Below are 55217 nucleotides of genomic sequence, written 5' to 3'. Positions count from 1 at the left end.
GGGCTCAGCACGTCCTGGACCCACCGGGACCAGGACGGCCCGACGGTAGGCTGGTCCCATGAGTCTGCTGGCCAAGTTCACGCTCGCCCGGGTGGGCATCTTCCTGGTGACCTACGTGCTGATGTGGGGCGTCGGCCAGTTCTTCCTGGAGTGGGGCCAGCTGACGAACCTCGTCATCTTGCTGCTCGCGCTGTTCGTCTCCTCCATCGCGTCCCTCTTCCTGCTCGCCGACATGCGCGCCCAGCTGGCGCAGCGGGTCCAGGGCCGCGCCGAGCGGATGAACGAGCGCGTCGAGGAGTCGCGCCGTGCCGAAGACGTCGACTGACCAGCGGGCCTGGATCGACGAGGCGATCCGCCGCGTCGAGGCCGACGCGAACCGCAGCGCCGACACCCACCTGCACCCGTTCGCGCTCGCGACGCCCGGCGTCGACCTCTACCTCAAGGACGAGTCCGTCCACCCCACCGGCAGCCTGAAGCACCGGCTCGCGCGGTCGCTGTTCCTACACGCGCTGTGCAACGGCTGGATCGGCCCGTCGAGCACGGTCGTGGAGGCCTCCAGCGGATCCACCGCGGTGAGCGAGGCATACTTCGCCCGGCTGCTGGGGCTGCCGTTCGTCGCGGTGATGCCGTCCAGCACGAGCCGCGAGAAGGTCGCCCTGATCGAGTGGCACGGCGGACGCTGCCACTTCGTCGACCAGGCGTCGGAGGTCTACGACGAGGCGCGCCGGCTCGCCGACGACTGCGGCGGGCACTACATGGACCAGTTCACCTACGCCGAGCGTGCGACCGACTGGCGCGGCAACAACAACATCGCCGAGTCGATCTTCGAGCAGATGGCGCACGAGCCGCACCCGTGTCCGACGTGGGTCGTCGTGAGCGCCGGGACCGGAGGGACGTCCGCGACGATCGGCCGCTTCGTGCGGTACCGACGCTTCGCCACTCGGCTGATGGTCGCCGACCCGGAGGGATCGGCGTTCCTCGACGGCTGGCGCGAGGACCGCTCCGACGTCGTCACGGGTCGCTCCTCGCGCATCGAGGGGATCGGCCGGCCGCGGGTCGAGCCGTCGTTCGTAGGCGGCGTCATCGACGACATGGTCCGGGTGCCCGACGCCGCCTCCATCGCCACGATGCGCTGGGTCAGCGACCGGCTCGGCCGTCCCGTCGGCGGCTCCACCGGCACGAACGTCTGGGCCGCCCTCGGCGTCGCGAGCCGCATGCACGCGGAGGGGGTCGAGGGCAGCATCGTCACGCTGCTGTGCGACGGCGGCGAGCGCTACCTGAGCACGTACTTCGACGACGGCTGGCTGGCCGAGCACGACATCGACCTCACCCCTTACCGGGATGCGCTCGCGGAGTACGACCGCACCGGGGTGCTGGCGACCTCTGAGCCTCAGGTGACGGGGACGATCCGGATCGACTCGACGACACCGTCGGCGAGCACCAGGTGACCCACCGTCCCGTGCGGCTGGCGGCGCTTGTCCGTCGGCGACCCGGGGTTCACGATCGTGAGCCGCTCGTCTGCCTCGTGCAGCGGGATGTGGGAGTGGCCGAACACGACGACGTCGGCGTCGGGGAACCGGCGGTGCATGCGGTTCAGTCGGCCCTGCTTCGCGCCGGCGTCGTGGATCATCGCGACGTGGACCCCGGCGAGCTTCAGCTCGAGGGTGGGCGGCGCGCCCCAGGCCTCGACCTCGGGTCCGTCGTTGTTGCCGGCGACGGCGTGCACCGGTGCGAGTGCGGCGAGCTCGTCGAGGACACCGGGCAGGCAGACGTCGCCGGCGTGCAGGATCAGGTCGACGTCGGCGAGCTCCTCGGCGACCCGTGGTGGCATCGCCTTCCAGAAGCGGGGCGCGTGGGTGTCGGAGATCAGCCCGACGTGGAGACGAGTCACGGCGGGCCGCCGCCCAGCAGCACGACCCCCACGAGCCCGGCGCCGAGGCCCACGGCGTAGAGCAGCTCGGCCACCCCGATGGACTTCAGCACCACGATGAGGTCGCGGCCCGTCGCACCGGCCAGCACGACGCGCAGGGCACCGACGGCGGGCAGCAGGCCGAGCAGGCCGAGCAGCACCCACGGCGTGGCGGTGAACGCCATGGCCACGAGGCACGCCGCGGACACGACGACGAGCGCGAGCAGGAGGCGGCGCGTGGCGGTGTCACCGAGCAGTACGGCGAGGGTGCGCTTGTCGGCGAGGACGTCGGTGGGGATGTCGCGCAGGTTGTTGGCCACGAGGATCGCGCAGGCGAGGGCACCGACGCCGACGGCCGCGAGCCAGGACTCGGCGGTGAGGCGCTCGACCTGCACGTAGGTGGTGCCGAGGACCGCCACGAGCCCGAAGAACACGAAGACGCTCACCTCGCCGAGGGCGCGGTAGCCGTACGGGGTGGCACCGCCGGTGTACGTCCAGGCGGCGGCGATGGCGGCCACGCCGACGACGAGCAGCCACCACGTGGTCGTCGCGGCCAGGGCGAGACCGAGGACGGCGCCGAGGGCCAGGAACCCGACGGCCGCGTTGCGGACCGACGACGGGCTCGCCAGGCCGGACCCGACGAGGCGCAACGGACCGACGCGGTCGTCATCGGTGCCGCGGACGCCGTCGGAGTAGTCGTTGGCGTAGTTCACGCCGACCTGCAGCGCGAGGGAGACGCCGAGCGCCAGCAGCGCCTTCCACCACACGAACCCGTCGGCCCAGACCGCGGCCGCGGTGCCGGCCAGCACGGGCGCGACGGCGGCCGGGAGCGTCCGCGGACGGGCCCCCTCGATCCACTCCGGGATGGTCGCGCGGGCAGGCGTGGCGTCGGCAGGCACGACGGCCAGTGTGCCACCGCCGTAGGGTGGTGGCATGAAGCAGCCGCCGTTCCCGTTCGTGCTCGTGGCACTCGCGGGTCTGGCGACGTTTCTCGCGCTCACCGAGAGCACGCCCCTCATCCGCTACCTGTGCGGCGCCGCGGCACTCGTCCTGGGCGCGGCGGCGATCTACCAGTCGCGGCCGGTGCGCGAGCCCGAGGAGCCCGGCGACGACGACCTGTGAGCGCGTCCCTGCGTCCGGTCGGCGGTGAGCCGGCCGCGTTGCTCGAGCTCCTCGTGCCGTGGGTGCGCGACGGTGGCGACCCGCTCGTCGTGCGGACCTCCGGCAGCACCGGGGAGCCCAAGGACGTCGTGCTGTCCCATCGGGCGGTGGTCGCGTCGGCGCGGGCGACCGAGGCGCGGCTGGGCGGCCCGGGACGCTGGTTGCTGGCCCTGCCGACGTCGGGGGTGGCGGGTCTCCAGGTGCTCGTGCGGTCGGTGCTCGCCGGCGAGGACCCGGTGGTCCTGTCGGACCACCCGGACCTCGAGCCTGCGCTCGACGCGCTGGCCGTCGGGCCGGGGCGGACGTACGCCTCGCTCGTCCCGACCCAGCTGCACCGCCTCGACCGCGACGGGCGGCTCGACCTTCTCGCGCGCCTCGACGCGCTGCTCGTCGGCGGCGCGGGCGTGGACCCGGGTCTCGTCGGCCGGGCCCGACGTGCCGGGGTGAACGTGGTCCGCACCTACGGGATGAGCGAGACCTGTGGGGGTTGTGTCTACGACGGCCGCCCGCTCGACGGCGTGCAGTTGCGCATCGCCGCGTCCGGAGAGATCGAGGTCGCCGGCCCGGTGCTCTTCGACGGCTACGGCGCCGCGCCCTTCGAGGGCGAGTGGTTCGCCACGCGCGACCTCGGCAGCATCGACGACGATGGCGTGCTGTCGGTGCTCGGGCGGGCCGACGACGTCGTGATCAGCGGGGGTGTCAACGTCCCCCTGCCGCGCGTGGAGGAGGCCTTGCGCCGGGTGCCTGGCGTGGCGGACGCCGCCGCCGTCGGCGTGCCCGACCCCGAGTGGGGTCACCGGGTCGTGGCGGTCGTCGTGCGCGACGGCGAGGACCCGCCGACGGGGCTGCCGGCCCTGCGCGATGCGCTCGAGCGCCTCGGTCTCGACCGTCGCTGGGCGCCGCGCGGGGTGCTCATCGTCGAGGAGCTGCCGCTGCTGCCCGGCGGCAAGATCGACCGACGGGCCGTGGCCGCGGTGGCCGAGCGGGCCTGACGCCCGGACGCGGCGGGACGCGACGCGGCCGCCGCTCCGGGGGAGCGGCGGCCGCAGGGTGCGCCGATGCCGTGCGGCGTAGGCCGACTCAGGCGTTCGCGACGGCCTCGGCGACCGGTGTCTGCCCACCGACGACGTCCCACTGGCGTCGTACACCGGCACCGGTGTCCAGGACCTCGGCGACCACGGCTGCGACGTCGGCCCGCGGGATCTCGCCGCGAGAGGCGGAGTCGGCCACCGTGACCAGTCCCGTTGGCTCGTCGTCGGTGAGCCCGCCCGGGCGCAGGATGGTCCAGTCCAGCGAGGTGGCGCGCAGGGCGGCGTCGGCGTCGCGCTTGGCCTCGACGTAGGCGCGCCACACCGGTTCGGTGTCCTCGGGCAGCGTGAGGTCGACGCCGATGGCGGAGATCTGCACGAAGCGGGCGATGCCGACGGACTGGGCGGCCTCGATGGACTTCAACGAGCCCTCGAGGTCGACGGTGCGCTTGCGCTCGATGTTGCCGTCGGGGCCGCCACCGGCGGCGAAGACGACCGCGTCGCACCCCTCGAACGCCGCGGCGAAGCCCTCGGCGTCGGTGGCCTCGATGTCGAGGCGGCGCGCGGTGGCGCCGAGCTTCTCGACGGTGGAGACCTGGGAGTCGTTGCGGATGAGCGCGACGGGCTGGTGGCCGGCCGCGACGAGGCGTGGGATGAGAGCCTGGGCGACCTGACCGTGGCCCCCGACGATGGCGATCTGAGTCATGTCCTCCACCGTGTCACGTTGGTGGTCGACCCGCCCAGTGAGGTCCGTGTGCCGCCGCTCACCAGGCCCGATTCCCAGGGTCCCGTGGGAGCCGGGCCGGCCCGAGGGTTTCGCGCGCGTCCCCAGGGTTGTTCTCATGGGGAGGGGGCAGGAAGCCCGGGGCCGGCGTCGCGTCATGACGACGCCACGCCGTCGCCGGGGCGACGCCGTAGGGTCGACGCGTGCACACCGCCACGTTCGCGATCTCGATGCCCCTGCGGTTCCGCGGCATCCAGCGTCGCGAGGGGGTCCTGATGCGCGGACCGGCCGGGTGGGCGGAGTTCAGCCCGTTCCTGGACTACGACGACCCCGAGTGCGTGCCCTGGCTGCGCTCCGCGATGGACTCCGCCACCCGCCCCTGGCCGGAGCCCCGACGCGCCACCGTGCCCGTGAATGCCACCGTGCCCGCCGTCGACGGTGCCACGGCCCGCCGGATCGTCGAACGGTCGGGGTGTGCGACGGCGAAGGTCAAGGTCGCCGAGCCCGGGCAGAGCCTCGACGACGACCTCGCTCGCGTCGCTGCCGTGCGCGAAGCGCTCGGCGCCACCGGCCTGGTGCGGGTCGACGCGAACGGAGGCTGGAGCCTGGAGGAGGCCGAGCACGCGGTCGCCCTGCTCGACGCGGAGGTCGGTCTGGAGTACGTCGAGCAGCCCTGCGCGACCGTGGAGGAGCTGGCCGAGCTGCGTCGCCGCACCGACGTCCCCGTCGCCGCCGACGAGTCGATCCGACGCGCCGACGACCCCTACCGCGTCCGCGACGCCGAGGCAGCGGACGTCGCCGTGCTCAAGGTGCAGCCCCTCGGGGGAGTCCACGCCTGCCTGCGGATCGCCGAGGAGATCGGCCTGCCCGTGGTCGTCTCGAGCGCCGTCGAGACGTCGGTCGGACTCGCCGCCGGCGTCGCCCTCGCGGCCGCTCTGCCCGAGCTCCCCCACGCCTGCGGCCTGGGCACCACCTCGCTGCTCGACGCCGACGTCGTCGCTGAGGCCCTGGTGCCGGTCGACGGCGTCCTGCCGGTCGGGCGCGTCGAGGTCGATGCCGCGGCCCTCGACGCGGTCCGTCCCGACGCCACCACCGACGGGGCGTGGTGGGCGCGCCTCGAGCGTGTCGCCGCGCTCGTCCCCGAGGCCCAGGAGCTCCTGCGGTGACCGGGCCGGACGGCTCGGCGAGCTCGATCGCCCGCGACCTCGTGGCGTGCCTCGCCGCGGCCGGCGTCACCGACGTCATGCTCGCCCCCGGCTCCCGATCGGCTCCCGTCGCCCTCGCGCTGCATGCTGCGGAGGCCCGCGGTTCCCTGCGCCTCCACGTGCGGGTCGACGAGCGCGAGGCCGGCTTCCTGGCCCTCGGGCTCGCCAAGGTCGCCCGCCGACCGGTGCCGGTCGTGACCACCTCCGGAACGGCCGTCGCGAACCTCCACCCGGCCGTCCTCGAGGCACTGCACGCCGGGGTCCGGGTCGTGGCCGTGACGGCCGACCGCCCGGCCCGCCTGCGCGGCACGGGTGCCAACCAGACCACCGTCCAGCCGGGCATCTTCCCCGGGGTGACGTGCGTCGAGGACGTCGACGCCCTGGCTCGCGAGCTCGCCGCGCCGACCGTCCGGCCCGTCCAACTCAACCTCGAGCTCGACGAGCCGATCGTCGCCCCCGTGCTGGCACCCGAGTCGCAGGTCTGGTCGGCCGCGCGGTCGACGACGACCGACGCACCGCACGAGGTCGCCGAGCTGGAGCGTGGTCCGCGCACCGTCGTCCTGGCCGGCGACGACGCCGGACCCCGCGCCCGACAGGTCGCCGAGGCCGCCGGCTGGCCGCTGCTGGCCGAGCCGACCTCCGGCGCGCGGACCGGTCCTGCCCTGCCGTCCTACCGGCTCCTGCTCGCCCACGCGCCGCTCACGGGCGACGTCGAACGGGTCGTGTGCCTCGGGCACCCCACGCTCAGCCGCCCCGTCACCAGCCTGCTGGCCCGCGCGGACGTCGACGTCGTGCACGTCGGCACGGCATCGACCTTTCCCGTGCCGGCCGGCCCACGCGTGCGGTTCGTCGACGACGTGACGGCTCCGCGCGACGGCCCGTCGCCAGAGGACGACGCCTGGCGCGAGCGGTGGCGCGTCGCGGAGCAGGTGGCGGCGGACATCGTGACTGTCAGCGTCGCGGAGCACCCGACGTCGGGGCTCGCCGTGGCGTCGATCGTCGCTCGGGCCGTCCCGCCGGGCGGGCTGCTGGTCGTCGGGGCGTCGCAGGTCATCCGCGACCTCGACCTCGTCTCACCGGCCCACCCCGTGGGGGAGCGGCGCCTCGTGATCGCGAACCGGGGGCTCGCCGGCATCGACGGCGTCCTCTCGACGGCGATCGGCGCCGCGCTGGCGCGGGACTCGAGCCGCGCGCTCGCCGTCGTCGGCGACCTCACCTTCCTGCACGGGAGCAACGGCCTGCTGATCGGCCCGGACGAGCCGCGACCCGACCTGACGATCGTGGTCGTCAACGACGACGGCGGCGCCATCTTCTCGACGCTGGAGCAAGGCGCACCGGACCACGCCGACGCCTTCGAGCGGGTCTTCGGCACGCCGACGGGGGCCGACCTCGCCGCGCTCTGCACCGGCTACGGCGTCCCGCACCGCCGAGTGGGTCCGAGCGAGCTCGCAGCGGTCCTGCAGGAACCGGCCGCCGGCCTGCGGGTGGTCGAGGTGCCGGTCTCGCGCGACGACCGTCGTGCGCTCGACGTGGACCTGCGTGCGGCCGCCGCCGAGGCCCTGGAGGCCTGAGTCGGCAGCGGGCAGACGAATCGGTCCGGCTGGCGAGAAGCGACCGTGACAGTCCTGGTGTCATGGACGTTCCGCGAGTACGGTGGGTGATGCGCGTCACGCGTCACCGGGCAGCTCCCAGCGCGCCCCTGCCGCAGCCCGTCCCACAGCCCGTCCGACAGCAAGGAACCACATGCCCACGGAGACCTTCGACTACGTCGTCATCGGATCGGGCAGCGCCGGGGGCGTCGTGGCCGCCCGGCTGAGCGAGGACCCCCAGGTGCGGGTGCTGCTGCTCGAGGCCGGCCCGATGGACGACGACGACATGATCCACCTGCCGGCGGGGTTCTCGACGCTGTTCAAGACGAAGTGGGACTGGGGCTACCAGACCACCGCCCAGAAGCACCTCGGTGGACGTCGCGCCGACTGGCCGCGCATGAAGGCCCTCGGTGGGTGCTCCTCCATGAACGCGATGATCTACATCCGCGGCAACCGAGCCGACTACGACGAGTGGCGCGACGGCTACGGCGCCACCGGCTGGGGCTACGACGACGTCCTGCCCTACTTCAAGCGCGCGGAGGGCAACACGCGCCTGGACAACTCCTTCCACGGCACCGACGGCCCCCTCGTGGTCGAGGACCGCCGCTACACGCACGAGCTCAGCCACGCGTTCGTCGACGCCGCCGTGGCCGCCGGACACAAGCACACCGACGACTTCAACGGCGCGGTCCAGGAGGGCGCGGGCCTGTACCAGGTCACGTGCAACAAGGGCCGCCGCTGGTCCGTCGCCGACGCCTACATCCGTCCGGCGATGACGCGGCGCAACCTCGTCGTGCGCACCGAGGCGCTCGTCAGCAAGGTCGTCCTCGACGGCGACCGCGCCGTCGGCGTCACCTATCGTCGCGACGGCGTCGAGCACACCGTGCACGTCGACGGCGAGGTCGTGCTCAGCGGTGGTGCCGTCAACAGCCCGCAGCTGCTCATGCTCTCGGGCATCGGCCCGGCCGCGCAGCTGCGCGAGGTCGGCGTCGAGGTCGCCGTCGACCTGCCCGGCGTCGGGTCGAACCTGCAGGACCACCCCGTCTCCGGCGTCCTCGCGCACACCAAGGACACCACGGACGTCGCGGAGTTCCTGTCGCTGCCGCACATGCTCAAGGCCCAGAAGCTCGGTCGCGGCCCGCTCACGTCGAACGTCGCCGAGGCCGGTGCGTTCCTGCACTCCACCGACGGCCTGGACGCGCCCGACATCCAGATCCACTTCGCGCCCACGGGCTTCTGGGACAACGGCCTGCACGAGCCGAGCCGCCGCGCCCTCACGGCCGCCGTGACGCTCGTCCGCGTCAACAGCCGCGGCCACGTCCGGCTCCGCTCGGCCGACCCCACCTGGCACCCCGAGATCGAGGCCGGCTACTTCGACGACCGAGCCGACCTCGACACGATGATCCGCGGCTACCGCTCCCTGATGGAGATCATGAAGGCGTCGCCGATCGCCCGCTACGTCGAGGCCCCCTGGTCGCCGCCGAGCTTCTCCCCGACCGACGAGGAGATCATCGAGACCATCGCCCGGCTCGGCCAGACCCTCTACCACCCCGTCGGCACGTGCTCGATGGGCTCGGGCGAGGACGCGGTCGTCGACGAGCAGCTGCGGGTCCGCGGCGTCCAGGGCCTGCGCGTCGCCGACGCCTCGGTGATGCCGGCCGTCCCGCGCGGCAACACCAACGCCCCCACGATCATGATCGGCGAGAAGGCCGCCGATCTGCTGAAGGAGACCCGATGACCGCCACCATCCCCACTCCCACCTCCGCGCCGGTCGAGGAGGTCGGCCTGCCCCGCACGAGTGCCGCTCCGCCCGAGGAGGGCGTGGCGACGTTCGAGTCGCTGAACCCGGCGAACGGCGACGTCGTCGGCGTCCACGCGAAGCACTCCGCCGGCGACGTCGACGCCGCGGTGGCGCTCGCCCGCGAGACCGCGCGGTGGTGGGGTGCGCTCGACTTCGCCGAGCGGGCCGAGCACCTGCTGACGTGGCGCAGCGTCCTCACCCGGCGGATGGCACAGCTCGCCGAGCTCGTGCACCGCGAGACCGGCAAGCCGCACGCCGACGCGCAGTTGGAGATCGCCCTCGCCATCGACCACGTCGCCTGGGCCGCCAAGAACGCCAAGAAGGTGCTCGGCCGCCGGTCGGTCTCACCCGGACTCATCATGGCCAACCAGGCGGCGAGCGTGGAGTACAAGCCGCTCGGCGTCGTCGGGGTCATCGGTCCCTGGAACTACCCGGTCTTCACCCCGATGGGCTCCATCGCCTACGCGCTGGCCGCGGGCAACACCGTCGTGTTCAAGCCCAGCGAGTACACGCCCGGCGTGGGCCAGTGGCTCGCCGACACCCTCACCGAGGTGGTCGGCGGTCGTGCCGTGCTGCAGTGCGTGACCGGGCTCGGGGAGACGGGCGCGGCGCTGTGCTCCTCGGGCGTCGACAAGCTCGCCTTCACCGGCTCGGGCGCCACCGGCAAGAAGGTCATGGCCGCGTGCGCCGAGACGCTGACCCCGGTCATCATCGAGGCCGGTGGCAAGGACGCCCTCATCGTCGACGAGGACGCCGACGTCGCCGCGGCCGCGGAGGCGGCTCTGTGGTCCGGCATGTCCAACGCCGGTCAGACGTGCATCGGCACCGAACGCGTCTACGTCCACCGGGCCGTGTTCCACGAGTTCGTCGAGGAGATCCTCGCGCAGGCCAAGGGACTGCGCGCGGGCCCGACCGGCTCGAAGATCGGGCCGATCACGATGCCGTCGCAGGTCGACGTCATCCGCAGCCACGTGCAGGACGCCGTCGACTCCGGCGCGAAGGTCCTCATGGGTGGTCCCGACGCGATCGGCGAGCGTTTCGTGCAGCCGACGATCATGACGTTCGTGCCGGAGAGCTCCAGGGAGATGACCGACGAGACGTTCGGGCCGACGCTCGCCATCAACCCGGTCTCGTCGATGGAGGAGGCGATCGAGCGCACCAACGCCACCCGCTACGGTCTTGCCGGCGCGGTCTTCTCGAAGTCCCGCGGCGAGGAGATCGCCCGTCAGATCCGCTCGGGCATGACGTCGGTCAACGCCGTCATCGCGTTCGCCGGGGTGCCGTCGCTGCCGTTCGGTGGGGTGGGGGAGTCCGGCTTCGGACGGATCCACGGCCCCGACGGCCTGCGTGAGTTCACCTACGCCAAGGCCGTGACCCGCCAGCGCTTCAAGCCGCCGCTGAACCTCACGTCGTTCCAGCGCGACGAGAAGGCCGAGAAGGCGCTCGCGCTGATCACGACGCTCCTGCACGGCGGGAAGAAGACCCTCCGGGTCCCGTGATGCGCCGCTGATCGGTGCCTGTGCAACCGATTGAGGCTCTGGGTGGCTGGATCGGTGCCTCGGCAACCGGAAGGCCGGTCATTGCGTTGCGCAGGCACCGATCGGCAGGGAGGCGGAGGCCCGGTGTGTGGAGGCCGGGGCACTCCGGGGCTGTCGCCCTGATCGGTGCCTGTGCAACCGATTGAGGCTCTGGGTGGCTGGATCGGTGCCTCGGCAACCGGATGGCCGGTCATTGCGTTGTGCAGGCACCGATCGGATCCTGATGGCGGCTAGGCTCGATCGGTGACCTTCCGACGCTTCGTCGCCCTCGGCGACTCCTTCACCGAGGGCGTCGGCGACCCCGACCCTTCCCTGCCGAACGGCGTACGCGGCTGGGCCGACCGGGTGGCCGCCGTGCTCGGGGAGCGGGCCGACGGATTCGGCTACGTCAATCTCGCGATCCGCGGCCGTAAGCTGCGGCAGGTCCTCGCGGAGCAGCTCGAGCCGGCGCTGGCGCTCGAGCCCGACCTCGTCACGATCTACGCCGGCGGCAACGACATCATGCGACCATCGGTCGACCTCGACGCGCTCGTCGCCGCCTACGACGACGCCATCGGTCGGCTCACCGCCACAGGATCCCGGGTCGTGGTCTTCACGGCCTTCGACCCCGCCGGCTTCCCGATCTTCGCCGCGGGCCGAGGTCGGTTCGCCATCTACAACGAGCTCGTGCGCGAGTCGGCCGAGCGTCACGGTGCCACGCTCGTCGACTTCTGGCGCATGCGCGACTACCGCGACCAGCGCATGTGGGCCGACGACCGCCTGCACATGTCGACCCCCGGACACCAGCGCATGGCCATCGCCGTGCTCGACGCGCTGGAGGTCGAGCACGACCTCCGTCCGCTGCCGCTGCCGGAGCTGGCGTCGGTCTCGGCGCGCGAACGGCTCGCCGCGAACCGCACCTGGGTCCTGACCCACGCCGGTCCGTGGGTCAAGCGACGCCTCACCGGGACGTCGTCCGGTGACACCCTGTCGCCGCGCTGGCCGGCCTACGAGCGCTGAGCCTCGTGCTTTCATGCCTGATCGGTGCCTGCGCCACCCAGTGATCGGCCTCTCGGTTGCCAGGGCACCGATCTCGCCGGACGACCGCCATGCGGTTGCTCAGGCACCGATCAGGGGCCCCAACCCGCACGCACCGGGTCTCAGGAGAGCGCGTCGCGCACCCTGTCTCAGGAGAGCGCGTCGCGCACCCTGTCTCAGGAGAGCGCGTCGCGCACCGGGACCAGCTTCGCGCGGGCCTCGGCGAGCTCCTCCTCGGGCACGGAGTCCGCGACGATGCCGCACCCGGCGAACAGGCGCACGCTGAGGCCGTCGTCGGCCACCGCGCCCGAGCGCAGCGCGATCCCCAGCTCGCCGTCACCGCCGGCGCCGACCCATCCCACCGGACCGGCGTACCGACCACGGTCGAGACCCTCGATCTCGCGGATCAGCGAGACGGCCTCGGCGCGCGGGGTGCCCCCGACGGCGGCCGAGGGGTGCAGCGCGGAGGCGAGCGTCAGGGCACTGACGTCGCCCGCGACGACCCCCGTCACGTCGGTGGCCAGGTGCATGACGTTCGGCAGGTGCAGCACGAACGGCGCCTCGGGCACGTTGGTGCTCGTGCAGAACGGGGCGAGCGCCTCGACCACCGACCGCACCGCGTACTCGTGCTCCTCCAGGTCCTTGCTGGAGCGCGCGAGCGACGCCGCGAGCGTGAGGTCGTGCGTGTCGTCGCCGGTGCGCCGGATGGTCCCGGCCAGCACGCGCGACGTGACCAGCCCCCGCTCGAGCCGCACGAGCATCTCCGGCGTCGAGCCGAAGAAGTCGTCGACGACGAACGTCCAGCACCCCGGGTAGGACGCCGCGAGACGTTGCAGCGGCGCACGCACGTCGAGCGGCTCCGCGAGGTCGGCGACGACGTCGCGGGCGAGCACCACCTTGTCCAACCGACCGGCCTGGATGCGGTCGACCGCCTCGGCGACGACGTCCAGCCACGCGTCGGCGGCGACGGAGCCGTCGCGCAGGCCGACCAACCGCGGCTCGTTCGCCGGCTCGTGGGGCGCGAGCTCGGGAGCGCTGCTGATGCTCGTGCCGATCACGGTCACCCAGGCCCGACCGTCGCGACGACCGACCACGACCTGCGGGACGACCAGCAGGCTGCCGGGGTCGGCGTCGTGGAACGCGAAGGTGCTGAACGCCACGAGCCCCGACCCGGGCAGGCCGACCTCGTCACGGACCACGCTGTGCCGCGTGACCTCCCGCCACCAGGCGTGGGCCCGCGTGAACCGCTCGGGTCCGCGGCCGGAGTGGACGGCCGCCCGGCCCCAGCCGACGAGGCCGTCGCCGTGGTGCACCCACGCGAGCGCCTCGTCGCGCGGCAGGAGTGCGAGCAGCGGTCCGGGGTCGTCGATCTCGACGGTGCGGACCACGAGGGGCACCGGGCCGGGGGCTCCGGCGGGGTCGACGACGGGACTGCTCACCCGATCGAGCCTACTCTCGCCCCGGCCACGTCGCCGTCGACCCGTCCGGGTGCAGGCGGGCGAGGCTCACCGCCCGGCGGGGGCCGCACCGCACATGGCACAGTGGACGGGTGAGCCGAGCCGGTCTGGACAAGGAACCCCGTGACGTCGCGCGGATGTTCGACACCGTGGCACGACGCTACGACCTGACCAACGACATCCTCTCGATGGGTCAGGACCGCCGCTGGCGCTCGCGCGTCGTCGAGCTCGTCGACCCCCAGCCGGGGGAGCGGGTCCTCGACCTCGCCGCCGGCACCGGGACGTCCAGCCAGCCCTTCGCCGACGCCGGGGCCACGGTCGTCCCGTGCGACTTCTCCCTCGGGATGCTGCAGGTCGGCCGCGAGCAGTACGCCGACCTCCCGTTCGTCGCGGGCGACGGCATGGGGCTGCCCTTCGCCGACGACGTCTTCGACGCCGTCACGATCTCCTTCGGGCTGCGCAACATCCACGACCCCGTGCAGGGACTGCGTGAGCTGCTGCGCGTCACCCGTCCAGGCGGGCGCATCGTCGTCTGCGAGTTCAGTCGGCCCACGTGGGCGCCCTTCGAGGCCGTCTACTCCAACTACCTCATGCGGGCCCTGCCGACGATCGCCGAGAAGGTCTCCTCCAACCCCGAGTCCTACGTGTACCTGGCCGAGTCGATCCGCGCCTGGCCCGACCAGCGCGGCCTCGCGCTGCGGATGGTCGAGGCGGGGTGGGGGCGGGTCGAGTGGCACAACCTGTCGGCAGGGATCGTCGCCCTGCACCACTCGGTCAAGCCGACGCACGGCGCCTGATCACCGTCCGGACCAGCCGATCCGGCGCTAGTTAGTGTGACCTCAGTGACGACCTGGTCCGGGCGGGCGTAGAGTGAGATCACGGTCACGTTGTGAAGCGATTCACAAGCAAGGGCCGGGTCAGCGACATCGCCGTCGGGAGGTTCCATGGAGGCCTACACACCGATCCTCGTGCTCGGTGCCCTCGCGGCCGGGTTCGCGGTCATCAGCATCGCGATCGCCCCGCTGACCGGACCGCGTCGCTACAACCGGGCCAAGCTCGACCGCTACGAGTCCGGCATCGAGCCGAGCCCCGTGCCCGAGGGCGGCGGCAAGATCTCGATCAAGTACTTCTTCACCGCGATGATGTTCATCGTCTTCGACATCGAGATCGTCTTCCTGTACCCGTTCGCCGTCGCCTTCGACGAGCTGACGTGGTTCGCGTTCTTCGCGGTGATGCTGTTCCTCGTCAACATCACGGTCGCCTACGCCTACGAGTGGCGTCGCGGCGGAATGGAGTGGACCTGATGGGACTCGAAGAGAAGCTGCCCAGCGGGGTCCTGCTGTCGACGGTCGAGGGACTCGCCGGCTACATGCGCAAGGCCTCCTTCTGGCCGGCCACGTTCGGCCTCGCGTGCTGCGCCATCGAGATGATGACCTTCGGCGCCCCGCGCTACGACTCCTCCCGCTTCGGCATGGAGGTCTTCCGCCCCAGCCCGCGCCAGGCCGACCTCATGATCGTCGCCGGTCGCGTCAGCAACAAGATGGCTCCGGTCCTGCGCCAGATCTACGACCAGATGGCCGAGCCCAAGTACGTCCTCGCGATGGGCGTGTGCGCCAGCTCCGGCGGCATGTTCAACAACTACGCGATCGTGCAGGGCGTCGACCACGTCGTCCCCGTCGACATGTACCTGCCGGGCTGCCCGCCCCGCCCGGAGATGCTGATCGACGCGATCCTCAAGCTCCACGACCAGATCCAGCACGGCAAGCTCGGCGCCCACCGTCAGGCCCAGATCGCCGAGCGGGAGGCCGTGGCGCTCGAGGCCACGCCCACCTCGGCCATGAAGGGCCTGATGCGCTGATGGCCGACCACGAGCCCGACGCGACCGGTACCGACGCGACCGGCGCCGGCCCCGACACCCAGGACAAGACCCGCACCGTCGACGAGACCACGTCGACGCAGGACGCCTCGCACGAGGTCACGCGGGCGCTCGCCGACGAGGCCACCGGTCCCGAGCCGTGGGCACCCAGCGCCGAGCTGCCGCTCGTCGACGTCCGCGAGGGCGCGTTCGGCGTCCGCGGGACCGGCGACACCAGCGGCTTCGGCGGGCTCCAGCGCCCGGTCGTCATGCCGGGCGCGTCCCAGCCACCGTTCGAGGGCTGGTTCGACGAGGTGCACCGCCTGCTCACCGAGGGCGTGGGCACCGCCGAGCACGGGGGTGCGATCGAGTACACCGTCGTCGACCGCGGCGAGATCACCTTCTTCGTGCGTCGCGAACGCCTCCTGGAGGTCGTCACCCACCTGCGCAACGAGTCCCGCCTGCGCTTTGAGTTCTGCTCCTCGATCAGCGGGGTGCACTTCCCGCACGAGACCGGCCGCGAGCTGCACGTCGCCTACCACCTGCTCTCGATGACCCACAACCGTCGCATCCGTCTCGAGGTCACCGCGCCCGACGCCGACCCGCACGTGCCGAGCGTCGTCTCCATCTACCCGACGGCCGACTGGCACGAGCGCGAGACGTGGGACATGTTTGGCGTCGTCTTCGACGGCCACCCCGCCCTCACCCGCATCCTCATGCCCGACGACTGGCCCGGCCACCCCCAACGCAAGGATTACCCACTGGGCGGCATCCCGGTGGAGTACAAGGGCGGCACCATCCCGGCGCCCGACCAGCGAAGGAGCTACTCATGAACGCCGCCGAGCGGACAGTCCTCGGACGCTGTCCTGGATGGCGCGCTCCGCAGGCTCCGCGCGCATGCTCGGGCGGCATCCCGGTGGAGTACAAGGGCGGCACCATCTCGGCGCCCGACCAGCGAAGGAGCTACTCGTGAGCACCACGGGACCGACCACCGGACCCACCACTGAGGACGCCTACGCCGGCACCAGCGAGACGTCGTCCGGCCCAGTCTACACCGTCACCGGTCAGGACTGGGACTCCATCGACCCCGACACCATCGACGGCGACCGCATCGTCGTCAACATGGGTCCGCAGCACCCGTCCACCCACGGCGTGCTCCGCCTGATCCTCGAGATCGACGGCGAGACGGTCACCGACGCCCGCGCGGGCATCGGCTACCTGCACACCGGCATCGAGAAGAACATGGAGTTCCGCACCTGGACGCAGGGCGTCACGTTCTGCACCCGGATGGACTACGTGGCCCCGTTCAGCAACGAGGCCGCCTACGTCGCGGCGGTCGAGCGGCTCCTCGACGTCGAGGACGACGTCCCCCAGCGCGCGAAGGACATCCGCGTCCTGCTGCTCGAGCTCAACCGGATCAGCTCCCACCTCGTCGCGATCGCCACCGGCGGCATGGAGCTCGGCGCCCTCACCGTCATGACGTGCGGCTTCCGCGACCGCGAGCTCATCCTCGACGTCTTCGAGACGGTCACCGGCCTGCGCATGAACCACGCCTACTTCCGCCCGGGCGGAGTGGCGCAGGACCTCGCCGACGGCACCCTGGAGAAGATCCGTTCCACCGTCGCCGTGCTCAAGAAGCGGCTGCCCGAGTACGCCGCCCTGTGCAACGCCAACCCGATCTTCCTGCGCCGCCTCAAGGGCGTCGGCGAGCTCGACCTCGCCGGCTGCCTGGCGCTCGGCATCACCGGGCCCGCGCTGCGCGCCACCGGCTACGACTGGGACCTGCGCCGCAAGCAGCCCTACTGGGGCTACGAGACGTACGACTTCGACGTCGTCACGTGGGACGAGCCCGATGCCTACGGCCGCTTCCGGGTGCGCCTGGAGGAGATGTGGCAGTCCATGCGCATCGTGGAGCAGGCCGTCGAGCGGCTGGCGGCGTCCGAGGGTGAGCCGGTCATGGTCGACGACCCCAAGATCGCGTGGCCGTCGCAGCTGAGCGTCGGCGCCGACGGCCAGGGGAACTCCGCCGAGCACATCAAGCACATCATGGGCGAGTCCATGGAGGCGCTGATCCACCACTTCAAGATCGTGACCGAGGGCTTCCGGGTCCCACCCGGCCAGGCGTACGTCGCCGTCGAGGCACCGCGCGGCGAGATCGGCTGCCACCTGGTCGCCGACGGCGGCACGCGGCCCTACCGGGCGCACTTCCGCGACCCGAGCTTCGTCAACCTGCAGGGCACGTCGATCATGAGCGAGGGCGGGATGATCTCCGACGTCATCGTCGCCATCGCCAGCATCGATCCCGTCATGGGCGGTGTCGACCGATGAGCGGCGAGGCCGTGACACCCGAGATCGACGCGACCACGGTCGACGAGCTGCGCGAGCTCATGGGGCGCTACCCGCAGGCGCGCTCGGCGCTGCTGCCGATGCTGCACCTGCTGCAGTCCGTGCAGGGCCAGGTCACGGCCGAGGGCATCGAGTTGTGTGCGGAGCTGCTCGGCCTGACGGCCGCCGAGGTCTCCGGCGTCGCGACGTTCTACACGATGTACAAGCGCCGGCCGATGGGCACGCACCACGTCGGCGTCTGCACCAACACACTGTGCGCCGTGATGGGCGGCGACGCGATCTACGAGCGCCTCAGCGAGCGCCTCGGCATCGGCAACGACGAGACCACCGAGGACGGGGCCGTCACGCTCGAGCGCATCGAGTGCAACGCGGCCTGCGACCACGCGCCGGTGCTCACCGTGAACTGGGAGTTCATGGACAGCCAGACCCCGCAGTCCGCGGTCGAGCTGGTCGAGAAGCTCCGGGCGGGTGAGACCGTGACCGCCACCCGCGGCGCCACCATCACGAGCTGGCGGGAGGCCGAGCGTGTGGTCGCCGGCTTCGAGGACGGCCGCGTCGACGAGGGGCCGGCCGCCGCCGGGCCGTCGCTCGCCGGGCTGGAGATCGCCCGCCAGCGTGGCTGGACCGCGCCGGCGTTCGACGAGGGCAGCGACGCCGCGGCCGCCGAGGCCGAGCAGGTGGGCGAGGAGTCGCCGCAGCAGGCGGCCGCCGAGTCCGACAGCGGGCGCGCCGCGACCGAGACGGCCGCGGCGGAGTCGCCCGCGGGGACCCGCGGCGGCGGTTCGCCCCAGGGCGAGGACGAGATCGCCTCCGGGCCGAGCCCCGACGACAGCACCGGCGAGACCGCCACCACCGGCGAGACCGCCGACGAGGGAGGATCCAGCGATGACTGACGTGCTGACCCCGGTCCTGAGCGAGAACTGGGCCGACGAACGCGCCTGGACGTTGTCGGCCTATCGCGAGCGCGGGGGCTACGAGGCCCTGCGCACGGCGCTCGACATGGCGCCCGACGATCTCGTCACCCTCGTCAAGGACTCCGGCCTGCGCGGACGCGGCGGAGCCGGGTTCCCCACGGGCATGAAGTGGAGCTTCATCCCGCAGGACCCCGAGACCGAGGCCGGCCGCAAGCCCAAGTACCTCGTGGTCAACGCCGACGAGTCCGAGCCGGGCACCTGCAAGGACATCCCGCTCATGATGGCCAGCCCGCACACGCTCATCGAGGGCGTCGTCATCTCCAGCCTCGCCATCCGGGCCGAGCAGGCCTTCATCTACGTCCGTGGCGAGGTGCTGCACGTCATCCGACGTCTGCGGGCCGCCTGCCGCGAGGCCTACGAGGCCGGGCTGCTGGGCGAGGACGTGATGGGTACCGGTCGGCGGGTGGACCTCGTGATCCACGCCGGTGCCGGCGCGTACATCTGCGGTGAGGAGACGGCGCTGCTGGACTCCCTGGAGGGTCGACGTGGCCAGCCGCGGCTGCGTCCGCCGTTCCCGGCCGTCGAGGGTCTCTACGCCTGTCCCACCGTCATCAACAACGTGGAGTCGATCGCGTCGGTCCCGGCCATCGTCCGCGGTGGGATCGACTGGTTCGGGACCATGGGGACCGAGAAGAGCAAGGGCTTCACGCTCTACTCCCTGTCCGGCCATGTCAAGCGTCCCGGCCAGTACGAGGCCCCCCTGGGCATCACCCTGCGCCAGCTGCTCGACCTCGGCGGCGGCATGAGGGAGGGGTCGGAGCTGAAGTTCTGGACCCCCGGCGGCTCGTCCACGCCGATCCTGACCGCCGAGCACCTCGACGTCCCGCTGGACTACGAGGGCGTGGGCGAGGCCGGCTCCATGCTCGGCACCAAGGCACTGCAGGTCTTCGACCAGACCACGTCGGTCGTGCGGTGCGTGCTGCGCTGGACGGAGTTCTACAAGCACGAGTCGTGCGGCAAGTGCACACCGTGCCGTGAGGGCACGTGGTGGCTCGTGCAGGTGCTGCAGCGCCTCGACTCGGGACAGGGCCAGGCGGGGGACATCGAGCTGCTGCTCGACCTGTGCGACAACATCCTGGGCCGCTCCTTCTGCGCCCTCGGCGACGGTGCGACCAGCCCGATCACCTCGGCCATCGAGTACTTCCGCGACGAGTTCGAGGCCGGCATGCACACGCCCTCGGCCGAGCTCTTCCCGCCGGCCGCCTCGATGCTCTTCCCCGAGGAGGCGCTGGCATGACGGCGACCGAGCTGCTTCCCGAGGAGGCACGGGCATGACGGTGACCGAACCCGACGCGACGCAGACGCCGGCCGAGCTCGTCACGCTGACGATCGACGACGTCGAGGTCAGCGTCCCCAAGGGCAGCCTGGTGATCCGGGCGGCCGAGCTCATGGGCGTGGAGATCCCGCGCTTCTGCGACCACCCGCTGCTCGAGCCGGTCGGCGCGTGTCGGCAGTGCCTGGTCGAGGTCACCGACGCCGGCAACGGTCGCGGCTTCCCCAAGCCGCAGGCCTCGTGCACCCTCGAGGTCGCGCCGGGCATGGTCGTCAAGACGCAGGTCACGTCGGCCGTGGCCGAGAAGGCGCAGCACGGCACGATGGAGTTCCTGCTGCTGAACCACCCCCTCGACTGCCCCGTGTGCGACAAGGGCGGCGAGTGCCCGCTGCAGAACCAGGCGATGAGCCACGGTCGCGGCGAGACGCGGTTCGTCGAGACCAAGCGCACCTTCCCCAAGCCGTACGTCGTCTCCGAGCAGGTCCTGCTCGACCGCGAGCGATGCGTGCTGTGCGCGCGCTGCACCCGGTTCTCCGAGCAGATCGCCGGCGACCCGTTCATCGCGCTGGTCGAGCGTGGCGCCCGCCAGCAGATCGGCATCGGACCCTCGACCGAGGAGACGTCGGTCGACGCGACGGGCCTGGCGGAGAACGGTCAGCCGTTCCACTCCTACTTCTCGGGCAACACGATCCAGATCTGCCCGGTCGGTGCGCTCACCAGCGCCGACTACCGCTTCCGCGCCCGTCCGTTCGACCTCGTCTCCACCCCGTCGGTGGCCGAGCACGACGCCTGTGGCTCGGCGATCCGCGTCGACCACCGTCGTGGCAAGGTGATGCGTCGCCTCGCCGGTGACGATCCCGAGGTCAACGAGGAGTGGATCACCGACAAGGACCGCTTCGCCTTCACGTGGTCCTCCGGCGACGACCGCCTGCGCACCCCGCTGGTGCGGAACGAGGCCGGCGAGCTCGAGCCGGCGTCCTGGCCGGCAGCGCTGGCCATCGCAGCACGCGGCTTGCAGGCCGCCGACGGCAAGGTGGGCGTCCTGCCCGGCGGGCGCCTCACCTACGAGGACGCGTTCGCGTACAGCATGTTCGCGCGGGTCGCGCTGCGCACCAACGACATCGACTTCCGCTCGCGGCCGCATTCCAAGGAGGAGGCAGCGTTCCTCGCCTCCGTCGTGGCGGCGAGCCCGCCGGCGGTCACCTACGCCGACCTCGAGGCGCGTGGCACGACCGTCGTCCTGGTCGGGCTGGAGCCCGAGGACGAGGCGGGTGCGGTCTTCCTGCGCCTGCGCAAGGGCGTGCGCGCCGGCCACACCCGGGTGGTCTCGATCGGCTCGCACACGAGCCGTGGACTGGCCAAGCTCGGTGGTGAGCTCGTCTCCGCGGTGCCCGGACGCGAGGGCGCTGCGCTGGAGTCCTGGGCGGCGGCGGCGCAGAACAGTGTCCACGAGAAGGGGGGCCGGGTCGTCGTGCTCGCCGGGGAGCGACTCGCGACGTCAGACGGCGCACTCAGCGCCGTCGTCCGTGCCGCCGAGGTCCTCGGTGCGCGGCTGGCCTGGGTCCCGCGTCGCGCCGGTGACCGTGGAGCGGTCGAGGCCGGCTGCCTGCCCACGCTGCTGCCCGGCGGTCGACCCGTCTCCGACGCCGAGGCCCGGGCCGACCTCGCCGCCGTGTGGGGCGTCCGCTCCGTGCCCGGCCGTGCCGGACGCGACACCGCAGGCATCATCGCGGCGGCAGCCGACCACAAGCTGCGCGCGCTCGTCGTCGGGGGAGTGGAGGTCGCCGACCTGCCCGACCCCGCCAAGGGACGCGCCGCGCTCGAGGCCGCCGACTTCGTCGTCAGTCTCGAGGTGCGCGAGAGCGAGGTCACCCGCGCTGCTGACGTCGTGCTGCCGGTCGCCCCGCCCGTGGAGAAGCCCGGCACCTTCCTGAACTGGGAGGGCCGCCGTCGGCCGTTCGAGGCCGTCATGCAGGTGCCGGGCTCGCTGAGCGACCTGCGCGTGCTGGCCGGCATCGCCGAGGAGATGGGCGTCGCCACCGGCATCCGCACCGTCTCCGACGCCCGCCGCATGATCAGTGAGATCGGCGCGTGGGACGGTGACCGCGCGGCCGCTCCGGACCTCGCCGCCGCCGACGGTCCGACGAAGGGCGTCGTCCTCGACACCTGGCACCAGATGATCGACGACGGTCGCGGTCAGGACGGGCAGGCGCACTACCGCGCCACGGCACGTCGCAGCGTCCTGAAGGCCTCGCAGGCGACGCTCGAGGCCGCCGGCGTGGAGCCGGGGAGCGTCGCGACCATCGCCACCAAGGCGGGTCGCGCGAGCTTCGTCGCCGAGGCCGCGGACCTGCCCGACGGCGTCGTGTGGGCGCCGGCGAACAACGGCGTCAACCTCCGTGACGCCCTCGGCGCCGGACCCGGGGACGTCGTCACGCTGACGCCCGGGGGAGAGGTGGCCCCCCGATGAGCGACGTCTTCGGCAACGAGCCGTTCTGGGTGGTGGCCCTCAAGGCCGTCCTGATCTTCGTGATCCTGGTGCTCTTCACGCTGTTCAACATCTGGTTCGAGCGTCGGGTCGTCGCCCGCATGCAGCACCGCGTCGGACCCAACGTCCATGGTCCGTTCGGCCTCCTGCAGAGCCTCGCCGACGGCGTGAAGCTCGCGCTGAAGGAGGACATCGTCGTCAAGGCGGCGGACCGCTTCATCTACGTCCTGGCGCCGATCCTCGCCACCATCCCGGCCTTCCTGGCCTGGGCGGTGATCCCCTTCGGGCCGGAGGTGACGATCCCGTTCACCGACCAGACCACGGTCCTGCAGCTCACCGACCTCCCGGTCGCGGTCCTGTACATCCTCGCCGTCACCTCCGTCGGCGTGTACGGCATCGTCCTGGCCGGCTGGGCCTCGGGCTCGACGTACTCGCTCCTCGGCAGCCTGCGCTCCAGCGCCCAGGTCATCTCCTACGAGGTGGCGATGGGCCTGAGCTTCGTCACGGTGTTCATCTACGCCGGGTCCATGTCGACCAGCGAGATCGTCGCCGCGCAGGAGGACCTGTGGTTCTTCCTGCCGCTGCTGCCGTCGTTCATCATCTACGTCATCGCGATGGTCGGGGAGACAAACCGCGCACCGTTCGACCTCCCCGAGGCCGAGGGTGAGCTCGTCGGCGGCTTCCACACCGAGTACAGCTCGCTGAAGTTCGCGCTGTTCTTCCTGGCCGAGTACATCAACATGGTCACTGTCTCGGCGCTGGCCACGACCCTGTTCCTCGGCGGCTGGCGGGCGCCGTTCGGCATCGGCAGCATCTGGGAGGGCGCCAACGAGGGCTTCATGCCCGTCGTGTGGTTCCTCGGCAAGACGCTCGGCTTCATCTTCTTGTTCGTGTGGCTGCGCGGCACCCTGCCCCGCATGCGCTACGACCAGTTCATGGCCTTCGGGTGGAAGGTCCTCATCCCGATCTCGCTGGTCTGGATCGTGGCCGTGGCCTTCATCCGCAAGCTCCGCAACGAGGACATGCTCGACCAGCAGGCCCTCTTCATCGCGGCGGGTGTGGCGGCCGCGGTGCTCGTGGTCAGCCTGTTCATCCCCGAGCGGTCACGTGAGGACGAGTCCGCCGCCCACCTCGGTGGGCCCGATCCCGACGGCTCGGCCGAACCCGACGACGACGGCTCGTTCGCCGGCGGCTACCCCGTGCCTCCGATGCCCGAGTCCACCTGGAACCAGAAGGAGGGCCAGCGACGATGAGCTCTGCCAACACCGCTCGCGAGATGCTGTGGGACCCGATCGCCGGGTTCGGAGTGACCTTCCGGACCATGTTCAAGAAGACGGTCACCGAGCAGTACCCGTTCGAGAAGAAGCCGACCGCGCCGCGGTTCCACGGTCGCCACCAGCTCAACCGGTGGCCCGACGGCCTGGAGAAGTGCGTCGGCTGCGAGCTGTGTGCCTGGGCGTGCCCGGCCGACGCCATCTACGTCGAGGGCGCCTCCAACGACGACGCGGACGGCGGCGACGGCCGTTACAGCCCCGGTGAGCGCTACGGCCGCGTCTACCAGATCAACTACCTGCGCTGCATCCTCTGCGGACTGTGCATCGAGGCCTGCCCGACGCGCGCGCTGACGATGACCAACGAGTACGAGCTGGCCGACGACAACCGCGCCGACCTGATCTACGAGAAGTCCGACCTGCTGGCGCCGCTGCTCGAGGGCATGGTCGAGCCGCCCCACGCGCAGCTCATCAGCGACGACCACCACGACTACTACCGGGGCAAGAACCTGCCGATCTACCCGGCCGATCCCGCGGAGTCCGCGGACGTCAACCCGACGAGCGGACCGGAAGCGGGGACCCCGGCATGACGCTCTTCTGGACCCTCGCGCCGATCATGGTGCTGTCGGCCCTCGGTCTGCTGTTCGCCCGCAAGGCGGTGCACGGCGCCCTGTGCCTGGCCGTGGTGATGATCAGCCTCGCGGTGCTGTACGCCGCGCAGGACGCGCCGTTCCTCTTCGCGGTGCAGATCATCGTCTACACCGGCGCGATCATGATGCTGTTCCTGTTCGTCCTGATGCTCGTCGGCACCTCCACCGAGGAGTCGCTGAAGGAGACCATCAAGGGCCAGCGACTTGGCGCGGCCGTCGTCGGCGTGCTCTTCGGCACCACTGCGGTGCTCGCGATCGGACAGACCGTCACCGGCGCCGTCACCGGCCTCGACGAGGCCAACGCCGGCGGCAACGTCGAGGGACTCGCGGCTCTCATGTTCGGCGACTACGTCGTCGGCTTCCAGTTCACGGCGGCGCTGCTCATCACCGCGGTGCTCGGCGCCATGGTGCTCGCGCACCGTGAGGAGCTCGGCGTGCGACGCAGCCAGGGCGAGATCGCGAAGGAGCGCTTGCGCGCCTACGCCGAGACCGGTCGCCACCCCGGCAACCCGCCCACCCCCGGCGTCTTCGCCCGGCACAACGCCGTCGACACCGCAGCACTCCTGCCCGACGGGACCCCGGTCGAGGAGTCCGTCTCGCCGAGCATCCGCGAGCGTGACCAGCTGCGCGACGGCTTCGAGACGCACGTCGGGGAGGTGTCCGAGCGCATGGCGATCGAGGAGCCCGAGCCCTGGCCGGACGCCTCGACCGAGGTCGAGCGGGCTGACGACCCCGGCAGGGGTTCCGGGCCCTGGGCGGAAGACGACCCCGGCAGGGGTTCCGGGCCCTGGGCGGAAGACGACCCCGGCAGGGGTTCCGGGCCCTGGGCGGAAGAGGACACGGAAGGGGACCGCTCGTGACCGAGTACCTGACCCTCTCGCTCATCCTCTTCACGATCGGGGCCACCGGCGTCCTCGTGCGCCGCAACGCCATCATCGTGTTCATGTGCGTGGAGCTCATGCTCAACGCCACCAACCTCGCCTTCGTGACGTTCGCGCGCCAGCACGGCAACCTCGACGGCCAGATCGCGGCGTTCTTCGTCATGGTCGTCGCCGCGGCGGAGGTCGTCATCGGCCTGGCCATCATCATTTCCATCTACCGCACGCGTCGCTCGGCCTCGGTCGACGAGGCGAGCCTGTTGAAGCTCTGAGGGGAGAGTCGTGCTCGATCTCGTCTGGCTTCTCGTCGTCGTGCCGCTGGTCAGCGGACTCGGCCTGCTGGTGTGGGGCAGGGGTGCCGACCGCTTCGGCCACCTGGTGGCCACCGCGGCCTCGACGTTCGCCTTCGTCCTTGGCCTGCTGGCCTTCGTCGAGCTGTGGGGTCGTCCCGAGGACGACCGCTCGTTCGTCCGCACGCTCTTCACGTGGATCTCCGCGGGTCCGTTCGAGGTCGACATGGCCTACCGGTTCGACCCGCTGTCGGCGCTGTTCGTGCTCCTCATCACCGGCGTCGGCACGCTCATCCACGTGTACTCCATCGGCTACATGGAGCACGACCCGCGCCGCCGGCGCTTCTTCGCGTACCTGAACATCTTCGTCGCGGCGATGCTCACCCTGGTGCTCGCCGAGGACTACCTCGTGATGTTCCTCGGCTGGGAAGGTGTCGGCCTCGCCTCGTACCTGCTGATCGGCTTCTGGCAGCACAAGCCCTCCGCGGCCGCCGCGGCCAAGAAGGCGTTCGTCATCAACCGCGTCGGCGACGTCGGCATCGCTCTGGCGATCATGCTGATGTTCGCCCAGTTCGGGACCTCCTCGATCGGTGGCGTCAACGCCTCGATCGGCTCGGCCACCACGTCGGTCGCCACGGCACTCGGGCTGCTCCTGCTGCTCGGCGCGTGCGGCAAGTCCGCGCAGTTCCCGCTCCAGGCGTGGCTGCTCGACGCGATGGAGGGGCCCACGCCGGTCTCCGCCCTCATCCACGCCGCCACCATGGTCACCGCGGGCGTCTACCTCGTCGTGCGCAGCAACGCGATCTTCGACGCGTCGGAGACGGCACGCACCGCCGTCATCGTCGTCGGCCTCATCACGCTGCTGGCCGGCGCGTGGATCGGCTGCACGAAGGACGACATCAAGAAGGCGCTCGCCGGGTCCACGATGAGCCAGATCGGGTACATGATGCTCGCCGCGGGTCTCGGCCCCGCCGGCTACGCGTTCGCGATCTTCCACCTCGTCACGCACGGGTTCTTCAAGGCCAACATGTTCCTCGGGGCCGGCTCGGTCATGCACGGGATGGACGACGACGTCGACATGCGTCGCTACGGAGCCTTGCGAGCGGCGATGCCGGTCACCTTCCTGACCTTCGCGATGGGCTACCTCGCGATCATCGGGTTCCCTGGCTTCTCAGGCTTCTGGTCCAAGGACAAGATCATCGAGGCGGCGTTCGCGCACAACTTCTGGGTCGGCATGGGCACGCTGCTCGGCGCCGGCGTCACCGCCTTCTACATGACGCGCCTGATGCTGATGACGTTCTTCGGTGAGAAGCGCTGGGCCGACGAGGTCCATCCGCACGAGTCGCCGAAGGTCATGACGGTGCCGCTGATCGTGCTTGCCGCCGCCTCCGTCTTCGGCGGCATCATGCTCCTCGGCTACTGGATCGAGGAGTGGCTCGAGCCGGCCGTCGGCCCCACCGAGCACCACGACTTCCCGATCCCGGTCTGGGTCTTCTCGGTGATCGTCACCCTGGTCGTCGCCGCCGGCGTCGCGGCCGCGTGGGCGACCTACGGTCGCAAGCCGATCGCCGCGGTCGCCCCCGGTGACGACGAGGTCAGCGTGTTCACCCGCGCGGGCCGCCACGAGCTCTACGGCAACGCCGTCAACGACACGATCGCCGTGCGCCCCACCCGTCACCTGACCCGGTTCCTGGTCTGGTTCGACGGCAAGGGCCTCGACGGGTTCGTGACGGCGCTGGCCGACCGGCTCGGTGACACCTCGCAGTTCCTGCGCCGGCCCCAGACGGGCTACGTGCGCAGCTACGCCCTCAGCATCTTCGGCGGCGCCCTCGTCGTGGTGCTCGCACTCCTGGTGGTGACGCTCGCATGACGTTGACTCTCCTCGCGGCCACCCCCATCGTGGGTGCCCTCGTCCTGATGCTCCTGCCGCGCACCGCGGCCGGTGCGGGCCTCGTCAAGGCCGTCGCCCTCGCCGTCAGCGTGGTGACGCTCGGTCTCGCGCTGTTCGTCGCCTTCGGCTACGACACTGTGGAGGGCGGCTACCAGTTCGTCGAGCAGCGCGAGTGGATCGGCGCGATCGGCGCCAACTACGCGCTCGGCGTCAACGGCATCGGCCTGACGCTCGTGCTGCTGACCACCGTCCTCGTGCCCATCGTGCTGCTCTCGGCGTGGGGCGACCGGCTGCCTGCCGGGCGCAGCGCCAACGCCTACCTGGCGTGGATGCTCGTGCTCGAGGGGTTGGCCATCGGCGTCTTCAGCGCCACCGACGTCTTCCTCTTCTACGTCCTGTTCGAGGCCACCCTCGTCCCGATCTACTTCCTGATCGGCGCCTACGGAGGACCGGGACGCAGCTACGCGGCGGTCAAGTTCCTCATCTACAACCTCGTGGGCGGTCTGCTCATGCTGGCCGCGGTCGTCGGCCTGTACGTCGTCTCCGCGCAGTCGGGTGAGGCCAGCTACCTCCTGAGCGACCTCACCGGTGTCGAGATGAGCCAGACCACCGAGCGGCTGCTGTTCCTCGGCTTCATGGCGGCGTTCGCGATCAAGGCGCCGCTGTGGCCGCTGCACACGTGGCTGCCCGACGCGGCCGGCAACGCGACGCCCGCGACGTCGGTGCTGATGGTGAGCATCATCGACAAGGTCGGCACCTTCGGCATGCTGCGCTACTGCCTCGAGATCTTCCCGAACGCCTCGGAGTGGGCGAGCCCGGTCGTCATCGTCCTGGCGGTCGTCAGCATCCTGTACGGCGCGCTGCTCGCCGTCGGCCAGGACGACATCCGCAGGCTGATCGCCTACACCTCGGTCTCGCACTTCGGCTTCATCATCCTGGGCATCTTCGTCTTCACCCAGACCGCGACGGCCGGCGCGACGCTCTACATGTTCAACCACGGGCTGTCGACGGCGGCGCTGTTCCTCGTCACCGGCATGATGATCGCGCGTCGCGGGTCGGCGAGCATCGCCGACTTCGGCGGTGTGCAGAAGATCGCCCCGGTGATGTCGGGCATCCTGCTGATCGCCGGCCTGTCGAGCCTGTCGCTGCCGGGCCTGGCGCCGTTCGTCAGCGAGTTCATGGTGCTCGCGGGCACCTTCACCCGCTCGATCACGGCGGCGGTCTTCGCGACGCTCGGCATCGTGCTGGCCGCGATGTACATCCTGATCATGTACCAGCGGACCATGACCGGACCGCTCGCTCCGGGCGCCGAAGGCGTCACCGACCTCTCCGCGCGGGAGGTCACCGCGCTCAGCCCGGCGATCGTGCTCATCGTGGCGCTCGGCTTCTACCCGCAGCCGTTGCTCGACGTCATCAATCCCGCGGTCGAGGACACCTTGACGAGCGTCGGGCAGTCGGACCCGCCACCGCGCACCGAGGTCGCGCAGACGGCCTGCGAGGACGGCGCCGCCGAGCTCCCGCCGTCGTTCTGCGTGACCGACGCCGCCAGTGGAACGTCCGCTCCTGAGGAGGGAGGCGAGTGATGATCACCTCGACCCTGGTCGCCGCCGAGGCCCAGATCCCCGCGCCCACCGTGGAGTGGTCGCTCGTCACGCCGCTGCTCATCCTCGGCGGGGTCGCCGTCGCGGGCGTGCTCGTCGAGGCCTTCGCGCCGCGGCGCGGCCGCTTCGTCCTGCAGGCCCTGCTCGCCGCCGGCGGCATCGTCGCGGCCCTGGCGGAGACCGTCCGCATCTACCTCGACCTCGGCGCCGTCGACGGACCCGTCCTCGGACGCGGTACCGCCGCGGTCGAGGGCTCGCTGGCCGTCGACGGACCTGCCGTCGTCACGTGGGGCATGCTGCTGCTGTTCGGCCTGCTCAGCGTCGGCCTCTTCGCCGACCGCCGGCTGGAGGGCGGGCTCAGCTCGTTCACCGGTCGCGCGGCCGACGTCCCCGGCTCGAACGACGAGACCCAGGCGGTCGCGGTCAAGCTCGAGCACACCGAGGTCTTCCCCCTGGCGATGTTCGCCCTCGGTGGCATGCTGCTCTTCGCGACGTCGAACGACCTGCTGACGATGTTCGTGGCCTTGGAGGTCATGAGCCTGCCGCTGTACATCATGTGCGGGCTCGCGCGGCGTCGCCGCCTGCTCAGCCAGGAGGCCTCGCTCAAGTACTTCCTCCTCGGTGCCTTCTCGTCGGTCTTCTTCCTCTACGGCGTGGCGCTGGCCTATGGCTACGCCGGCGGCTTCGCGCTGTCCGACATCGACGCGGCCGTCTCCGAGCGCACCGGCAGCGAGAACCTGCTGCTGGCGTCCATCGCCCTCATCGGCGTCGGGATGTTCTTCAAGATCGGTGCCGTGCCCTTCCACTCCTGGACGCCGGACGTGTACCAGGGAGCACCCACCCCGGTGACCGCGTTCATGTCCGCCGGCACGAAGGCGGCGGCGTTCATCGCCTTCCTGCGGGTCTTCTTCGTCGCCTACGGCGACGCCGCCTGGGACTGGCGGCCGACCGTCTGGGTGATCGCCGCCGTGACGATGGTCGTCGGCTCCCTCGTGGCGATCGCCCAGACCGACGTCAAGCGCATGCTCGCCTACTCCTCCGTCGCGCACGCCGGGTTCCTGCTCGTCGCCCTCGCCGGCGCCTATGTCGGCGAGGAGGGTCGCATCACCTCGGTCTCGGCGATCCTGTTCTACCTGTTCGTCTACGGCGTGGCCTCGATCGGCGCCTTCGCGATCGTCATGCTGGTGCGCGACGGCGGCGGCGAGACCACGCACCTCGCGCGCTGGGCCGGCCTCGGGCGCGAGTCGCCTCTCCTCGCGGGGGCGTTCGCGCTGTTCATGCTGTCCTTCGCCGGCATCCCGCTGACGGCCGGCTTCATCGGCAAGTGGGGCGTCTTCAGCGCCGCGTGGTCCGGCGGGTACTGGAGCCTGGCCGTCCTCGGCGTCGCGGCGAGTGCCGTCGCCGCGTACTTCTACGTCCGCGTGATCGTGCTGATGTTCTTCACCGAGCCGGTCGGGGACGGCCCGACGGTGGCGCTGCCGAGCGTGATGACTACCGTGGTCATCGCCGCAGCAGCTGCGGCCACGGTCATCCTGGGCGTCGTCCCCGGACCCGTGCTCGACCTGGCTCAGCACGCGGGAACCTTCGTCCGCTGAGCCCGAGACAGGAGCAGGCGTGACGCTCGGAGTGGAGTTCGACGACCCGGGGCTGGCCGCGCGTGTCGATGCAAGCGTCCAGAGGGCCGAGGAGGGTCTGACGGAGGCCGTCCGCAGCTCCGACGGGTTCCTGGACGAGGCCGCCGGCCACCTGATGCATGCCGGGGGCAAGCGCTTCAGGCCCCTGCTCGTCGCCCTGGCCGCCGAGCTCGGCGACCCTTCGCACCCGGACGTCACGACGGCCGCGGTCGTCGTGGAGCTCACCCACCTCGCGACGCTGTACCACGACGACGTGATGGACGAGGCGCCGTTGCGGCGGGGGGCGCCCAGCGCCAATGCCCGTTGGGACAACTCCCTGGCCATCCTCGTGGGCGACTACCTCTTCGCCCGCGCATCCGACCTCGTCGCCGATCTCGGCCCCGAGGCGGTCCGCATCCAGGCCCGCACGTTCTCGCGCCTGGTGCGGGGGCAGATCCGCGAGACGATCGGACCGGTCGGCGACGAGGATCCGCTCGAGCACTACCTCGACGTCGTGGCCGACAAGACCGGCTCCCTCATCGCCACCTCGGCCCGACTGGGGGCCAAGATGTCCGGCGCCTCGGCAGAGCACGAGCGGATCGTGACGGAGTTCGGCGAGCGGATCGGGGTCGCCTTCCAGCTGGCCGACGACATCATCGACGTCGCGAGCGAGACCGACGACTCCGGCAAGACGCCCGGGACCGACCTGCGCGAGGGGGTTCCGACCCTGCCGACGTTGTTCGCCCAACGGTCCACCGACCCGGCCGACGCCGACCTCCTGCGACACCTGTCGGGACCCATCGACGACGACGCCGTGGTCGAGGACGTCCTCGCCCAGCTGCGTCGTCATCCGGCACTGGGGCAGGCGCGCGACTACGTCCGCACCCAGGCCGAGGCGGCGCGGGCCGCGCTGGACGGCCTGCCGGACAGCGTCGGGCGCACCGCGCTGCAGAGCATCTGCACGACGCTCACCGACCGCGTCGGCTGATCACCACGCGCTCCGGTCGGGTGATCGGAGAGGTCGCGCTCAGAGTCCACGCCACGAGCGCAGCGCCGCCGTGGCGGCCAGGACGCCGCCGCACGCGACGAGCACCAGTCCGGTGCCGGGCAGCCAGCCGCCGACCCCGACGAGACCGAGGACGTGCACGACCTGCCACGCCGGCAGCACGAGGGCGACCGCCGCGAACACGCCCAGGTGCACCGCGCCGACGCGACGCCACGGCATCATGGCACCGGCCAGACCGGCGAACGCCGCGTAGGCGGTCCACAGTCCCGGCCCGTTGATGCCGGAGACGTTGCCGAGGGCGGTGTGCACCCATGGCAGGAACGAACCGACGATCACCAGGAGCGAGGCGACGACCGCCATGCCGCGGCCCGGTGCGGCACGACGGACGGTCGGGGTCGCTGCTGACGGCTGGGCGGTGGTCCGGGGGCGTGAGGACATGTCCGTCACTGTACGCAGGATCACACCCGAGCAGCAGGGCCCGAGCGACCGTTCGCCGCAGCGGTGGAGCCGTTCGCCGCAAGCGGTGACGACGGTCACACCAGCGCCTTGACGATGCGTGGCGCCGGGCGGTTGTGTCAGCGATCACACGCGACCGTGTCCGTCCCCCCTCAGGAGGTTTCATGAATCCCGACGATCGCCAGGCGTACTGGCGAGCCAACCTGCGACTGATGGCGACGTTGCTCGCCATCTGGGCCCTGGTGTCCTTCGGTGCCGGCATCATCTTCGTCGACCAGCTCAACCAGATCACGATCCTGGGCTTCCCGCTCGGGTTCTGGTTCGCCCAGCAGGGCTCGATCCTCGTCTTCATCGCGCTCATCGTCGTCTACGCGGTGCGCATGGACGCCCTCGACAAGAAGTTCGGCGCCGACGACTACGAAGAGGGCGGGGTGTCCCACTGATGACCGACATCCAGATCTGGACCCTCGTCTTCGTCGGGATCACCTTCAGCCTCTACATCTACATCGCCTATGCGAGCCGCGTGTCGTCGACCGCAGACTTTTACGTCGCGGGCGGCGGCATCCCGGCTCCCGCCAACGGTGCGGCGATCGCGGCGGACTGGATGAGTGCGGCGTCCTTCATCTCGATGGCCGGCATCATCGCGCTGGCCTACAACGGCTACGCCGGCAGCGTCTTCCTCATGGGCTGGACCGGAGGCTACGTCCTGCTCGCGCTGCTGCTCGCGCCGTACCTGCGCAAGTTCGGCAAGTTCACGCTCCCGGAGTTCGTCGGCGACCGGTACTCCGAGACCGCGCGCCTCGTCGCGGTCCTCTCGGCGATCGTCATCTCCTTCGTCTACGTCGCCGGCCAGATGGGGGGCGTCGGTGTGGTCTTCACGCGCTTCCTCGGTGTCAGCCCGACGGTCGGCGTCATGATCGGCATGGCGATCGTGTTCTTCTACGCCGTGCTCGGCGGCATGAAGGGCATCACGTGGACCCAGGTGGCGCAGTACACGGTGCTGATCATCGCCTACCTGATCCCCGCCGTCGCCGTCTCGGCCAGCGTCACGGGCAACCCGCTGCCGCAGATCGGCTTCGGGCAGATCCTCGGCGAGCTCGACGAGCTGCAGCGTTCCCTGGGCTTCGAGGCGTTCACCGAGGCGTTCACCGATCCGCGCTACGGCATGCAGAACATGCTGCTCATCACCGCGGCGCTCATGTTCGGCACCGCGGGCCTGCCGCACGTGATCGTGCGGTTCTACACCGCCAAGAGCGTCCGCGCGGCCCGCTACTCCGCGGTCTGGGCGATCGTGTTCATCGGACTGCTGTACCTGACGGCGCCGGCGGTAGCGTCCTTCTCCAAGCTCGAGGTGCTCGACTCGCTGAACACGACCCCGAGCGGCGAGCTGCCCGGCTGGTTCAGCACGTGGGCCGACGTCGACCTGATCACCGGTCCCGACGGCGCACCGCTGGAGGACCTGAACGGGGACGGGATGTTCAACTACACCGGAGGGGCCAGCGACATCGCCAACGAGGTGGCCATCAACAACGACATCCTCGTGCTCGCCAGCCCCGAGATCGCGGGCCTGCCCGCGCCGCTCGTCGGCCTGGTCGCCGCGGGCGCTCTCGCCGCCGCGCTGTCGACGGCCTCGGGCCTGCTGCTGGTCATCAGCTCCTCGGTCGCCAACGACGTGTACTACAAGCGGGTCAACCCCGGGGCCACGGAGAAGCAGCAGCTGATGGTCGGTCGCATCACGATGGGGCTCGCGATCCTCGTCGCCGGCTATCTCGGCATCAACCCGCCGGGCTTCGTGGGCGAGGTGGTGGCGTTGGCCTTCGGCCTGGCCGCCGCGAGCTTCTTCCCGATCCTGGTGCTCGGCATCTTCTGGAAGAAGGCGACGGCGATGGGCGCTGCGGCCGGCATGATCGCCGGCCTCGCCTTCACGCTGGCGTACATGATCTGGACGCTGGAGATCTACTTCGGTGGCGCCGGCATCGCCGGCATCCCGCCCACGGGCATCGGCACCATCGGCATGCTCGTGAACTTCGCGGTGACGATCGTCGTCTCGCAGTTCACGCCGAAGCCGTCGGAGAAGATGCAGGCCCTGGTCGAGGAGATCCGCTACCCCGGCCGGACCAAGCTCGTCGAGGAGCACCTGAAGGAGGGCTGAGCCGCGAGAGCAGGTCGACGCCCCGTCGCCTGGGACCACACGGTCCCAGGCGACGGGGCGTCGTCGCGTCCGGCGCCCTCGGTCACACGGCGCTCTCGGCTGCCCGTCGCAGCACCCTGCGCCGGTGCGTCACGGCGTCGGCCGTGAACACGACGAGAGCGGTCCAGATGAGCACGAAGCCGGCCCAGCGTGCCGGCGACATCGCCTCGCCGAAGACGACGAGACCGAGGACGAACTGCACCACGGGCGTGAGGTACTGCAGCAGCCCGATCTGCGTCAGGCTGAGCCGTGTCGCCGCAGCCGAGAACAGCAGCAGCGGGACGGCGGTGACCACGCCGGTCGCCGCGAGGAGGACGGCGTTGACCGTACCGGCGTGGGCGAACACGAGGTCGCCGCGCAGCTGCAGCGTCATCAGGAACGCGAGGGCGAAGGGCGCCAGGACGAGAGTCTCCATGCCGAGGCCCTCGACCGCACCGAGGTCGGCGCGCTTCTTCAGGAAGCCGTAGCACGCGAAGGACGACGCCAGCAGCAGGGCGATCCACGGGGGGCGTCCGAGGTCGACGGTCAGGACGAGCACGGCGGCCGCGCCGAGCGTGACGGCACCCCACTGCGGGGGCCGCAGCCGCTCGCCGAGCACGACCACACCCAGCAGGACGGTCACGAGCGGGTTGATGAAGTACCCGAGCGACGTCTCCACGACGTGCCCGCTCGTCACCCCGTAGATGAAGCCACCCCAGTTGACGGCGATGGCCACCGAGGCGAGGCTCACGACGACGAGCGTCCTCGGGTCGCGGGCGATGGCCGTGAGCCTGCGCCAGCCGCCGAGCACGGTGAGTGCGACGGCCACGACGAGCAGGGACCACACGATGCGGTGGGCCAGGACCTCCAACGACCCGGCGGGAAGCAGCAGCGGCCAGTACAGCGGGAAGAAACCCCAGCACAGGTACGCGCCGACGCCGAACCCGAGCCCGCCGGAGCGGCTCGACCGGTCGTCCTCGGGAGTGTCCACCGAGGGAGCGTACGCCCGTGGGGAACCGAGGTCCGCGGTGCGTCGGTGCGGGGCGGCAGGATGGGGGCCATGGACGCGACCCCACGGTGGTTCACCGAGACCGACGAGGGCCACTCCGCCTGGTACGTCGAGCACTTCCGCGCGCTGGCCGCCGAGGGGGCCGACCTCGAGGGCGAGGCCCGGTTCGTCGACGCCTCGCTGCCTCCAGCCTCGAGGGTGCTCGACGCCGGCTGCGGCCCCGGCCGACTCGGTGCCGCCCTGCACGCACGCGGTCATCGGGTCGTGGGCGTCGATGCCGATCCGGTGCTGCTGGCGGCCGCCCGCGAGGACCACGTCGGACCACGATGGGTCCTGGCCGACCTCGCGCGGCTCGACCTCGGTGAGGTCTTCGACGCGGTCGTCGCCGCGGGCAACGTGATGGTGTTCCTCGCTCGGGGCAGCGAGGAGGTCGTCGTCGGGCGGCTGGCCGCCCACGTCGCGCCCGACGGAATCCTGGTGCTGGGCTTTCGCACCGACCGCCACGTGACCCCGGACGACGTCGAGGCCGCCGCGACCCGCTCCGGGCTGCACCCGGAGCACCGGTTCGCCACGTGGGACCTGCGGCCCTGGCGCGACGACGCCGACTTCGTGATCGTCGTGTGCCGTCGACCGGGGACGACGTGACCGCTCGGGCACGTCTGGCCGTCGTCGCCGCGACGGCCGTCGCGGCGACGGGCGTCCTGACGTGGTGGACGTCGCAGGAGCCGCAATCCGCCACGACCGAGTCGCAGGACGCCGTCGTCGAGAGGGTCGTCGACGGTGACACGCTGCTGCTGGCCGACGGCGAGCGCGTGCGGGTGCTCGGCATCGATGCCCCCGAGGCGGCGCGCGACGGCCGCCCGGCCGAGTGCGGCGCCGACGAGGCCACGGCGGCAGCCCGCCGCCTCGTCGAGGGCCGGCCGGTGCGCCTGCGGTCCGATCCCGGCCAGGCCGACCGGGACGACTTCGACCGACTGCTGCGCTACGTCGAGACGCCGGACGGGACGGACCTCGGCCTGAACCTCGTCACCGAGGGGCACGCCCGGGTGTTCGCCCCACGCGGTGACGTCGCGAGGCAGTCGAGCCTCGAGCGCGCCGAGGCGCAGGCCCGAGACCGGGGCGTCGGGACGTGGACCTGCTCACCTCCGGGAGCATGAGAAGTCCCTCATCGGGGCATCATGCGCATCTCACGCTCCGGTGGTTCCCTCATGGTCATGACGATCCACCGCACCTTCAGCACCGTCGCCCTCACCGCCGTCCTCGCCCTGGGCGTGAGCGCGTGCGGCTCCGACGACGAGGCCCGTCCCATCCCCACGTCCGGCTCCATCGAGATGGACGAGAGCGCCTCGCCCAGCCCGCAGGCCACCGCCCCGCGTGGCGACGACGGTGACGACGTCACCGACCCCGAGCTGCGCGAGCGTCTCGAGCAGATCGCCCTCGACGAGGTCGGCGACGGACGCATCGACGACGTCGAGTACAGCGACGACAGCACCCACGCCTACGAGGTCGAGGTCGACCTCGCGAGCGGCGACGACGTGACCGTCGAGATCTCCGAGGACTTCGAGGTCGTGCGCGTCGACCGGTGACGCCGCTCCGGCACCTCGCTATATTCGGGAGATGCCGGAACGGTTCGAGATGTTCGGGGGGCAGCACGTCACCGCGCTGCTGATCTTCGCGCTCGGCGTCCCAGCAGCCGTCTGGCTGGGGCGGCGGGTGCGCGGCACGAGCGCCGAGCAACGGGTCAGTCGCGCCCTCGCCGTCGCGATCGTCTCCGTCACCGTGCCGCTCCAGCTGCTGCAGCTCATGCCTGCGGAGTGGGACCTGGACACGTCGCTGCCGTTCCAGCTCTGCGACCTCGCGTGGATGGTCGCCGTCCACGCCCTCTGGACGCGGTCCCGTGTCAGTGCCACGATCGCCTACCTGTGGGGCATCACTCTCACCACGCAGGCGATGATCACTCCCGACCTCGTCACGCCGTTCCCCGAACCACGGTTCGTGATGTTCTGGGCGACGCACATCCTCATCGTGTGGGCGGCGATCTACCTCGTCCCCGGCCTGCGGATCGTGCCGACGTGGCGGACCTATGGCTGGGCCGTCGGGGCGACCGGGGCGTGGGCGGTGGCAGCGTTCACGTTCAACGTCGTCGCGGGGACCAACTACGGGTTCCTGAACGCCAAGCCGTCCCAGGGCTCGGTCCTCGACCTGCTGCCGGCCTGGCCCTGGTACGTGGCCGTGCAGGTGGTGGTCGTGGCAGCCGCGTGGGCGCTCATGGTGCTGCCTTGGCAGCGGGCAGTCGAGGAACGGCGCCGTGGGACGGGCGCTCGCGGCCGCGAGGGTTGACGCACCCTCGAGCGGGTACACCGCCCCAGCCGTCCCGACGAAGGAGCCCCCATGATCGCCGACCGCACACCGAGGAACCGACCGTGAGCGCCGCCCGACGCACCGTCGGCATCGAGGAGGAGATGTTCCTCGTCGACCCCGCGACCCATGCCGTCGTCCCGCGCTCGGGGGGTGCGGTCACCGCCGAGGGACGCGACGGCGACGCCGACGACCTCGTCGAGCAGGAGATGTTCCTCGAGCAGGTCGAGACCACCACCGAGCCGTGCGAGGTGCTCGAGGACCTGAGGCGCGCGGCACGCACCTCCCGCACGCACGCCCTGCGTGACGCCGAGGAGGTCGGCGCGACCTTGATGGCCTCCTCGACCGTCGTCCTCGGTCCCGCGGGGCGGTTGGTGCCCGACGACCGGTACGCGACCATGGTCGAGCGTCACCGGTCGATCGCCGAGGAGGTGGTCGTCAACGGCATGCACGTGCACGTGGGGGTCGACTGCGCCGAGGAGGGCGTGAGGGTCCTGGACCGCATGGCGGTCTGGCTGCCGGTGCTTCAGGCCCTCTCGGCGGCGTCACCGGTCGAGCACGGGGTCGACACCGGTTTCGCCTCCTGGCGAGCCGAACGCTGGGAGCGTTGGCCGACCGCCGGTCCGGCCCAGCCGTTCGGCACGCCGGAGGCCTACGAGGCGATGGTCGCGGACCTCGTCGAGTCCGGCGCCGCCGTGGACGACGGGATGGTGTACCTGGACGCCCGACTCGGCAGGGGACTCCCGACGGTCGAGGTCAGGGTCGCCGACGTCCAGGCCGACCTCGACGATGCCGTCGTCCTCGCCGGCCTGACCAGGGCCCTCGTCGCCACGTGCGCCGAGACGACGACACCGGTGCAGCGGGTCGAGACGCTGCGGGTCGCACGGTGGCGTGCACGTCGGTACGGACTGACCGACCGACTGCTGGACCCCTCGACGGCCCGGCTGCGTCCCGCTGCGGACGTCGTCGCGAACCTGCTGGAGCTCGTGCGACCGGCACTGGAGGAGGCCGGCGACGTCGAGATCGTCGACGACGCGGTGCGTGGCTGGGCCGCGACGGGTGGGCACGCGCGGCGGCTGCGGGAGGTCGCCGCGAGGTCGCCGGAGACGCTCCCGGCCCGCCTGAGCCAGGTCACCGTCCAGGGGTTGGACGGGGTCGTCAGCGGTAGTTGACGAACTGCACGGGGATCTCGAGGTCGGCGCCCTTGACGAGCGCGATGACCGCCTGCAGGTCGTCGCGCTTCTTGCTGCTCACCCGCAGCTCGTCGCCCTGCACCTGCGTCTTGACGCCCTTCGGCCCCTCGTCGCGGATCAGCTTGGCGATCTTCTTGGCGTGCTCGGTGCTGATGCCCTGGCTGAAGGTCCCGTTGATCTTGACCTCCTTGCCGCTCTGGCGCGGGTCGCCGGTCTCCAGCGCCTTGAGGGAGATGCCGCGCTTGACGAGCTTCTCCTTGAAGACGTCGAGGACGGCGAGCGCCCGTTCGTCGGCGTTCGCGGTGATCTCGACGCCCTCCTCGCCCTTCCACTCGATGGAGGCACCGGTCCCGCGGAAGTCGTAGCGGGTCGAGATCTCCTTGACCGCCTGGTTGAGGGCGTTGTCCGCCTCCTGGCGGTCCAGCTTGCTGACGATGTCGAAAGACGAGTCGGCCACGGTGCTCCTCCGGCGGTCGGGTGGGTCGATCCAGCCTAGATCACCGGTACGCACCCGCGGGGTGCGGAGCGGCAGTGGCGCTCCCGGCGCGCGGAACGATAGGTTGCCGACGTCAGCCGCCGCCCGGGCGGCACGTCGTCCTTCAACGATCAGGGGTACCTCATGACCGATCCTGCCGCCCAGCCGTACAACACGCCGAGCCAGCCGCCGTCGAACAACCTCGTCTGGGGCATCCTGACGACGATCTTCTGCTGCCTGCCGCTGGGCATCGTCTCGATCGTCTACGCCGCGCAGGTCAACGGCAAGTGGCAGGCCGGCGACGTCGCCGGCGCCCAGGAGTCCGCCGACAAGGCCAAGAAGTTCGCGATCTGGGCCGCCGTCATCGGCCTGGTGCTCACCGCCCTCTACGTCGTCCTCGTCGTCATCGTCGGCATCGGTGGCGGGCTCGCGGAGATGGACAGCTCTGAGTTCTGACCCCGTCTCGACGGACCCACCGTCGCCGTCCTCGCGACGTCGACGGTGGGTCCCGTTCGTCGCCGTGGGCCTCGGGTCCGCGGCGGCCGTCGGCATGCTGGCCACCGTCGATCCCAACGAGCCCGGCCACTACCCGACGTGCCCGCTGCTCGCCGGCACGGGCCTGTTCTGCCCCGGCTGCGGTGCGCTGCGGACGGTGCACGCCCTCGCCCACGGCGACGTCCTCACCGCTGTCGAACGGAACCCGCTCGCAGTGGCGCTCCTGCCGCTCGTCGTGCTCGCGTGGGTGCTGTGGGGGCTCCGGCTGGCCGGGCTCACCCGGTGGAGCCCCACCGAGGTCCCCGGGCGGTGGGTGTGGGGACTGCTGGGCGTCGTGCTCGTCTACTGGGTGGCACGCAACGTCCCCGGGTGGACGTGGCTGTCGCCGCTGTGAGCGACCCTTCCCGAGCGCCTCGCCGGCGCCGCCGGGTGCGGTTTCGCCCCGTGGGCCTGCCTGCGATAGTCTCGGACGTCGTCGCCTCCGGGTGACGCACCCGAGGCAGGTTGCCCGAGCGGCCAAAGGGAGCTGACTGTAAATCAGCCGGCATTGCCTTCAGAGGTTCGAATCCTCTACCTGCCACGGTCCGGACGGCCCCGGCGATCACCGATCGCCGGGGCCGTCGCCCGTCCCGGGACCCGCGAGGACCGGTCGCCCGGCGCCGACCCCGCAGCGGGTCGGGCACCACTAGGCTGCTGCCGTGGCCTACGACGCGTTCTTCCGCACGGTGTTCGCCTCCATGGATCCCGAACGCGCCCACGAGCGGGCCTTCGCCGCGATCCGTCTCGGGGGTCCGGTCCTGGGTCGCGTGGTCGACGTACCGCCTGCGCCGCGCACCGTCATGGGCATTCGCTTCCCGCACCCCTTCGGTCTCGCCGCCGGGTTCGACAAGAACGCTCGCGCCGTCCCCGGACTCCTCGCCCTGGGCTTCGGCCACGTCGAGATCGGCACGGTGACCGCTCGGCCTCAGCCGGGCAACCCTCGCCCCCGCCTGGTGCGCCTCGTCGACGACCAGGCCATCGTCAACCGGATGGGCTTCAACAACGACGGTGCGGCGCAGGTCGCGAGCAGGCTGCACCGATTCCGACGTCGCCACGGCGACGCCCCGGTCGTCGGCGTCAACATCGGCAAGACCAAGGTCGTCCCGGTCGAGGACGCCGTCGCCGACTACGTCGAGAGCGCCCGCCTGCTCGCGCCGTACGCCAGCTACGTCGTCGTCAACGTCTCGAGCCCCAACACGCCCGGTCTGCGCGACCTGCAGTCCGTCGCGGCGCTGCGGCCGGTCCTGGCTGCCGTGCGCGAGGAGGTCGGCGACCGACCGCTGGCGGTCAAGATCGCGCCGGACCTCGCCGACGAGGACGTCGTGGCGATCGCCGACCTCGCGCTCGAGCTGGGGCTCGACGCCGTGAGCGCCACGAACACCACGGTCGAGCGCCCGGCCTCCCTGCGCTCGTCGGCGGAGCTGGTGCGCGCTGCCGGCGCCGGAGGGCTGTCCGGACCCGTCCTCGCGGAGCGTTCGACGGCCGTCCTGAGGTTGCTGCGCGACCGGGTGGGACAGCGGCTCGCCCTGGTCGGTGTCGGCGGGGTGAGCACCGAGCACGACGTCCGCGAGCGGCTCGACGCCGGCGCCGACCTCGTCCAGGCCTACACGGGCTTCGTCTACGGCGGCCCGACGTGGCCCTCGCGCCTCGCGCGGGCAGCCGGTGCCCACGGGGTCGTTGCTGCGCGCCGGACCGGCATGGGTGAGGCATGAGCCAGCCTCCCGGCCCAGGATGGGGCTACCCGCCACCGGATCCCGAGGCGCCGTGGGGCGCGATCCGTGGGGCGTGCCGTACTCCGACAAGTCCAGGACGACGGCCGGCCTGCTGCAGGTCCTGCTGACGTTCATGTGCGCCGTCGGCGGCGTGGGTCGGCTCTACGCAGGGCACACGGCCATCGGGTTGCTGCAGCTGCTCGGGATCCTGGTCTCCATCCCGATGATGTTCCTCCTGGTGGGCTTGCTGACCCTGCCCGCCTTCGTCCTGTGGTCGCTCATCGACGGCATCCTGATGTTCACCGGCCGCCCGGTCGACGCCGCCGGGCGACCCTTGCGACCGACCTGACCGACCCGATTTCGGGTTCCGTCGGCGACCCTGTATGTTTGGTCGTCGGCACGCCCCTTTAGCTCAGTCGGCAGAGCGTTTCCATGGTAAGGAAAAGGTCTACGGTTCGATTCCGTAAAGGGGCTCTGAGAGGCGAGGACCACTCGTCGCTCCACGGCTGGGTAGCTCAGGTGGTTAGAGCACACGACTCATAATCGTGGGGTCGCGGGTTCGAGTCCCGCCCCAGCTACTCCGGTGCCGCTGCTCCGTGCAGCGACCGACGGCCCCCGAACGCACACGAAGAAGAGGCAGAGCGATGGCGAGCAAGAGCTCCGACGTTCGACCCAAGATCACCTTGGCTTGCACCGAGTGCAAGGAGCGCAACTACATCACGAAGAAGAACCGTCGCAACGATCCCGATCGTCTCGACATGAAGAAGTTCTGCCCGCGTTGCAAGACGCACCAGACGCACCGCGAGACGCGCTGAGCGTTCCTCGCCCGACGAGGCCCCCGGTCACCCGACCGGGGGCCTCGTCGTGTGCGGGCTCGGTAGGGTGACGGACGTGGACCTCGCCGACCTGACGACGCTGCGCCTCGGTGGTCCGGCCCGCAACGTCGTCGACGCCACCACGGAGGCCGAGCTCGTCGAGGCCGTCCGCGTGATCGACGAGGCGGGGGACCCCTTGCTCCTGGTCGGCGGGGGCAGCAACCTCGTGGTGGCCGACGAGGGCTTCGACGGGACCTGCCTGCGTGTCCTGACCCGAGGTGTCGACGTCGTGTTGGACGCGTGCAGCGGCGCGACCGTGACGGTGGCCGCGGGGGAGCCGTGGGACCCGTTCGTCGCACGCGCCGTCGAGACCGGTTGGGTGGGCCTCGAGGCCCTCTCGGGGATCCCCGGGTCGGTCGGTGCCACCCCGGTCCAGAACGTCGGCGCCTACGGCCAGGAGGTCGCCCAGACGATCGCCTCGGTCCGCACGTGGGACCGCTACGACCGGGTCGTGCGGACGTTCGCGGCGGCCGACTGCGGGTTCGCCTACCGCACGAGCCGCTTCAAGGTCGAACCCCGCCGCCACGTGATCCTCTCGGTCACCTTCCAGCTCGGGCTCGGAGACCTGGGGACCCCCGTCGCCTACGCCGAGCTCGCTCGAGCGCTCGGCGTCGAGGTGGGTGAGCGTGCTCCGCTCGCGGCGGTGCGCCAGGCCGTCCTCGCGCTGCGGTCGGCCAAGGGGATGGTCCTCGACGCCGAGGACCACGACACCTGGAGCGCGGGCTCGTTCTTCACCAACCCCGTCCTGCCCGCCGACGCGGCGGCGGCGTTGCCGGCCCAGGCGCCGCGGTTCGAGCAACCCGACGGCTCGGTCAAGACGAGTGCCGCCTGGCTGATCCAGCACGCCGGCTTCGGGCGGGGTCACGGCGACGGTCCGGCCCGCCTGTCCACGAAGCACGCCCTCGCGCTGACGAACCGCGGCGGCGCGACCACCGAGGACCTGCTCCGACTGGCGCGCGAGGTCCGCGACGGCGTCCGCGCGACCTACGGGATCTCGCTGGAGCCAGAGCCGGTGCTCGTCGGCTGCGAGCTGTAGCCCCCCGCGGGCCGCGGTTTACCACGGTCCCAAGGGAAGACTGTTCTCCCCGCGGCAGATCTGCCGCGGGAAGTGGGTGCTTGCCGTGGGACCGTGGTAAACCGCAGCCCGGAGCGCGGTGGGTCAGTAGGAGTAGCTGGTCGTCGACGACGTGCTGACGCCGATCGCGATGAGTGCGACGAAGGCGACGAGGGCGATGATGCCGAGGATCAGCAGCACGGTGCCGATGATGCCGAGGATGCGTCCGGCCTGGGCCTCGCCGCGGCCGCCCAGCGTCCCACCCGAGGCGTCGATCTCCTTGACGGCACGTCCGCCCATGACCCATGCGAACGGCGACGCGAGGATCGGCAGCAGGCACATGAGACCGCCGGCGACGGCGATGATCCCGATGACCATCGACGTCGTCGCACTCTGGTGCTTCGGGGGCAGCGGGTTGACCGGTCCGGGGTACGGCTGTCCCCCCGGGTACGCCTGCCCGTACTGCTGGTCACCGGGGTACTGCTGGCCCGACGGGTAGGAGGGGCCGGACGGGTAGGACTGACCGTACGGCTGCTGCGGCGGCGTCTGACCGTAGGACTGCTGGTCCTGCCCGTCCTGGCCGGCCCCCCAGGGCTGGTCGGGGGAGCCGTCGGACGAGGGAGTGCCGTTGGTGTCGCTCATGTGCCTCAGCCTTCCACATCGGCACGGCTCACGGCTCGTACCCGGTGGAGGAGCCGGTGACGAGCCACGTGACGAGCGCGACCGCGACGACCGCGGCGGTGCCGAAGACGAGGAGCACGGTGCCGACGGCGCCGGTGACGATGCCGGCGGTGGCGAAGGGGCTCGGGGCCCAGGTGCGCTCGTCGCGCTCGGCCTCGCGACGGGCGACGGCCCCGTAGTACCAGGCGACCGGGCTCAGGGCGAAGGGGACGAGGCAGAACAGCCCGCTCAGTCCCACGAGGCCGAGGACCATCGCGGGTACCGCCCGGGGGTGGGTCGAGCGCGACGGCGGCCCGAGGTGGGGCGACGGCGCGGCCTGGACCGGGTGGGGTGTCGACGACGCGTCTCGCGGGTGGGCCGTCGGCGCGTCCCGGGTGGGTCCGACGTCCGTCGGGCCGCGGTCGTCGGGCCCCGACGCCGACCCCGGCGGCGGGTGGGGGTCGCTCATGCCTGCATCCCACCATCGGTCGGCCGCTCCAGCCACTGCTGGATGTCGCGCTCGGCCGCTTCACGGACGTGCGGCGGCGCCGACGACGCGGCGAAGGACGAGCGGGCGAGGTGGGCGAGCTCGTCGTCCTCGAAGTGCTGGGCGGCCCGAAGGATCGCGTACTGCCCGGCGAGGCGGGTGCCGAACAGCAGGGGGTCGTCGGCACCGAGGGCGACGGTCGCGCCCGCAGCGACGAGGTCACGCACGGGGACCTCGTCGATGGTGCGGTAGACGCCGAGGGCGACGTTGGAGGTGGGGCAGACCTCGAGTGCGATGCCGGCGTCGACGATGCGGGCGAGCACGTCGGGGTCCTCGACGGAGCGGACGCCGTGCCCGAGGCGGTCGGGCCGCAGGTGGTCGAGGCACTCGCGCACGTGCGCCGCGCCGCGGAGCTCCCCGCCGTGGGGCACGGAGCGAAGCCCGGCGCGCTCGGCGATGGCGAAGGCGGGGCCGAACTCCGCCGTCGTGCCGCGTCGCTCGTCGTTGGACAGCCCGAAGCCCACCACACCCCGGCCGACGTACTGCGCGGCCAGCCGCGCGAGCGTCCGTGCGTCCATCGGGTGGCGGGTGCGGTTGGCGGCGACCACGAGACCGATCCCGAGTCCCGTGCGCTCGGAGGCGTCACGGGCGGCGTCGATGACGAGGTCGGTGAACGCGGTGATGCCGCCGAACCTCGCCGCGTAGCCGGACGGGTCGACCTGCATCTCGGTCCACAGCGCACCGTCGACGACGTCGTCCTCGGCCGCCTCGCGCACGAGCCGGCGGATGTCGTCCTCGGTCCGCAGCACCGACCGGGCGACGTCGTAGAGCCGTTGGAAGCGGAACCACCCCTTCTCGTCGTCGGCCGAGAGCTGCGGCGGCCAGTCCTCGGTGAGGCTGGTCGGGAGCCGGATGCCGTCGCGCTCGGCCAGCTCGACGAGGGTGGCGTGCCGCATCGAGCCGGTGAAGTGCAGGTGCAGGTGCGCCTTCGCGAGCTCGGTGACGGGCCTCATCGCCCCATCCAACCAGGGCCTCACGAGGGGGCCACGGAGTGCATGCGCCTCAGGCGTGGCCGAACGTCTCGCGCAGTCCCGACCGGGCCCCGTCGGCCTCCAGCGCCGTCGCGACGCGGTCGACGTTCGCGCGGCTCGGCCAGCAGTTGAGGAGGATGAGCACAGCAGCGGGGAGGGCGACGACGAGCAACGGCCACGGCCCCTCGTCGGCCACGAAGGTCCAGGCGAGCACGATGATGAACCCGGCCTCGGTGACGGCGAAGCGCAGCATGGTCGAGGACTGGAAGCGGTTGAGGGACTCGCGCCGCACGGCGTCGTCGTTCCGCGCGTCGGAGCCTGCAGGCAGGGTCGGGACCCGGAACCCGATGAGTCGTGCCGCCAGTGCCGCGCCGAGCACGACGGCCACGCAGACGCCGACGGTGAGCGGGTCGGGCGACGTGCCCTCGGCCGGCAGCACGAGGGCCACGGCGACGGTGATGACGGGCACGGCCCCGACGAGGGCGAGGACGAGGATGCGGAACGTCCGTGCGGGGTCGGCGGGAGCGGGCTGCGGGTCCGGGCTCATGGACGGCAGCGTAGCGATCAGGAGTCGAGTGCCCGGGCGGCGCTCTCCACGGCCGCGGCGACCGTGTGGTGGACGTCGGGGTGGAACACGCTGGGCACGATGTAGTCGGCGTTGAGCTCGTCCGGACCGACCGTGCCGGCCAGGGCGTCGGCGGCGGCGACCAGCACCGGCACGTCGATCCCGTGGCTGCGGGCGTCGAGCAGGCCGCGGAAGACCCCGGGGAAGGCGAGGACGTTGTTGATCTGGTTCGGGTGGTCCGAGCGGCCGGTCGCCACGACCGTCGCGTGACGTCGCGCGACGGCCGGGTCGATCTCGGGGTCGGGGTTGGCGAGGGCGAAGACGATCGCGTCGTCGGCCATCGTCTCGACGTCCTCGCCGGTGAGCAGGTCCGGGGCACTGACCCCGACGAACACGTCGGCCCCGGGCAGGGCGTCGCGCAGCCCGCCGGTCAGGCCGGCGGGATTGGTGTGGTCGGCGATCCACGCGAGCGTCGGGTCGGCGTCGCGCCGCTCGCGCGCCACGATCCCGTCGACGTCGCACACCACGACGTCGCGCAGGCCCGCGCCCAGCAGGAGCTTGAGGATCGCCGTCCCGGCCGCGCCTGCGCCGACGAGGACGACGCGGACGTCGGCCAGCTCCTTGCCCACGACCCGCAGGGCGTTGCGCAGCGCGGCCAGGACCACGATCGCGGTCCCGTGCTGGTCGTCGTGGAAGACGGGGATGTCGAGGCGCTCGCGCAGGCGGGCCTCGACCTCGAAGCAGCGTGGTGCCGAGATGTCCTCGAGGTTGATCCCGGCGAAGCCGGGGGCGACGGCCGCGACGGTCTCGACGATGTGGTCGACGTCCTGGGTGTCGAGCACGAGCGGCCAGGCGTCGATGTCGGCGAAGCTCTTGAACAGCGCGGCCTTGCCCTCCATCACCGGCAGCGCGGCGTGCGGGCCGATGTTGCCAAGACCCAGGACCGCCGACCCGTCGCTGACCACGGCGACGCTGTTGCGCTTGACGGTGAGGCGACGCGCGTCCTCGGGGTCCGCGGCGATCGCGGTGCAGATCCGCGCCACGCCGGGCGTGTAGATCATCGAGAGGTCGTCGCGGTTGCGCAACGGGTGCTTGGCGGCGGTCTCGATGACGCCGCCCAGGTGCATGAGGAAGGTGCGGTCGGAGACCTTCTGCACCTCGACGTCCGGGACGGCGCGCAGCGCGTCGGCGATCTGCTCGGCGTGCTCCTGGCCGTGCGAGGAGCAGGTGAGGTCGATCCGCAGCCCGTCGGAGCGCGACGACGCCACGTCGAGGGCCGTCACGAGCCCGCCGGTGCGCTCGACGATCGTGGTGAGCTCGCCGACGGCGGTGCCACCGGCGGGGACCTCGAGCCGGATCGTGATGGAGTTGGACACGCTCGGGAGCGGGGCGGGGGCGCTGGGTCGACTCACGGGTACCGTTCTAGGCCACGGCCGGCCTACGCGCGAGTCACTCCTCGACCACCCCTTCGCGCCGGTTTCCCTTCGGCGGGGCGGACCCCGTACACTGGCTCGAGCCGGTGGAAACCACGATGATTCGTCATGCCCTCGTGCAGGCGCCTCGGCGTCGGTCCCACCCCGAACGGCACTAGCTCAACTGGCAGAGCATCGGTCTCCAAAACCGAAGGTTGGGGGTTCAAGTCCCTCGTGCCGTGCGACGGCCCACCCGCCGGGTGGGCCCGACGAGACACACCACGACACACGACGAGAGGGACCCCCAGTGAGCGAGCGCCACGAGCTGTCGGGCCGGAAGCAGGAGCGCACGTCGCCCCTGACCTTCCTGCGACAGGTGATCGCCGAGCTGCGCAAGGTGGTCTGGCCGACCCGTCCGCAGGTCGTCAACTACTTCTTCGTCGTGCTCGTCTTCGTGCTGATCATGATGGCGTACGTCTCCGCACTGGACTTCGGGTTCGGTCGGCTGATGTTCGCCGTCTTCGCCTGAGTCCCGCAAGGAATCCTGTGACTTCTGAGACCAACGAGGACACCCCCGTGTCCGAGACCGACCCTGCCGCGACCGAGGTCGAGGACACCGTCGACGCGACGTCCGAGGACGAGCCCAGCTCCGACGAGCCCGGCTCGGACGAGTCCGGCGTCGACGACACGTCCGACGCGGGCGATGTCGAGGACGAGGTCGCCGAGACCGTCGACGCGCTCGCTGAGTTCCGCGAGCGGCTGCACAGCCAGTTCGGCGACTGGTACGTCATCCACACCTACTCGGGCATGGAGAAGCGGGTCAAGGCCAACCTCGAGAACCGCATCACCTCCCTCAACGCCGAGGACGACATCTTCGAGGTCGTCGTCCCGACCGAGGAGGTCGCCGAGATCAAGAACGGTCAGCGCAAGCTGGTCAAGCGGACCGTGCTCCCCGGCTACGTCCTGGTCCGCATGGACCTGACCGACGAGTCCTGGGGCGTGGTGCGCCACACCCCCTCCGTCACCGGGTTCGTGGGCAACTCCCACCAGCCGGTGCCCCTCAGTCTCGCCGAGGTCGAGCAGATGCTCGCCCCGGCGGTGGAGGCCGAGGTCGCGGCCCAGGCCGTGCCCGACGCCCCCGATGCGCCGCAGTCCAGCGGCCCCAAGGTCGAGTTCGCCGACTTCTCCGTCGGCGACTCCGTCATGGTGGTCGACGGTCCGTTCGCGACGCTGCACGCGACCATCACCGAGATCAACCTCGACGCGCAGAGGGTCAAGGCCCTGGTCGAGATCTTCGGACGCGAGACCCCGGTCGAGCTCAGCTTCACCCAGGTGCAGAAGGCGTGATCGCGAAGCGATCACGCGTTGAGTAGCCGGTAGCGAGGTACGAGCGACCGGCGCATCGAGACCCCAGGTGGAGGAGTCGATCCGCCCCGTCCCCGGCTCCCCACCACCACACAGCAACAATCCATCACGAAGGACCCACGAAATGCCTCCCAAGAAGAAGGTCGCTGCCCTCGTCAAGGTGCAGCTCCAGGCCGGTCAGGCCAACCCCGCCCCGCCGGTCGGTACCGCCCTCGGTCCGCACGGCGTCAACATCATGGAGTTCTGCAAGGCGTACAACGCCGCCACGGAGTCCATGCGCGGCAACGTCGTGCCCGTCGAGATCACGATCTACGAGGACCGCTCGTTCTCGTTCGTGACCAAGACGCCGCCCGCCGCCGAGCTGATCAAGAAGGCTGCCGGCCTGCAGAAGGGCTCCGGCACGCCGCACACCGACAAGGTCGGCAAGCTCAGCGCCGAGCAGATCCGCGAGATCGCCGAGACCAAGATGCCCGACCTCAACGCCAACGACCTCGAGCAGGCGATGAAGATCGTCGAGGGCACCGCTCGATCCATGGGAGTGAGCACCGATCGCTGATCGGGGCCTCCTGCAGCACCTGGTGCGACGACCGTCGCGCCAGTCCCCGTGGCAGGGCCAGCTGGGCCCGATCGACCACACCTGGTGAGAACAACAGAAGGAAGCCAGTCATGACACAGCGAAGCAAGGCCTACCGCGCCGTCGCCGAGAAGATCGACCCCGACGCGCTCTACTCGCCCCTCGAGGCGGCGCGCATCGCCCGCGAGTCGGGCAGCAAGAACTACGACTCCACGGTCGACGTCTCCCTGCGCCTCGGGGTCGACCCGCGCAAGGCCGACCAGATGGTGCGCGGCACCGTCAACCTGCCGCACGGCACCGGCAAGACCGCCCGGGTCCTGGTCTTCGCCACCGGTGCCAACGCCGAGGCCGCGCGCGAGGCGGGCGCCGACCACGTCGGTGCCGACGAGCTCGTCGAGAAGGTCAACGAGGGCTGGCTCGACTTCGACGCCGTCGTCGCCACCCCGGACATGATGGGCAAGGTCGGTCGCCTCGGCCGTGTCCTCGGTCCGCGCAACCTGATGCCGAACCCCAAGACCGGGACGGTCACCCCCGACGTGGCCAAGGCCGTCGGCGACATCAAGGGCGGCAAGGTGCAGTTCCGCGTCGACCGGCACGCCAACGTGCACTTCGTGATCGGCAAGGCCTCCTTCACGGCCGAGCAGCTCGCCGAGAACTACGGCGCCGCCCTCGACGAGATCCTGCGACTGAAGCCGTCGAGCTCCAAGGGTCGCTACGTCAAGAAGGTCACGATGTCCACGACGAACGGCCCCGGCATCCCGGTCGACCCCGCGCGGGCGCGCAACTACGCCGACGACGAGGCCTGAGCCCGACCTCCACGACGCCCCGGTGCCGGTCCGAGAGGACCGGCGCCGGGGCGTCGTCGTGCGGCGCGCGTGGCAGGGTGCCCAGGGAACGAGGACGCCACCCCTGGACCCCGCGGCCGTCCTCGAGCTCGCCGGTCCATCCTCGTGACCTAGGCTCGACGCATGCGCTCCCTCACGATGAAGAAGCTCGGCTCGGCCTGCGCCGTCGCGACGGTGACCGTCCTGATCGGGGGCCTCGGGCTCGCCGGCTGCAGCGGCTCGGAGACCACGAGCGGCGGTGGTGACGACGTCGCCGTCGGGGAGGACGCCGGGACCGAGCTGACGCGGGAGAACTTCTTCGAGGAGCTGTCGGCCGCGCAGGTCGAGGCCGGCAGTGCCCGCGTGACGATGGACCTCGGCGAGGCCGCCGGTGGCGTGGCCATGCAAGGTGACGTCGTCATCGGGGAGTCGGTCGAGGACACGGCCATGACGGCCACGTTGGAGACCGGCGACACAGGTCCGGGCACCGTCGAGATGCGGCTCGTGGACGGTGTCCTCTACATGAACCTCGGCGCGATGACCGAGGACAGGTTCGCCGCCCTCGACCTGCAGGACGAGGACGACCCCGTCGTGCAGCAGTTCGGGTCGCTGACCGACTCCTTCGACCCTGCGCGCCAGCTGGAGACCCTCGAGGGCGCCGTCACCGGGTTCGAGCAGGCGGGTGCCCCCGAGCAGCTCGACGGCGTGGAGGCGACCCCGTACAGCGTGAGCGTCGACGGAGCCGCGATCGTCGAGAACGCGGGCCAGGACCCGTCCGCGCTGGGCGGCGCTGTTCCCGACGAGCTCGTCTACACCTTCTACGTCGGGCCCGACAACCTGCCGCGCCGCATCGTCACCGACGCCACCGCGATGTCCCTGACCATGGACTTCTCCCGCTGGGGGGAGGAGGTCGTCGTCGAGAAGCCGGCCGACGACGAGATCACCACGGAGAGCCCGTTCGGCCGGGCAGGCTGACCGCGCCCCGACGAGGGGCGGTCGTGACGATTTGGTCGTGGCGGGCCGTCGTCGTACGATGGACGCTGCCGAAGACCGCTGGTTCGGGTCCCACCCGGGATCCGTGAAGGTCCTCCACGGAGGACGCCCGCGCAGGTTACGAGTAGAGAGTCCCTCGCGGACTCCGGTGAGATCCTCGCCCCGTGCCTGCGCACGGGGCGTTCGTCGTCGTGGGGCTTCACCCGCCGGTCGGAGGTGGAACCGGAAGGAGACCCATGGCAAGCCCGGACAAGGTCGCGGCCGTCGCCGACCTCGCGCAGAGCCTGCGCGAGGCCGACGGTGTCGTCCTCACCGAGTACCGCGGTCTCACCGTGAAGCAGCTGCAGGACCTGCGGCGTTCACTGGGTGGGAGCGCGAGCTATGCCGTCGCCAAGAACACGCTGACCAAGATCGCCGCCAAGGACGCCGGCATCGAGCTCGACGAGAGCTTGCTGATCGGCCCCACCGCCATCGCCTTCATCAACGGCGACGTCGTGGAGGCGGCCAAGGGACTGCGTGACTTCGCGAAGGCGAACGATCCACTCGTCATCAAGGGCGGCTTCCTCGACGGGAAGCAGCTCAGCGCTGACGACATCACGAAGCTGGCGGACCTCGAGTCGCGCGAGGTCCTCCTCGCCAAGCTCGCCGGCGCCATGAAGGGCAGCCTTCAGAACGCCGTGTCCCTCTTCAACGCTCCGCTGGCCCAGACCGCCCGTCTCGTGGGCGCGCTGGAGGCCAAGCGGGCCGAGGAGGGTCCCGCCGACGACACGACGGCATCGGCACCTGCCGACGCCGCCCCCGAGGCCGAGGCAACCGCCGACGCCGAGCCCGCCGACGCGGGAACCACCGAGGGCTGAACGCCCGATCATGATCGGGACCCCCTCGGGGTCTCACCGAAAGGAAGGACGCCACCATGGCGAAGCTCAGCACCGACGAGCTGCTCGACGCATTCAAGGAACTGACCCTCATCGAGCTCTCGGAGTTCGTGAAGGCCTTCGAGGAGACCTTCGAGGTCACCGCGGCCGCCCCCGTGGCCGTCGCCGCAGCCGGCGCACCCGCTGCCGGTGGTGACGCCGGCGGCGCCGCCGAGGCCGAGAAGGACGAGTTCGACGTCGTCCTCGAGGGCGCCGGCGACAAGAAGATCCAGGTCATCAAGGAGGTGCGCGGTCTCACGAGCCTCGGCCTGAAGGAGGCCAAGGACCTCGTCGAGAGCGCCCCCAAGGCCGTTCTCGAGGGTGTCAACAAGGAGACCGCCGACAAGGCCAAGGAGGCCCTCGAGGCCGCCGGTGCCTCCGTCACCCTGAAGTGACGCACGCCTGATCGAGCGAGGTCCTCGACCTCGCGACACGACGCCCACCCCGGGTCCGCCCGGGGTGGGCGTCGTCGTTCCCGAGGGGCTCGCGGCGCGGGCCCGGGACCTACGGACGGCCGGGTGCGGGTCTCCCGACCCGGATCGTCCACGTGGTGAGCATCACGTTTGTCAACGGGAGTTACTTGCAGGTACGGTGCGCGGAGCGTGTGACGTGGAACCCATGGCGCGCGTAGTCAATCTGCTTGCTTGTTTCGTAACCCGATGGGGTGGCGATCGTTAGGCTAGTGTTCCGGGTCACAGTCCGGCGGACGGGGGAGCCGTCGGTCGGTCCGCGCTGAAGAGGAGGGTCACGTGGGCGTCGAGGTCAAGGTCGAGGGTCTGACCAAGAAGTTCGGGTCGCAGCTGATCTGGAACGACGTCACGCTCACGCTGCCGGCGGGGGAGATCTCCGTCATGCTCGGCCCCTCGGGCACGGGCAAGTCGGTGTTCCTGAAGTCCCTCATCGGGCTGCTCAAGCCGGACGCCGGCCACATCCACATCGAGGGCGTCGACATCGCCACGTGCAAGGAGAAGGACCTCTACGAGGTCCGCAAGCTCTTCGGGGTGCTGTTCCAGGACGGCGCGATGTTCGGCTCGATGGACCTCTACGACAACGTCGCGTTCCCGCTGCGCGAGCACACCAAGAAGTCCGAGTCCGAGATCCGCAACATCGTCATGGACAAGATGGAGCTCGTCGGCCTGACGGGGGCGGAGAACAAGCTGCCCGGAGAGATCTCCGGCGGAATGCGCAAGCGCGCCGGGCTGGCTCGCGCGCTCGTGCTCGACCCCGAGGTGCTGCTGATCGACGAGCCGGACTCCGGCCTCGACCCGGTCCGCACCGCGTACATCAACCAGCTGTTCATCGACCTCAACGCCCAGATCGACGCGACGTTCCTGATCGTCACGCACGACATCAACACCGCGCGCACCGTCCCCGACAACATCGGCCTGCTCTACCACAAGCACCTGGCGATGTTCGGCCCTCGCGAGATGCTGCTCACCTCCACCGAGCCCGTCGTGGCGCAGTTCCTCAACGCCCAGCGGGTCGGACCGATCGGCATGAGCGAGGAGAAGGACGCCGACGAGCTCGCCGCGGAGTCCGGCCAGGAGATGCCGCCGCTGCCTCCGGTGGCGCTGCAGATCGAGCCGTCCGACGGTCGTCCGCGTCGGGCTCAGCGTGAGCCGGGAGCCTGGTGCCGCGAGAACGGCGTCGTCCCGCCGGAGGGCTCCTTCGAGGCCGACATGCCCATGACCCCCGGAGTGAGTGCGTGAGCGTCGCCCAGGTCACGGCTCCGGCGCGCGTCGCCGGTGGTCTGTTCGCCTTCATGCTCGACGTCTTCGTCGCGCTGTTCAAGCGACCCTTCCAGCTGAAGGAGTTCTTGACCCAGGCGTGGTTCATCGTCACCGTGACGATCATCCCCACGGCCCTGGTGGCCATCCCCTTCGGCGCGGTCATCGCGCTGCAGGTCGGCGGGCTGATCCAGCAGTTCGGCGCCCAGTCCTTCACCGGTTCCGCGGCCGTGCTGGCCGTGGTCCGCAACGCCGGTCCCATCGCGACGGCGCTGCTCATCGCCGGCGCGGCCGGGTCGGCCATCGCCGCCGACTTCGGCTCGCGCAAGATCCGCGAGGAGCTCGACGCGATGATGGTGCTGGGCATCGATCCCATCCAGCGTCTGGTCGTCCCGCGCGTCCTCGCCGCCATGCTGGTGGCGGTCTTCCTGAACGGGCTCGTCTCGGTCGTCGGTGTGGCCGGCGGCTACGTCTTCAACGTCGTCCTCCAGGGCGGGACCCCAGGTGCCTACCTCGCGTCCTTCACCGCGCTGGCGCAGATGCCGGACATCTATCAAGGCATGGTCAAAGCCATCCTGTTCGGCTTCGTGGCGGCCATCGTCGCCTCCTACAAGGGCATGAACGCCAAGGGCGGACCCAAGGGCGTCGGCGACGCGGTGAACGAGTCCGTCGTCATCACCTTCATCCTGTTGTTCATCATCAACTTCGTCGTCTCGGCCACGTATATCCAGCTCGTGCCGCCCAAGGGGATGTGACGATGGCGAACTCACGTGTCAGCGCGCTGTACGAGACCCCGGCCGAGAAGCTCGACGAGCTCGGTCGCCAGATGCTGTTCTACCTGCGCGTCATCAAGGCCGTCCCGGTCACGCTGCGCAAGTACTCCAAGGAGGTCGTGCGCCTGTTGGCCGAGGTCGCCCTCGGCTCCGGGTCGCTCGCCATCATCGGCGGGACGGTCGGCGTCATCGCCGCCATGACCTTCTTCACCGGCACCGAGGTCGGCATCCAGGGCTACGCCGCCCTGGACCAGCTCGGCACCGCCGTGCTCGCCGGCTTCGTCTCGGCCTACTTCAACACCCGCGAGATCGCACCCATCGTGGCCGGCATCGCCCTCGCGGCCACCGTCGGCTGCGGCTTCACCGCCCAGCTCGGCGCCATGCGCATCTCCGAGGAGGTCGACGCGCTCGAGGTCATGGCGATCCCGTCCATGCCCTTCCTGGTGACCACCCGCGTCATCGCGGGTCTGGTCGCGGTCGTGCCGCTGTAC

General features: G+C 71.1%; 61 protein-coding genes and 4 tRNA genes (1 of these 65 cut by a window edge). 53 read left to right on the top strand and 12 right to left on the bottom strand.

Features of this window, described 5'->3' with window-relative positions; all coding sequences use genetic code 11:
- Positions 1–58 precede the first annotated feature (58 nt).
- Both ABD213_RS06680 and cds1 read left to right on the top strand, forming a co-directional pair.
- On the top strand, positions 59–325 hold the full coding sequence (locus ABD213_RS06680; RefSeq protein WP_344326172.1) for a DUF4229 domain-containing protein: 267 nt from the start codon (positions 59–61) through the stop codon (positions 323–325).
- Positions 306–1448, top strand: coding sequence for an L-cysteine desulfhydrase Cds1 (gene cds1, locus ABD213_RS06675; RefSeq protein ID WP_344326169.1), 1143 nt, complete (start codon positions 306–308; stop codon positions 1446–1448). Before ABD213_RS06680 ends, cds1 begins: the two co-directional genes overlap by 20 nt.
- Here the strand turns inward: cds1 and ABD213_RS06670 are convergent.
- Complete coding sequence (locus ABD213_RS06670; RefSeq protein ID WP_344326166.1) at positions 1391–1891, bottom strand: metallophosphoesterase family protein; 501 nt, start codon at positions 1889–1891, stop codon at positions 1391–1393. The two genes, cds1 and ABD213_RS06670, sit on opposite strands and share 58 nt — an antisense overlap.
- On the bottom strand, positions 1888–2808 hold the full coding sequence (locus tag ABD213_RS06665) for a 1,4-dihydroxy-2-naphthoate polyprenyltransferase (RefSeq protein WP_344326163.1): 921 nt from the start codon (positions 2806–2808) through the stop codon (positions 1888–1890). Before ABD213_RS06665 ends, ABD213_RS06670 begins: the two co-directional genes overlap by 4 nt.
- Before the next feature lie 34 nt (positions 2809–2842).
- Between ABD213_RS06665 and ABD213_RS06660 the strand changes: the two genes are divergently transcribed.
- Together ABD213_RS06660 and ABD213_RS06655 are read left to right on the top strand one after the other, a co-directional pair.
- Positions 2843–3031: a hypothetical protein gene (locus tag ABD213_RS06660; RefSeq protein ID WP_344326161.1), complete on the top strand. Its 189-nt coding sequence runs from the start codon at positions 2843–2845 to the stop codon at positions 3029–3031.
- Positions 3028–4062, top strand: a complete 1035-nt coding sequence (locus ABD213_RS06655) for an AMP-binding protein (RefSeq protein WP_344326159.1) — start codon at positions 3028–3030, stop codon at positions 4060–4062. Before ABD213_RS06660 ends, ABD213_RS06655 begins: the two co-directional genes overlap by 4 nt.
- 88 nt (positions 4063–4150) lie before the next feature.
- On the opposite strand, the gene ABD213_RS06650 is transcribed toward ABD213_RS06655, so the two are convergent.
- On the bottom strand, positions 4151–4804 hold the full coding sequence (locus ABD213_RS06650; RefSeq protein ID WP_344326157.1) for an SDR family oxidoreductase: 654 nt from the start codon (positions 4802–4804) through the stop codon (positions 4151–4153).
- 221 nt (positions 4805–5025) lie between these two features.
- Between ABD213_RS06650 and ABD213_RS06645 the strand changes: the two genes are divergently transcribed.
- From ABD213_RS06645 to ABD213_RS06625, 5 genes are all read left to right on the top strand, one after another.
- Positions 5026–5988, top strand: coding sequence for an o-succinylbenzoate synthase (locus ABD213_RS06645; RefSeq protein ID WP_344326154.1), 963 nt, complete (start codon positions 5026–5028; stop codon positions 5986–5988).
- Positions 5985–7598, top strand: a complete 1614-nt coding sequence (gene menD, locus ABD213_RS06640; RefSeq protein ID WP_344326152.1) for a 2-succinyl-5-enolpyruvyl-6-hydroxy-3-cyclohexene-1-carboxylic-acid synthase — start codon at positions 5985–5987, stop codon at positions 7596–7598. The genes ABD213_RS06645 and menD overlap by 4 nt, the downstream gene beginning before the upstream one ends.
- Positions 7599–7770: 172 nt before the next feature.
- Positions 7771–9354 carry a GMC family oxidoreductase gene (locus ABD213_RS06635; RefSeq protein WP_344326149.1) on the top strand — a complete coding sequence of 528 codons (1584 nt, stop codon included), beginning with the start codon at positions 7771–7773 and terminating at the stop codon, positions 9352–9354.
- Positions 9351–10916, top strand: coding sequence for an aldehyde dehydrogenase family protein (locus ABD213_RS06630; protein ID WP_344326147.1), 1566 nt, complete (start codon positions 9351–9353; stop codon positions 10914–10916). Before ABD213_RS06635 ends, ABD213_RS06630 begins: the two co-directional genes overlap by 4 nt.
- A gap of 282 nt (positions 10917–11198) precedes the next feature.
- Complete coding sequence (locus ABD213_RS06625) at positions 11199–11954, top strand: SGNH/GDSL hydrolase family protein (RefSeq protein ID WP_344326145.1); 756 nt, start codon at positions 11199–11201, stop codon at positions 11952–11954.
- Positions 11955–12148: 194 nt separating this feature from the next.
- On the opposite strand, the gene ABD213_RS06620 is transcribed toward ABD213_RS06625, so the two are convergent.
- Complete coding sequence (locus ABD213_RS06620; RefSeq protein ID WP_344326143.1) at positions 12149–13411, bottom strand: isochorismate synthase; 1263 nt, start codon at positions 13409–13411, stop codon at positions 12149–12151.
- Between the two features lie 110 nt (positions 13412–13521).
- Here ABD213_RS06620 and ABD213_RS06615 point away from each other — a divergent pair, with 110 nt between their 5' ends.
- The 17 genes from ABD213_RS06615 to ABD213_RS06535 all read left to right on the top strand — a co-directional run bounded on the left by ABD213_RS06615 (position 13522) and on the right by ABD213_RS06535 (position 31547).
- The gene (locus ABD213_RS06615) at positions 13522–14226 is read left to right on the top strand and encodes a demethylmenaquinone methyltransferase (protein WP_344326142.1); all 705 of its coding nucleotides are present in this window, start codon (positions 13522–13524) and stop codon (positions 14224–14226) included.
- 147 nt (positions 14227–14373) lie between these two features.
- Positions 14374–14733 carry an NADH-quinone oxidoreductase subunit A gene (locus tag ABD213_RS06610; RefSeq protein WP_344326140.1) on the top strand — a complete coding sequence of 120 codons (360 nt, stop codon included), beginning with the start codon at positions 14374–14376 and terminating at the stop codon, positions 14731–14733.
- Complete coding sequence (locus tag ABD213_RS06605) at positions 14733–15287, top strand: NuoB/complex I 20 kDa subunit family protein (protein ID WP_344326138.1); 555 nt, start codon at positions 14733–14735, stop codon at positions 15285–15287. The genes ABD213_RS06610 and ABD213_RS06605 overlap by 1 nt, the downstream gene beginning before the upstream one ends.
- Positions 15287–16117, top strand: coding sequence for an NADH-quinone oxidoreductase subunit C (locus ABD213_RS06600; protein ID WP_344326136.1), 831 nt, complete (start codon positions 15287–15289; stop codon positions 16115–16117). Before ABD213_RS06605 ends, ABD213_RS06600 begins: the two co-directional genes overlap by 1 nt.
- Entirely contained in the window at positions 16114–16257 is a 144-nt protein-coding gene (locus tag ABD213_RS06595) for a hypothetical protein (RefSeq protein WP_344326134.1), read from the top strand. The genes ABD213_RS06600 and ABD213_RS06595 overlap by 4 nt, the downstream gene beginning before the upstream one ends.
- 107 nt (positions 16258–16364) lie before the next feature.
- Complete coding sequence (locus ABD213_RS06590) at positions 16365–17612, top strand: NADH-quinone oxidoreductase subunit D (RefSeq protein ID WP_344326291.1); 1248 nt, start codon at positions 16365–16367, stop codon at positions 17610–17612.
- Positions 17613–17623: 11 nt separating this feature from the next.
- Positions 17624–18523, top strand: coding sequence for an NADH-quinone oxidoreductase subunit NuoE (gene nuoE, locus ABD213_RS06585; RefSeq protein WP_425546026.1), 900 nt, complete (start codon positions 17624–17626; stop codon positions 18521–18523).
- A complete protein-coding gene (nuoF, locus tag ABD213_RS06580) occupies positions 18516–19841 on the top strand; it encodes an NADH-quinone oxidoreductase subunit NuoF (protein WP_344326129.1) in 1326 nt (441 codons plus the stop codon). The genes nuoE and nuoF overlap by 8 nt, the downstream gene beginning before the upstream one ends.
- 34 nt (positions 19842–19875) lie before the next feature.
- Positions 19876–22347 (top strand): NADH-quinone oxidoreductase subunit G, encoded by a 2472-nt coding sequence (locus ABD213_RS06575; protein WP_344326127.1) that lies wholly within the window; start codon positions 19876–19878, stop codon positions 22345–22347.
- A complete protein-coding gene (gene nuoH / locus ABD213_RS06570) occupies positions 22344–23618 on the top strand; it encodes an NADH-quinone oxidoreductase subunit NuoH (protein ID WP_344326125.1) in 1275 nt (424 codons plus the stop codon). Before ABD213_RS06575 ends, nuoH begins: the two co-directional genes overlap by 4 nt.
- Entirely contained in the window at positions 23615–24226 is a 612-nt protein-coding gene (gene nuoI / locus ABD213_RS06565) for an NADH-quinone oxidoreductase subunit NuoI (RefSeq protein ID WP_344326123.1), read from the top strand. Before nuoH ends, nuoI begins: the two co-directional genes overlap by 4 nt.
- Positions 24223–25146, top strand: a complete 924-nt coding sequence (locus tag ABD213_RS06560; RefSeq protein ID WP_344326121.1) for an NADH-quinone oxidoreductase subunit J — start codon at positions 24223–24225, stop codon at positions 25144–25146. Before nuoI ends, ABD213_RS06560 begins: the two co-directional genes overlap by 4 nt.
- Positions 25143–25436: an NADH-quinone oxidoreductase subunit NuoK gene (nuoK, locus tag ABD213_RS06555; RefSeq protein ID WP_344326119.1), complete on the top strand. Its 294-nt coding sequence runs from the start codon at positions 25143–25145 to the stop codon at positions 25434–25436. Before ABD213_RS06560 ends, nuoK begins: the two co-directional genes overlap by 4 nt.
- Before the next feature lie 10 nt (positions 25437–25446).
- A complete protein-coding gene (nuoL, locus tag ABD213_RS06550) occupies positions 25447–27324 on the top strand; it encodes an NADH-quinone oxidoreductase subunit L (protein ID WP_344326117.1) in 1878 nt (625 codons plus the stop codon).
- Positions 27321–28928, top strand: a complete 1608-nt coding sequence (locus tag ABD213_RS06545; protein ID WP_344326115.1) for an NADH-quinone oxidoreductase subunit M — start codon at positions 27321–27323, stop codon at positions 28926–28928. Before nuoL ends, ABD213_RS06545 begins: the two co-directional genes overlap by 4 nt.
- The gene (gene nuoN, locus ABD213_RS06540; protein ID WP_344326113.1) at positions 28928–30541 is read left to right on the top strand and encodes an NADH-quinone oxidoreductase subunit NuoN; all 1614 of its coding nucleotides are present in this window, start codon (positions 28928–28930) and stop codon (positions 30539–30541) included. The genes ABD213_RS06545 and nuoN overlap by 1 nt, the downstream gene beginning before the upstream one ends.
- Before the next feature lie 19 nt (positions 30542–30560).
- Positions 30561–31547, top strand: a complete 987-nt coding sequence (locus ABD213_RS06535) for a polyprenyl synthetase family protein (RefSeq protein WP_344326111.1) — start codon at positions 30561–30563, stop codon at positions 31545–31547.
- A gap of 39 nt (positions 31548–31586) precedes the next feature.
- Here the strand turns inward: ABD213_RS06535 and ABD213_RS06530 are convergent, their stop codons facing one another.
- The gene (locus ABD213_RS06530) at positions 31587–32003 is read right to left on the bottom strand and encodes a hypothetical protein (protein WP_344326109.1); all 417 of its coding nucleotides are present in this window, start codon (positions 32001–32003) and stop codon (positions 31587–31589) included.
- A 182-nt stretch (positions 32004–32185) separates the two neighbouring features.
- Here ABD213_RS06530 and ABD213_RS06525 point away from each other — a divergent pair, with 182 nt between their 5' ends.
- Both ABD213_RS06525 and ABD213_RS06520 read left to right on the top strand, forming a co-directional pair.
- Complete coding sequence (locus ABD213_RS06525) at positions 32186–32464, top strand: DUF4212 domain-containing protein (RefSeq protein ID WP_344326106.1); 279 nt, start codon at positions 32186–32188, stop codon at positions 32462–32464.
- Positions 32464–34173 carry a sodium:solute symporter family protein gene (locus ABD213_RS06520; protein ID WP_344326104.1) on the top strand — a complete coding sequence of 570 codons (1710 nt, stop codon included), beginning with the start codon at positions 32464–32466 and terminating at the stop codon, positions 34171–34173. Before ABD213_RS06525 ends, ABD213_RS06520 begins: the two co-directional genes overlap by 1 nt.
- Before the next feature lie 82 nt (positions 34174–34255).
- On the opposite strand, the gene rarD is transcribed toward ABD213_RS06520, so the two are convergent.
- Positions 34256–35182 carry an EamA family transporter RarD gene (gene rarD, locus ABD213_RS06515; protein ID WP_344326102.1) on the bottom strand — a complete coding sequence of 309 codons (927 nt, stop codon included), beginning with the start codon at positions 35180–35182 and terminating at the stop codon, positions 34256–34258.
- 69 nt (positions 35183–35251) lie between these two features.
- Between rarD and ABD213_RS06510 the strand changes: the two genes are divergently transcribed.
- The 5 genes from ABD213_RS06510 to ABD213_RS06490 all read left to right on the top strand — a co-directional run bounded on the left by ABD213_RS06510 (position 35252) and on the right by ABD213_RS06490 (position 38730).
- Complete coding sequence (locus tag ABD213_RS06510; RefSeq protein ID WP_344326100.1) at positions 35252–35845, top strand: class I SAM-dependent DNA methyltransferase; 594 nt, start codon at positions 35252–35254, stop codon at positions 35843–35845.
- Positions 35842–36357: a thermonuclease family protein gene (locus tag ABD213_RS06505; RefSeq protein WP_344326097.1), complete on the top strand. Its 516-nt coding sequence runs from the start codon at positions 35842–35844 to the stop codon at positions 36355–36357. Before ABD213_RS06510 ends, ABD213_RS06505 begins: the two co-directional genes overlap by 4 nt.
- A gap of 21 nt (positions 36358–36378) precedes the next feature.
- Entirely contained in the window at positions 36379–36786 is a 408-nt protein-coding gene (locus tag ABD213_RS06500; RefSeq protein ID WP_344326095.1) for a hypothetical protein, read from the top strand.
- Positions 36787–36817: 31 nt separating this feature from the next.
- A complete protein-coding gene (locus ABD213_RS06495; protein WP_344326093.1) occupies positions 36818–37540 on the top strand; it encodes a YwaF family protein in 723 nt (240 codons plus the stop codon).
- 83 nt (positions 37541–37623) lie between these two features.
- Entirely contained in the window at positions 37624–38730 is a 1107-nt protein-coding gene (locus ABD213_RS06490; protein ID WP_344326090.1) for a carboxylate-amine ligase, read from the top strand.
- Here ABD213_RS06490 and ABD213_RS06485 read toward each other — a convergent pair.
- Positions 38717–39208 (bottom strand): YajQ family cyclic di-GMP-binding protein, encoded by a 492-nt coding sequence (locus tag ABD213_RS06485; RefSeq protein WP_344326088.1) that lies wholly within the window; start codon positions 39206–39208, stop codon positions 38717–38719. The genes ABD213_RS06490 and ABD213_RS06485 overlap by 14 nt on opposite strands.
- A 162-nt stretch (positions 39209–39370) precedes the next feature.
- Between ABD213_RS06485 and ABD213_RS06480 the strand changes: the two genes are divergently transcribed.
- From ABD213_RS06480 to ABD213_RS06440, 9 genes are all read left to right on the top strand, one after another.
- A complete protein-coding gene (locus tag ABD213_RS06480) occupies positions 39371–39682 on the top strand; it encodes a CD225/dispanin family protein (protein ID WP_344326086.1) in 312 nt (103 codons plus the stop codon).
- A 64-nt stretch (positions 39683–39746) separates the two neighbouring features.
- Positions 39747–40115, top strand: a complete 369-nt coding sequence (locus tag ABD213_RS06475) for a DUF2752 domain-containing protein (RefSeq protein WP_344326084.1) — start codon at positions 39747–39749, stop codon at positions 40113–40115.
- A 104-nt stretch (positions 40116–40219) separates the two neighbouring features.
- Positions 40220–40301: transfer RNA gene (locus ABD213_RS06470), tRNA-Tyr, on the top strand.
- 118 nt (positions 40302–40419) lie between these two features.
- Positions 40420–41472, top strand: coding sequence for a quinone-dependent dihydroorotate dehydrogenase (locus ABD213_RS06465; RefSeq protein WP_344326082.1), 1053 nt, complete (start codon positions 40420–40422; stop codon positions 41470–41472).
- Between the two features lie 52 nt (positions 41473–41524).
- Complete coding sequence (locus tag ABD213_RS06460; protein WP_344326079.1) at positions 41525–41821, top strand: hypothetical protein; 297 nt, start codon at positions 41525–41527, stop codon at positions 41819–41821.
- Between the two features lie 52 nt (positions 41822–41873).
- A tRNA-Thr gene (locus ABD213_RS06455) sits at positions 41874–41946 on the top strand.
- A 30-nt stretch (positions 41947–41976) separates the two neighbouring features.
- A tRNA-Met gene (locus tag ABD213_RS06450) sits at positions 41977–42050 on the top strand.
- Between the two features lie 66 nt (positions 42051–42116).
- Positions 42117–42287, top strand: a complete 171-nt coding sequence (rpmG, locus tag ABD213_RS06445; RefSeq protein WP_344326077.1) for a 50S ribosomal protein L33 — start codon at positions 42117–42119, stop codon at positions 42285–42287.
- 49 nt (positions 42288–42336) lie between these two features.
- On the top strand, positions 42337–43383 hold the full coding sequence (locus ABD213_RS06440; RefSeq protein ID WP_344326075.1) for a UDP-N-acetylmuramate dehydrogenase: 1047 nt from the start codon (positions 42337–42339) through the stop codon (positions 43381–43383).
- 123 nt (positions 43384–43506) lie between these two features.
- Here the strand turns inward: ABD213_RS06440 and ABD213_RS06435 are convergent, their stop codons facing one another.
- Genes ABD213_RS06435 through ABD213_RS06415 form a run of 5 tightly spaced genes read right to left on the bottom strand, consistent with a single transcriptional unit; the run spans position 43507 to position 47556 of the window.
- On the bottom strand, positions 43507–44043 hold the full coding sequence (locus ABD213_RS06435) for a DUF4190 domain-containing protein (RefSeq protein WP_344326073.1): 537 nt from the start codon (positions 44041–44043) through the stop codon (positions 43507–43509).
- A gap of 28 nt (positions 44044–44071) precedes the next feature.
- On the bottom strand, positions 44072–44530 hold the full coding sequence (locus ABD213_RS06430) for a DUF4190 domain-containing protein (protein WP_344326071.1): 459 nt from the start codon (positions 44528–44530) through the stop codon (positions 44072–44074).
- Positions 44527–45561, bottom strand: coding sequence for an adenosine deaminase (locus ABD213_RS06425; RefSeq protein ID WP_344326069.1), 1035 nt, complete (start codon positions 45559–45561; stop codon positions 44527–44529). Before ABD213_RS06425 ends, ABD213_RS06430 begins: the two co-directional genes overlap by 4 nt.
- 49 nt (positions 45562–45610) lie before the next feature.
- Positions 45611–46126 (bottom strand): hypothetical protein, encoded by a 516-nt coding sequence (locus ABD213_RS06420; RefSeq protein WP_344326067.1) that lies wholly within the window; start codon positions 46124–46126, stop codon positions 45611–45613.
- Positions 46127–46143: 17 nt separating this feature from the next.
- Positions 46144–47556 (bottom strand): NAD-dependent malic enzyme, encoded by a 1413-nt coding sequence (locus tag ABD213_RS06415; RefSeq protein WP_344326064.1) that lies wholly within the window; start codon positions 47554–47556, stop codon positions 46144–46146.
- Between the two features lie 169 nt (positions 47557–47725).
- Between ABD213_RS06415 and ABD213_RS06410 the strand changes: the two genes are divergently transcribed.
- The 11 genes from ABD213_RS06410 to ABD213_RS06360 form a co-directional block, all read left to right on the top strand.
- Positions 47726–47798 (top strand) — tRNA-Trp (locus ABD213_RS06410).
- A 65-nt stretch (positions 47799–47863) separates the two neighbouring features.
- Complete coding sequence (gene secE, locus ABD213_RS06405) at positions 47864–48085, top strand: preprotein translocase subunit SecE (RefSeq protein ID WP_344326062.1); 222 nt, start codon at positions 47864–47866, stop codon at positions 48083–48085.
- A complete protein-coding gene (gene nusG, locus ABD213_RS06400; protein WP_425546028.1) occupies positions 48082–48903 on the top strand; it encodes a transcription termination/antitermination protein NusG in 822 nt (273 codons plus the stop codon). The genes secE and nusG overlap by 4 nt, the downstream gene beginning before the upstream one ends.
- Before the next feature lie 142 nt (positions 48904–49045).
- A complete protein-coding gene (gene rplK / locus ABD213_RS06395; protein ID WP_344326058.1) occupies positions 49046–49477 on the top strand; it encodes a 50S ribosomal protein L11 in 432 nt (143 codons plus the stop codon).
- Between the two features lie 110 nt (positions 49478–49587).
- On the top strand, positions 49588–50301 hold the full coding sequence (rplA, locus tag ABD213_RS06390) for a 50S ribosomal protein L1 (protein ID WP_344326056.1): 714 nt from the start codon (positions 49588–49590) through the stop codon (positions 50299–50301).
- Positions 50302–50463: 162 nt separating this feature from the next.
- Positions 50464–51294, top strand: a complete 831-nt coding sequence (locus ABD213_RS06385) for an SCO4651 family lipoprotein (RefSeq protein ID WP_344326054.1) — start codon at positions 50464–50466, stop codon at positions 51292–51294.
- 254 nt (positions 51295–51548) lie between these two features.
- Positions 51549–52169 carry a 50S ribosomal protein L10 gene (gene rplJ / locus ABD213_RS06380; protein WP_344326052.1) on the top strand — a complete coding sequence of 207 codons (621 nt, stop codon included), beginning with the start codon at positions 51549–51551 and terminating at the stop codon, positions 52167–52169.
- A 56-nt stretch (positions 52170–52225) separates the two neighbouring features.
- Positions 52226–52621, top strand: a complete 396-nt coding sequence (gene rplL / locus ABD213_RS06375; protein ID WP_344326049.1) for a 50S ribosomal protein L7/L12 — start codon at positions 52226–52228, stop codon at positions 52619–52621.
- A gap of 354 nt (positions 52622–52975) precedes the next feature.
- Complete coding sequence (locus ABD213_RS06370; RefSeq protein WP_344326047.1) at positions 52976–53935, top strand: ABC transporter ATP-binding protein; 960 nt, start codon at positions 52976–52978, stop codon at positions 53933–53935.
- Positions 53936–53988: 53 nt separating this feature from the next.
- Positions 53989–54708: an MlaE family ABC transporter permease gene (locus tag ABD213_RS06365; protein ID WP_344326290.1), complete on the top strand. Its 720-nt coding sequence runs from the start codon at positions 53989–53991 to the stop codon at positions 54706–54708.
- 2 nt (positions 54709–54710) lie between these two features.
- Positions 54711–55217 carry the 5' portion of an MlaE family ABC transporter permease gene (locus ABD213_RS06360; protein WP_425546025.1) on the top strand. The gene runs 327 nt beyond the window's last position, so the window shows 507 of its 834 coding nt (coding positions 1–507); it begins with the start codon at positions 54711–54713; its stop codon lies beyond the right edge, outside the window.

Source organism: Aeromicrobium halocynthiae (assembly GCF_039531385.1).
GTDB classification, from domain to species: domain Bacteria; phylum Actinomycetota; class Actinomycetes; order Propionibacteriales; family Nocardioidaceae; genus Aeromicrobium; species Aeromicrobium halocynthiae.
Note: the sequence above shows the minus strand (reverse complement) of the source record. Positions and strands in the feature narration are given on the sequence as shown.

Excerpts from the sequence above, each read along its gene's own strand:
- ABD213_RS06680 (WP_344326172.1), top strand. The coding sequence starts at position 59 with ATGAGTCTGCTGGCCAAGTTCACGCTCGCCCGGGTGGGCATCTTCCTG.
- ABD213_RS06660 (WP_344326161.1), top strand. The coding sequence starts at position 2,843 with ATGAAGCAGCCGCCGTTCCCGTTCGTGCTCGTGGCACTCGCGGGTCTG.
- ABD213_RS06650 (WP_344326157.1), bottom strand. The coding sequence starts at position 4,804 with ATGACTCAGATCGCCATCGTCGGGGGCCACGGTCAGGTCGCCCAGGCT.
- ABD213_RS06635 (WP_344326149.1), top strand. The coding sequence starts at position 7,771 with ATGCCCACGGAGACCTTCGACTACGTCGTCATCGGATCGGGCAGCGCC.
- ABD213_RS06630 (WP_344326147.1), top strand. The coding sequence starts at position 9,351 with ATGACCGCCACCATCCCCACTCCCACCTCCGCGCCGGTCGAGGAGGTC.
- ABD213_RS06610 (WP_344326140.1), top strand. The coding sequence starts at position 14,374 with ATGGAGGCCTACACACCGATCCTCGTGCTCGGTGCCCTCGCGGCCGGG.
- ABD213_RS06605 (WP_344326138.1), top strand. The coding sequence starts at position 14,733 with ATGGGACTCGAAGAGAAGCTGCCCAGCGGGGTCCTGCTGTCGACGGTC.
- ABD213_RS06600 (WP_344326136.1), top strand. The coding sequence starts at position 15,287 with ATGGCCGACCACGAGCCCGACGCGACCGGTACCGACGCGACCGGCGCC.
- ABD213_RS06595 (WP_344326134.1), top strand. The coding sequence starts at position 16,114 with ATGAACGCCGCCGAGCGGACAGTCCTCGGACGCTGTCCTGGATGGCGC.
- nuoF (WP_344326129.1), top strand. The coding sequence starts at position 18,516 with ATGACTGACGTGCTGACCCCGGTCCTGAGCGAGAACTGGGCCGACGAA.
- ABD213_RS06575 (WP_344326127.1), top strand. The coding sequence starts at position 19,876 with ATGACGGTGACCGAACCCGACGCGACGCAGACGCCGGCCGAGCTCGTC.
- nuoH (WP_344326125.1), top strand. The coding sequence starts at position 22,344 with ATGAGCGACGTCTTCGGCAACGAGCCGTTCTGGGTGGTGGCCCTCAAG.
- nuoI (WP_344326123.1), top strand. The coding sequence starts at position 23,615 with ATGAGCTCTGCCAACACCGCTCGCGAGATGCTGTGGGACCCGATCGCC.
- ABD213_RS06560 (WP_344326121.1), top strand. The coding sequence starts at position 24,223 with ATGACGCTCTTCTGGACCCTCGCGCCGATCATGGTGCTGTCGGCCCTC.
- ABD213_RS06545 (WP_344326115.1), top strand. The coding sequence starts at position 27,321 with ATGACGTTGACTCTCCTCGCGGCCACCCCCATCGTGGGTGCCCTCGTC.
- nuoN (WP_344326113.1), top strand. The coding sequence starts at position 28,928 with ATGATCACCTCGACCCTGGTCGCCGCCGAGGCCCAGATCCCCGCGCCC.
- ABD213_RS06530 (WP_344326109.1), bottom strand. The coding sequence starts at position 32,003 with ATGTCCTCACGCCCCCGGACCACCGCCCAGCCGTCAGCAGCGACCCCG.
- ABD213_RS06525 (WP_344326106.1), top strand. The coding sequence starts at position 32,186 with ATGAATCCCGACGATCGCCAGGCGTACTGGCGAGCCAACCTGCGACTG.
- ABD213_RS06520 (WP_344326104.1), top strand. The coding sequence starts at position 32,464 with ATGACCGACATCCAGATCTGGACCCTCGTCTTCGTCGGGATCACCTTC.
- ABD213_RS06510 (WP_344326100.1), top strand. The coding sequence starts at position 35,252 with ATGGACGCGACCCCACGGTGGTTCACCGAGACCGACGAGGGCCACTCC.
- ABD213_RS06500 (WP_344326095.1), top strand. The coding sequence starts at position 36,379 with ATGCGCATCTCACGCTCCGGTGGTTCCCTCATGGTCATGACGATCCAC.
- ABD213_RS06495 (WP_344326093.1), top strand. The coding sequence starts at position 36,818 with ATGCCGGAACGGTTCGAGATGTTCGGGGGGCAGCACGTCACCGCGCTG.
- ABD213_RS06480 (WP_344326086.1), top strand. The coding sequence starts at position 39,371 with ATGACCGATCCTGCCGCCCAGCCGTACAACACGCCGAGCCAGCCGCCG.
- rpmG (WP_344326077.1), top strand. The coding sequence starts at position 42,117 with ATGGCGAGCAAGAGCTCCGACGTTCGACCCAAGATCACCTTGGCTTGC.
- ABD213_RS06435 (WP_344326073.1), bottom strand. The coding sequence starts at position 44,043 with ATGAGCGACACCAACGGCACTCCCTCGTCCGACGGCTCCCCCGACCAG.
- ABD213_RS06430 (WP_344326071.1), bottom strand. The coding sequence starts at position 44,530 with ATGAGCGACCCCCACCCGCCGCCGGGGTCGGCGTCGGGGCCCGACGAC.
- ABD213_RS06425 (WP_344326069.1), bottom strand. The coding sequence starts at position 45,561 with ATGAGGCCCGTCACCGAGCTCGCGAAGGCGCACCTGCACCTGCACTTC.
- ABD213_RS06420 (WP_344326067.1), bottom strand. The coding sequence starts at position 46,126 with ATGAGCCCGGACCCGCAGCCCGCTCCCGCCGACCCCGCACGGACGTTC.
- rplK (WP_344326058.1), top strand. The coding sequence starts at position 49,046 with ATGCCTCCCAAGAAGAAGGTCGCTGCCCTCGTCAAGGTGCAGCTCCAG.
- rplA (WP_344326056.1), top strand. The coding sequence starts at position 49,588 with ATGACACAGCGAAGCAAGGCCTACCGCGCCGTCGCCGAGAAGATCGAC.
- ABD213_RS06385 (WP_344326054.1), top strand. The coding sequence starts at position 50,464 with ATGCGCTCCCTCACGATGAAGAAGCTCGGCTCGGCCTGCGCCGTCGCG.
- rplJ (WP_344326052.1), top strand. The coding sequence starts at position 51,549 with ATGGCAAGCCCGGACAAGGTCGCGGCCGTCGCCGACCTCGCGCAGAGC.
- rplL (WP_344326049.1), top strand. The coding sequence starts at position 52,226 with ATGGCGAAGCTCAGCACCGACGAGCTGCTCGACGCATTCAAGGAACTG.
- ABD213_RS06365 (WP_344326290.1), top strand. The coding sequence starts at position 53,989 with ATGCTCGACGTCTTCGTCGCGCTGTTCAAGCGACCCTTCCAGCTGAAG.